Annotated in this window: 58 protein-coding genes (1 of these 58 running past the window's edge); 25 read left to right on the plus strand and 33 right to left on the minus strand. The window is 73.7% G+C overall.

Translation table 11 applies throughout. From position 1 onward, the window contains the following. Positions 1–284: 284 nt before the first annotated feature. Both ACWCYY_RS22660 and ACWCYY_RS22665 read right to left on the minus strand, forming a co-directional pair. The gene (locus ACWCYY_RS22660; RefSeq protein WP_449797042.1) at positions 285–1319 is read right to left on the minus strand and encodes a hypothetical protein; all 1035 of its coding nucleotides are present in this window, start codon (positions 1317–1319) and stop codon (positions 285–287) included. Next, positions 1316–1669: a PadR family transcriptional regulator gene (locus ACWCYY_RS22665; RefSeq protein ID WP_345286603.1), complete on the minus strand. Its 354-nt coding sequence runs from the start codon at positions 1667–1669 to the stop codon at positions 1316–1318. Before ACWCYY_RS22665 ends, ACWCYY_RS22660 begins: the two co-directional genes overlap by 4 nt. A 143-nt stretch (positions 1670–1812) precedes the next feature. On the opposite strand from ACWCYY_RS22665, the gene ACWCYY_RS22670 reads away from it, so the two are divergent. The 5 genes from ACWCYY_RS22670 to ACWCYY_RS22690 all read left to right on the plus strand — a co-directional run bounded on the left by ACWCYY_RS22670 (position 1813) and on the right by ACWCYY_RS22690 (position 7137). Then, positions 1813–2496 carry a carbohydrate binding domain-containing protein gene (locus tag ACWCYY_RS22670; protein WP_345286601.1) on the plus strand — a complete coding sequence of 228 codons (684 nt, stop codon included), beginning with the start codon at positions 1813–1815 and terminating at the stop codon, positions 2494–2496. A 165-nt stretch (positions 2497–2661) separates the two neighbouring features. Then, on the plus strand, positions 2662–4038 hold the full coding sequence (locus ACWCYY_RS22675; protein WP_449797043.1) for an FAD-dependent oxidoreductase: 1377 nt from the start codon (positions 2662–2664) through the stop codon (positions 4036–4038). Positions 4039–4118: 80 nt separating this feature from the next. Then, positions 4119–5096, plus strand: coding sequence for a hypothetical protein (locus ACWCYY_RS22680; RefSeq protein ID WP_449797044.1), 978 nt, complete (start codon positions 4119–4121; stop codon positions 5094–5096). A gap of 116 nt (positions 5097–5212) precedes the next feature. After that, the gene (locus tag ACWCYY_RS22685; RefSeq protein WP_449797045.1) at positions 5213–6463 is read left to right on the plus strand and encodes a sensor histidine kinase; all 1251 of its coding nucleotides are present in this window, start codon (positions 5213–5215) and stop codon (positions 6461–6463) included. A 32-nt stretch (positions 6464–6495) separates the two neighbouring features. After that, the gene (locus tag ACWCYY_RS22690) at positions 6496–7137 is read left to right on the plus strand and encodes a response regulator transcription factor (protein ID WP_345286593.1); all 642 of its coding nucleotides are present in this window, start codon (positions 6496–6498) and stop codon (positions 7135–7137) included. Here ACWCYY_RS22690 and ACWCYY_RS22695 read toward each other — a convergent pair. Further along, entirely contained in the window at positions 7110–7499 is a 390-nt protein-coding gene (locus ACWCYY_RS22695) for a hypothetical protein (protein WP_345286591.1), read from the minus strand. The genes ACWCYY_RS22690 and ACWCYY_RS22695 overlap by 28 nt on opposite strands. 69 nt (positions 7500–7568) lie before the next feature. Here ACWCYY_RS22695 and ACWCYY_RS22700 point away from each other — a divergent pair, with 69 nt between their 5' ends. Beyond that, positions 7569–8249, plus strand: coding sequence for a Pr6Pr family membrane protein (locus tag ACWCYY_RS22700; protein ID WP_345286589.1), 681 nt, complete (start codon positions 7569–7571; stop codon positions 8247–8249). A 7-nt stretch (positions 8250–8256) separates the two neighbouring features. Here ACWCYY_RS22700 and aroA read toward each other — a convergent pair whose 3' ends face one another. The 4 genes from aroA to ACWCYY_RS22720 form a co-directional block, all read right to left on the minus strand. Next, positions 8257–9501 (minus strand): 3-phosphoshikimate 1-carboxyvinyltransferase, encoded by a 1245-nt coding sequence (aroA, locus tag ACWCYY_RS22705; RefSeq protein ID WP_449797046.1) that lies wholly within the window; start codon positions 9499–9501, stop codon positions 8257–8259. Between the two features lie 279 nt (positions 9502–9780). Next, the gene (locus tag ACWCYY_RS22710; RefSeq protein WP_449797153.1) at positions 9781–10986 is read right to left on the minus strand and encodes an MFS transporter; all 1206 of its coding nucleotides are present in this window, start codon (positions 10984–10986) and stop codon (positions 9781–9783) included. A 50-nt stretch (positions 10987–11036) separates the two neighbouring features. Beyond that, on the minus strand, positions 11037–12122 hold the full coding sequence (locus ACWCYY_RS22715) for a PLP-dependent cysteine synthase family protein (protein ID WP_380150115.1): 1086 nt from the start codon (positions 12120–12122) through the stop codon (positions 11037–11039). A gap of 114 nt (positions 12123–12236) precedes the next feature. Next, complete coding sequence (locus tag ACWCYY_RS22720) at positions 12237–12620, minus strand: hypothetical protein (RefSeq protein WP_345286586.1); 384 nt, start codon at positions 12618–12620, stop codon at positions 12237–12239. A gap of 187 nt (positions 12621–12807) precedes the next feature. Here ACWCYY_RS22720 and ACWCYY_RS22725 point away from each other — a divergent pair, with 187 nt between their 5' ends. Next, a complete protein-coding gene (locus ACWCYY_RS22725; protein WP_345286585.1) occupies positions 12808–13596 on the plus strand; it encodes a heparin lyase I family protein in 789 nt (262 codons plus the stop codon). Between the two features lie 7 nt (positions 13597–13603). On the opposite strand, the gene ACWCYY_RS22730 is transcribed toward ACWCYY_RS22725, so the two are convergent. Then, on the minus strand, positions 13604–14521 hold the full coding sequence (locus ACWCYY_RS22730) for a 1-phosphofructokinase family hexose kinase (protein WP_345286583.1): 918 nt from the start codon (positions 14519–14521) through the stop codon (positions 13604–13606). Between the two features lie 133 nt (positions 14522–14654). Here ACWCYY_RS22730 and ACWCYY_RS22735 point away from each other — a divergent pair, with 133 nt between their 5' ends. Further along, the gene (locus ACWCYY_RS22735; protein WP_345286581.1) at positions 14655–14831 is read left to right on the plus strand and encodes a hypothetical protein; all 177 of its coding nucleotides are present in this window, start codon (positions 14655–14657) and stop codon (positions 14829–14831) included. A 7-nt stretch (positions 14832–14838) separates the two neighbouring features. Here ACWCYY_RS22735 and ACWCYY_RS22740 read toward each other — a convergent pair whose 3' ends face one another. Continuing rightward, positions 14839–15705: a carbon-nitrogen hydrolase family protein gene (locus ACWCYY_RS22740; protein WP_345286579.1), complete on the minus strand. Its 867-nt coding sequence runs from the start codon at positions 15703–15705 to the stop codon at positions 14839–14841. A 5-nt stretch (positions 15706–15710) separates the two neighbouring features. On the opposite strand from ACWCYY_RS22740, the gene ACWCYY_RS22745 reads away from it, so the two are divergent. Continuing rightward, positions 15711–16124, plus strand: coding sequence for a hypothetical protein (locus tag ACWCYY_RS22745; RefSeq protein WP_449797047.1), 414 nt, complete (start codon positions 15711–15713; stop codon positions 16122–16124). Positions 16125–16192: 68 nt separating this feature from the next. Here ACWCYY_RS22745 and ACWCYY_RS22750 read toward each other — a convergent pair whose 3' ends face one another. The 9 genes from ACWCYY_RS22750 to ACWCYY_RS22790 all read right to left on the minus strand — a co-directional run bounded on the left by ACWCYY_RS22750 (position 16193) and on the right by ACWCYY_RS22790 (position 24945). Then, positions 16193–16471 (minus strand): mycoredoxin, encoded by a 279-nt coding sequence (locus ACWCYY_RS22750; RefSeq protein ID WP_345286573.1) that lies wholly within the window; start codon positions 16469–16471, stop codon positions 16193–16195. A 25-nt stretch (positions 16472–16496) separates the two neighbouring features. Next, positions 16497–17567 carry a glycerate kinase gene (locus tag ACWCYY_RS22755; protein WP_449797048.1) on the minus strand — a complete coding sequence of 357 codons (1071 nt, stop codon included), beginning with the start codon at positions 17565–17567 and terminating at the stop codon, positions 16497–16499. Further along, positions 17564–18388 (minus strand): sugar phosphate isomerase/epimerase family protein, encoded by an 825-nt coding sequence (locus ACWCYY_RS22760; protein ID WP_345286569.1) that lies wholly within the window; start codon positions 18386–18388, stop codon positions 17564–17566. The genes ACWCYY_RS22755 and ACWCYY_RS22760 overlap by 4 nt, the downstream gene beginning before the upstream one ends. Continuing rightward, positions 18388–19521, minus strand: coding sequence for a dihydrodipicolinate synthase family protein (locus ACWCYY_RS22765; protein WP_449797049.1), 1134 nt, complete (start codon positions 19519–19521; stop codon positions 18388–18390). Before ACWCYY_RS22765 ends, ACWCYY_RS22760 begins: the two co-directional genes overlap by 1 nt. Next, positions 19518–20669, minus strand: a complete 1152-nt coding sequence (locus tag ACWCYY_RS22770; RefSeq protein WP_449797050.1) for a Gfo/Idh/MocA family protein — start codon at positions 20667–20669, stop codon at positions 19518–19520. Before ACWCYY_RS22770 ends, ACWCYY_RS22765 begins: the two co-directional genes overlap by 4 nt. A 118-nt stretch (positions 20670–20787) precedes the next feature. Beyond that, positions 20788–21768 carry a hydroxyacid dehydrogenase gene (locus ACWCYY_RS22775; RefSeq protein WP_345286693.1) on the minus strand — a complete coding sequence of 327 codons (981 nt, stop codon included), beginning with the start codon at positions 21766–21768 and terminating at the stop codon, positions 20788–20790. Between the two features lie 71 nt (positions 21769–21839). After that, entirely contained in the window at positions 21840–22700 is an 861-nt protein-coding gene (locus ACWCYY_RS22780) for a carbohydrate ABC transporter permease (protein WP_345286566.1), read from the minus strand. Further along, complete coding sequence (locus ACWCYY_RS22785; protein WP_345286564.1) at positions 22697–23605, minus strand: carbohydrate ABC transporter permease; 909 nt, start codon at positions 23603–23605, stop codon at positions 22697–22699. Before ACWCYY_RS22785 ends, ACWCYY_RS22780 begins: the two co-directional genes overlap by 4 nt. Further along, positions 23602–24945: an ABC transporter substrate-binding protein gene (locus tag ACWCYY_RS22790; protein ID WP_449797051.1), complete on the minus strand. Its 1344-nt coding sequence runs from the start codon at positions 24943–24945 to the stop codon at positions 23602–23604. The genes ACWCYY_RS22785 and ACWCYY_RS22790 overlap by 4 nt, the downstream gene beginning before the upstream one ends. A gap of 234 nt (positions 24946–25179) precedes the next feature. Here ACWCYY_RS22790 and ACWCYY_RS22795 point away from each other — a divergent pair, with 234 nt between their 5' ends. From ACWCYY_RS22795 to ACWCYY_RS22805, 3 genes are all read left to right on the plus strand, one after another. Next, positions 25180–27033, plus strand: a complete 1854-nt coding sequence (locus tag ACWCYY_RS22795; protein WP_449797052.1) for a DUF2264 domain-containing protein — start codon at positions 25180–25182, stop codon at positions 27031–27033. Further along, the gene (locus ACWCYY_RS22800) at positions 27030–27770 is read left to right on the plus strand and encodes a sugar phosphate isomerase/epimerase family protein (RefSeq protein ID WP_449797053.1); all 741 of its coding nucleotides are present in this window, start codon (positions 27030–27032) and stop codon (positions 27768–27770) included. The genes ACWCYY_RS22795 and ACWCYY_RS22800 overlap by 4 nt, the downstream gene beginning before the upstream one ends. Before the next feature lie 96 nt (positions 27771–27866). Then, positions 27867–28088, plus strand: a complete 222-nt coding sequence (locus tag ACWCYY_RS22805; protein WP_345279483.1) for a hypothetical protein — start codon at positions 27867–27869, stop codon at positions 28086–28088. 2 nt (positions 28089–28090) lie between these two features. On the opposite strand, the gene ACWCYY_RS22810 is transcribed toward ACWCYY_RS22805, so the two are convergent. The 4 genes from ACWCYY_RS22810 to ACWCYY_RS22825 all read right to left on the minus strand — a co-directional run bounded on the left by ACWCYY_RS22810 (position 28091) and on the right by ACWCYY_RS22825 (position 30829). Beyond that, the gene (locus tag ACWCYY_RS22810; protein WP_345279481.1) at positions 28091–28558 is read right to left on the minus strand and encodes a GNAT family N-acetyltransferase; all 468 of its coding nucleotides are present in this window, start codon (positions 28556–28558) and stop codon (positions 28091–28093) included. Positions 28559–28616: 58 nt separating this feature from the next. Further along, positions 28617–29654 (minus strand): D-alanine--D-alanine ligase family protein, encoded by a 1038-nt coding sequence (locus ACWCYY_RS22815; protein ID WP_449797054.1) that lies wholly within the window; start codon positions 29652–29654, stop codon positions 28617–28619. Between the two features lie 633 nt (positions 29655–30287). Continuing rightward, the gene (locus tag ACWCYY_RS22820; protein ID WP_345279477.1) at positions 30288–30674 is read right to left on the minus strand and encodes a hypothetical protein; all 387 of its coding nucleotides are present in this window, start codon (positions 30672–30674) and stop codon (positions 30288–30290) included. Continuing rightward, on the minus strand, positions 30671–30829 hold the full coding sequence (locus ACWCYY_RS22825; RefSeq protein ID WP_345279475.1) for a hypothetical protein: 159 nt from the start codon (positions 30827–30829) through the stop codon (positions 30671–30673). Before ACWCYY_RS22825 ends, ACWCYY_RS22820 begins: the two co-directional genes overlap by 4 nt. A gap of 567 nt (positions 30830–31396) precedes the next feature. Between ACWCYY_RS22825 and ACWCYY_RS22830 the strand changes: the two genes are divergently transcribed. After that, positions 31397–31618: a DUF6183 family protein gene (locus ACWCYY_RS22830; RefSeq protein WP_449797055.1), complete on the plus strand. Its 222-nt coding sequence runs from the start codon at positions 31397–31399 to the stop codon at positions 31616–31618. Positions 31619–31630: 12 nt separating this feature from the next. Here the strand turns inward: ACWCYY_RS22830 and ACWCYY_RS22835 are convergent, their stop codons facing one another. Together ACWCYY_RS22835 and ACWCYY_RS22840 are read right to left on the minus strand one after the other, a co-directional pair. Next, positions 31631–32146, minus strand: a complete 516-nt coding sequence (locus ACWCYY_RS22835) for a DUF1877 family protein (protein WP_449797056.1) — start codon at positions 32144–32146, stop codon at positions 31631–31633. Between the two features lie 94 nt (positions 32147–32240). After that, the gene (locus ACWCYY_RS22840) at positions 32241–32915 is read right to left on the minus strand and encodes a DUF998 domain-containing protein (protein ID WP_345279471.1); all 675 of its coding nucleotides are present in this window, start codon (positions 32913–32915) and stop codon (positions 32241–32243) included. 149 nt (positions 32916–33064) lie between these two features. Between ACWCYY_RS22840 and ACWCYY_RS22845 the strand changes: the two genes are divergently transcribed. Then, positions 33065–33388 (plus strand): YciI family protein, encoded by a 324-nt coding sequence (locus ACWCYY_RS22845; RefSeq protein ID WP_345279469.1) that lies wholly within the window; start codon positions 33065–33067, stop codon positions 33386–33388. A 79-nt stretch (positions 33389–33467) separates the two neighbouring features. Beyond that, positions 33468–35486, plus strand: coding sequence for a DUF6596 domain-containing protein (locus ACWCYY_RS22850; protein ID WP_449797057.1), 2019 nt, complete (start codon positions 33468–33470; stop codon positions 35484–35486). 16 nt (positions 35487–35502) lie between these two features. Here ACWCYY_RS22850 and ACWCYY_RS22855 read toward each other — a convergent pair whose 3' ends face one another. After that, positions 35503–36264, minus strand: a complete 762-nt coding sequence (locus ACWCYY_RS22855) for a GntR family transcriptional regulator (protein WP_449797058.1) — start codon at positions 36262–36264, stop codon at positions 35503–35505. A gap of 155 nt (positions 36265–36419) precedes the next feature. Here ACWCYY_RS22855 and ACWCYY_RS22860 point away from each other — a divergent pair, with 155 nt between their 5' ends. The 3 genes from ACWCYY_RS22860 to ACWCYY_RS22870 all read left to right on the plus strand — a co-directional run bounded on the left by ACWCYY_RS22860 (position 36420) and on the right by ACWCYY_RS22870 (position 38390). Further along, positions 36420–37313: a DUF7916 family protein gene (locus ACWCYY_RS22860; RefSeq protein ID WP_345279463.1), complete on the plus strand. Its 894-nt coding sequence runs from the start codon at positions 36420–36422 to the stop codon at positions 37311–37313. Between the two features lie 158 nt (positions 37314–37471). Continuing rightward, entirely contained in the window at positions 37472–37915 is a 444-nt protein-coding gene (locus ACWCYY_RS22865; protein ID WP_345279461.1) for a peptidase inhibitor family I36 protein, read from the plus strand. A 37-nt stretch (positions 37916–37952) separates the two neighbouring features. After that, a complete protein-coding gene (locus ACWCYY_RS22870; protein WP_449797059.1) occupies positions 37953–38390 on the plus strand; it encodes a peptidase inhibitor family I36 protein in 438 nt (145 codons plus the stop codon). A 15-nt stretch (positions 38391–38405) separates the two neighbouring features. Here the strand turns inward: ACWCYY_RS22870 and ACWCYY_RS22875 are convergent, their stop codons facing one another. Continuing rightward, positions 38406–39470, minus strand: a complete 1065-nt coding sequence (locus ACWCYY_RS22875) for a substrate-binding domain-containing protein (protein WP_449797060.1) — start codon at positions 39468–39470, stop codon at positions 38406–38408. A gap of 137 nt (positions 39471–39607) precedes the next feature. Between ACWCYY_RS22875 and ACWCYY_RS22880 the strand changes: the two genes are divergently transcribed. Together ACWCYY_RS22880 and ACWCYY_RS22885 are read left to right on the plus strand one after the other, a co-directional pair. Continuing rightward, entirely contained in the window at positions 39608–41581 is a 1974-nt protein-coding gene (locus tag ACWCYY_RS22880) for a carbohydrate binding domain-containing protein (protein ID WP_449797061.1), read from the plus strand. 104 nt (positions 41582–41685) lie between these two features. Further along, positions 41686–42375: a hypothetical protein gene (locus ACWCYY_RS22885; protein WP_449797062.1), complete on the plus strand. Its 690-nt coding sequence runs from the start codon at positions 41686–41688 to the stop codon at positions 42373–42375. Between the two features lie 36 nt (positions 42376–42411). On the opposite strand, the gene ACWCYY_RS22890 is transcribed toward ACWCYY_RS22885, so the two are convergent. The 3 genes from ACWCYY_RS22890 to ACWCYY_RS22900 form a co-directional block, all read right to left on the minus strand. Next, positions 42412–42789: a toxin Doc gene (locus ACWCYY_RS22890; RefSeq protein WP_345286792.1), complete on the minus strand. Its 378-nt coding sequence runs from the start codon at positions 42787–42789 to the stop codon at positions 42412–42414. Further along, positions 42786–43043 (minus strand): hypothetical protein, encoded by a 258-nt coding sequence (locus ACWCYY_RS22895; RefSeq protein ID WP_345286790.1) that lies wholly within the window; start codon positions 43041–43043, stop codon positions 42786–42788. Before ACWCYY_RS22895 ends, ACWCYY_RS22890 begins: the two co-directional genes overlap by 4 nt. Positions 43044–43117: 74 nt before the next feature. Next, positions 43118–44737, minus strand: a complete 1620-nt coding sequence (locus ACWCYY_RS22900) for an ABC-F family ATP-binding cassette domain-containing protein (RefSeq protein WP_449797063.1) — start codon at positions 44735–44737, stop codon at positions 43118–43120. A 280-nt stretch (positions 44738–45017) separates the two neighbouring features. On the opposite strand from ACWCYY_RS22900, the gene ACWCYY_RS22905 reads away from it, so the two are divergent. Further along, entirely contained in the window at positions 45018–46655 is a 1638-nt protein-coding gene (locus ACWCYY_RS22905; protein WP_345286786.1) for an ABC-F family ATP-binding cassette domain-containing protein, read from the plus strand. A gap of 155 nt (positions 46656–46810) precedes the next feature. Here the strand turns inward: ACWCYY_RS22905 and ACWCYY_RS22910 are convergent, their stop codons facing one another. After that, positions 46811–48526, minus strand: a complete 1716-nt coding sequence (locus tag ACWCYY_RS22910; protein ID WP_449797064.1) for an FAD-dependent oxidoreductase — start codon at positions 48524–48526, stop codon at positions 46811–46813. An 84-nt stretch (positions 48527–48610) separates the two neighbouring features. Between ACWCYY_RS22910 and ACWCYY_RS22915 the strand changes: the two genes are divergently transcribed. The 4 genes from ACWCYY_RS22915 to ACWCYY_RS22930 all read left to right on the plus strand — a co-directional run bounded on the left by ACWCYY_RS22915 (position 48611) and on the right by ACWCYY_RS22930 (position 52812). Beyond that, the gene (locus ACWCYY_RS22915) at positions 48611–49216 is read left to right on the plus strand and encodes a helix-turn-helix domain-containing protein (protein ID WP_449797065.1); all 606 of its coding nucleotides are present in this window, start codon (positions 48611–48613) and stop codon (positions 49214–49216) included. 66 nt (positions 49217–49282) lie between these two features. Then, positions 49283–49954, plus strand: a complete 672-nt coding sequence (locus ACWCYY_RS22920) for a nitroreductase family protein (protein ID WP_345286780.1) — start codon at positions 49283–49285, stop codon at positions 49952–49954. 85 nt (positions 49955–50039) lie between these two features. After that, on the plus strand, positions 50040–50633 hold the full coding sequence (locus tag ACWCYY_RS22925) for a GNAT family N-acetyltransferase (RefSeq protein ID WP_345286778.1): 594 nt from the start codon (positions 50040–50042) through the stop codon (positions 50631–50633). A 208-nt stretch (positions 50634–50841) separates the two neighbouring features. Further along, complete coding sequence (locus ACWCYY_RS22930; RefSeq protein WP_449797066.1) at positions 50842–52812, plus strand: TerD family protein; 1971 nt, start codon at positions 50842–50844, stop codon at positions 52810–52812. A 50-nt stretch (positions 52813–52862) separates the two neighbouring features. Here the strand turns inward: ACWCYY_RS22930 and ACWCYY_RS22935 are convergent, their stop codons facing one another. The 3 genes from ACWCYY_RS22935 to ACWCYY_RS22945 all read right to left on the minus strand — a co-directional run. Then, a complete protein-coding gene (locus tag ACWCYY_RS22935) occupies positions 52863–53354 on the minus strand; it encodes a peptidylprolyl isomerase (protein WP_345286742.1) in 492 nt (163 codons plus the stop codon). A gap of 60 nt (positions 53355–53414) precedes the next feature. Continuing rightward, on the minus strand, positions 53415–53909 hold the full coding sequence (locus tag ACWCYY_RS22940) for a flavoprotein (protein ID WP_345286744.1): 495 nt from the start codon (positions 53907–53909) through the stop codon (positions 53415–53417). Positions 53910–53993: 84 nt separating this feature from the next. Further along, on the minus strand, positions 53994–54521 hold the 3' portion of the coding sequence (locus ACWCYY_RS22945; protein WP_449797067.1) for an aldo/keto reductase. 429 nt of this gene lie beyond the right edge of the window; 528 of the gene's 957 nt are visible here — the last part of the coding sequence; its start codon lies beyond the right edge, outside the window; it ends in the stop codon at positions 53994–53996.

The raw sequence follows: 54521 nt of genomic DNA on the forward strand, positions 1-54521 counted from the left end.
CTGCCGCTCGTGATCCGACAACACCAGCTCGGCCAGCCTCGGCCCAGGACGTCCCATGCACTGACCAACGACGGATCAAGGACTCAGGACACTAGAGCCTGTCTGACAATTCGCGTCGGATCAGGGCGGGTCGTTCGGTGCGTGCGATCGGCGTGCGGCCGGGACGCCCTCGTAGCGGAGCTACTTGGGCGTTTCGGCCGTGCGGCGAGCGTGCGTGCCAAGGGGGCACCTCCCGGCCGAAGGCTGGGGGAGGGCCGGACCCGGCGGGAATTGTCAGACAGGCTCTAACGAGCGGTGGGCGGGCGCCGCTCCAGGAAGCCGGGCCGCCAGTGCGGCAGGACGGCGGCCAGCAGCGCGAACCCGGCCAGCAGCGCGACGGCGAGGACGTGGTGGCCGGAGTTCCACAGGTGGGCGGCGGCCGAGAGCAGCATCAGGGCGAGCACCGGCACCCCCGCCACGGCCGCCGCCGCCGGACCCGGCCGGCCGCGCAGCAGCGCGGGCACGGCCACGGCGAGCAGCGTGAGCTCCGTCGCACCGAGCAGCAGGGCCAGCACGACGCTGGGCGCCCCCGCACCGAGGATCCGGAACGGCCCCAGCCCGAGCGCGGTGTTCAGCAGCACACCGCCGACCAGCAGACCCGCCAGAGAGCTCAGGCGCCGCCCCCTGGTCGGCGGCCCGAGCAGGTCCCGGGGCGCGGCCATCAGGATCAGCAGCCAGATCACCTGCGGCCCGTACCAGGCCGCCATCCTGGCGAGCAGCCGAGGGCCGTCCCCGTAGGACCAGCTCGTCGACAGCAGCGACTCGACCACCATGTGGCCCAGGACCGCCAGCAGGCCCGGCGGCGCCAGCGCCCGGGCCGCGGTCCAACGGCCGGTGACGGCCGCGACGGCCACCACCAACAGGAGGAGCAGACCCGCCCGGCCGAGCCAGTAGCCGAAGCCCGGCAGGGTGTCCACCGGCGCAGCGATCAGCCAGTACAGGGGCCACCCGCGCTGCAGGGAGACGACCACGCCGTCCACCTCCTCCGCCAGCGTGCCCGCCACCGCCGCCACCCCCGCGAACGGCGCTGCCAGAGCAGCCAGTTGAGCCAGTGTCCGGTCCGACCCGAGCCCGAGCCGCATCCGCAGGCCGTGCCCGGCCAGATCGACCCACTCCCGCGCGGCCGACCAACGCCCCCGCCCGGCGGTGGCGTCCGCGAAGACCGCCGCCAACTCGGCGCCCTCGCCCCGGCGGTAGGACCCCGGGTGGAGGCGCATCGCCACCCGCACCCCGAGGCCGCTCGCCCCGCCCATCCCGCTTGCCCCGCTCGCCCCACTCACGAGGCGAATCCCGGACGCAGCTGCGCGGCGCGGCCCGAGGACAGCCGCCGGTCGGCCTCGGCCACCACCGCGCGCAGCCGTTCGGCCTCGCGCTCCAGCACCTCCCGCCCGCCGTCGGTGAGCCCGAAGGTCCGCCGTGCCCTGCCGTCGACCACTTCCTCCCCCTCCACCCGGACCAGTCCCTGCTTGAGCAGGCGTTCCAGGGCTCCGTAGAGCGTCCCGGCGCGGAGCTTCACGCGGCCCCCGGAGATCGCGGTGACCTCCTGGAGCAGCGCGTACCCGTGCCGGGGCGCATCGGCCAGCGCGGTGAGCAGGAGCAGTGTCGGCTCCTGCATCGAACGTTCCGTCATGCCTCTACATATACCGGTGAGTTGAATATACCGTCCAGAGGATCGGCGAATTCGGCACTCTTGACCCGGCCTCCCGCCCTCCACCAGGCTGGGCCCACTCCCTGCACCGCTGCCCGTCCACAACTCCCCACCAGGAGAAGGCAATGCGTGCACCCCACAGACAGTCCGCCACCCCCGCCGCCCTGCTCGGAGCCGTGGCCCTGGCCCTCGTCGGCCTGGTCACGGTCGTACCCGCCGCCGCCGAGCCGCCACGCCAGCAGGTGGTGCGCAACGGCGACTTCGCCGAACCGCTGAGCTCCGGCTGGTCCTGCACCGGTGACGTGACCCTCACCGACCGGATCGTGGAGGGCCGCCCCGGAACCCACGAGCAGGCCGGCTGCACCCAGGCGGTCCGGGTCGTTCCCGGCTCCACCTACGAACTCACGGCCGAGGTCTCCGGGTCCTACGCCTTCGTCACCGTCGAGGGGGTCCCGAAGGTCCCCGACGGCAAGGTGACGCGCTGGGCCGACGGCTCCGGGTGGACCACCCTGACCGCCACCGTCTCCGTGGTCGCGGTCAACCAGGTGACCGTCTCCTTCCACGGCTGGTACGGCCAGGGACCCTTCCGGATCGGCCGGATCGCCATGACCGACGTGACGGCCCCCGGCGCCTGCGTCCTGACCACCCCGGCCTGGCCGCCGAGCCCGACCGTCAGCAGCCCCCGCCCGACGATCAGCCCGAGCCCGAGCCCGAGCCCCAGTCCCACGTGGACCGCCGACCCGAGCCCGAGCACCGAGCCGCGCCCGTACTGGACCTGGACCTGCACGCCGTCGCTCGCGGCCGGGTGACCCGGCGGTGACCCGGCCCTAGCACCACGGATGGGGCGTGGTCCAGACCTCTGCACCTGATGGACATAGGGCATCCCTATGGGGCCATAGATCGGGAAAGGGTAGCCTAACCAGGAACCGCCGGGCACCCTGGCGGTCAACGCTGCCCAGCCGAAGGATGCACGTATGTCCCGCCCCATCCGAGTGGCCATAGTCGGAGCCGGCCCCGCCGGCATCTACGCCGCCGACGCGTTGATGAAGTCCGAGGTCGCCGCCGACCCCGGTGTGTCGATCGACCTGTTCGAGCGCATGCCCGCGCCCTTCGGCCTGATCCGCTACGGCGTCGCCCCCGACCACCCCCGGATCAAGGGCATCATCACCGCGCTCCACCAGGTGCTGGAGAAGCCGCAGATCCGCCTGTTCGGGAACGTGGACTACCCCACCGACCTCTCCCTGGACGACCTGCACCGCTTCTACGACGCGGTGGTCTTCTCCACCGGCGCGATGGCCGACCGCGAGCTGAAGATCCCCGGCATCGAGCTGGACGGCTCCTATGGGGCGGCCGACTTCGTCTCCTGGTACGACGGCCACCCGGACGTCCCGCGCGAGTGGCCGCTGGAGGCCGAGAAGGTCGCGGTGCTCGGCGTCGGCAACGTGGCGCTGGACGTGGCCCGCATCCTGGCCAAGACCGCCGACGAGCTGCTGCCCACCGAGATCCCGGCCAACGTGTACGAGGGGCTCAAGGGCAACAAGGCGCTGGAGGTCCACGTCTTCGGCCGCCGCGGCCCGGCCCAGGCCAAGTTCAGCCCGATGGAGCTGCGCGAGCTGGACCACTCGCCGAACATCGAGGTCATCGTCAACCCCGAGGACATCGACTACGACGAGGGCTCGATCGCCACCCGCCGGGGCAACAAGCAGGCCGACATGGTCGCCTCCACCCTGGAGAACTGGGCGATCCGCGACATCGGCGAGCGCCCGCACAAGCTCTTCCTGCACTTCTTCGAGTCCCCGGTCGAGGTGCTCGGCGAGAACGGCGAGGTCACCGGCCTGCGCACCGAGCGCACCGAGCTCGACGGCACCGGCAACGTCAAGGGCACCGGCGCGTACACCGACTGGGACCTGGGCGCCGTCTACCGCGCCGTCGGCTACCTCTCCGAGGAGCTGCCCAAGCTGCCCTGGGACGCCGTCTCCGGCACCGTGCCGCACGAGGCCGGCCGGGTCATGGAGGCCGGGCACCACCTGCCGTCCACCTACGTCACCGGCTGGATCAAGCGCGGCCCGGTCGGCCTGATCGGCCACACCAAGGGCGACGCCAACGAGACCGTGGCCTGCCTGATCGAGGACTTCCGGGCCGGCGCGCTGCGCACCCCGGACGCCCCGCAGGAGGACGCCGTCCTCGCGCACCTGACGGCCAACCAGGTCGCGTACACCACCTGGGACGGCTGGAAGCTGCTGGACGCGTACGAGAAGGCGCTCGGCGAGCCGCAGCAGCGCGAGCGGGTCAAGGTGGTGGAGCGCGAGGAGATGCTCCGCGCCAGCGGGGTGACCCTCCCTCAGGAGTAGCACCGCTTCCCCCTCCGGGGGGATCCGGTTCCTGACCAGGGCGGAGGCCCCGGGCGGGCGCCGGACGGGAGGGTGGACCCATGGACCTCACCCCGTCCGGCGCACTGCGCCGGGGCATCTGCGCACTCACCGTCGCGGCCACCGTGCCGTACCTGACCCTCAAGACCCTCTGGCTGTGCGGCAGCACGATCGGATTCGGCCCGGACGCCGAGATCGCCCACTCCGGCGCGCTGTGGGCCGCCAACCTGGTCACCTTCGTCATGGACGCGGTGGCGGTCGCCCTGGCGCTGGCCTTCGTCCGCCCCTGGGGCCGGCGGATCCCGGCCGGGCTGGTGCTCTTCCCGGCCTGGGTCGGCAGCGGGATGCTGGGCGCCCTGCTGATCGAACTTCCGCTGATCTTCGGCACCGAGCTGCTGCTCGGCACCGAGCCCTCGGTCGACCCGCAGGGCTGGCTACAGCCCTGGGTGTTCGCCGTGGTCTACGGCGGCTTCGCGGTCCAGGGGGTCGCCCTGCTGGCCGGCTTCGCCCTGCACGCCCGGGAGCGCTGGGCCGGGCTGCTCTCCGACCGGATCGGCGACCTGCCCCGCACGGCCACCCTCGGACTGCAGCGCACCCTCGCGGTGACCGCCGCAGGGCTGGCCCTGCCGCTCGCCGCCGCCCGGCTCTACTGGGCGCTCGGCGGCCACCTGGCCCGCCCGCTGCGGCTGTTGGACGGCCACCGCCCCGCCAGGATCATCGACGCCGTCACCGCCGTGCTGTTGCTGGCCGCCTGCACCGCGTTCCTCTGGGTGGTGCTGCGCCGCACCCCGCAGCGCCGGCTGGCCCCCGCCCTGCTGACCGGCTGGCTGGCCGGCGGCGCGGTCTTCGCCTGGGGCGCGTGGAACGTCTTCGTCTGGCTGCTCCAGCCCGACCTCCCCGAGCGGACCGACACCGTGCCACCGGCCGGGCAGTTGGCCGAGGCGGCGCAGGCCGGGATCGGCGGGCTGCTGCTGGTGACCGGGGCCCTGGTCCTGATCGAACGTGCGCACGCTGCCGCTGACATAGGGTCAGCTGCGTGAGACCGACCGGCAAGTGGGGGGCGGAGGAAGGAGCGGTGTTGGGGTGCGTGGCTCGGCGGCGCCGAGGAGGGAGTCCATGCGGAGCATCGGCGACTGACGAGAAGCCGGCGAGGTGCGTGCCCCGGCACCGCGACGCCGCCCCCCACTTGCCGGTCGGTCTGCGTGCACTGGTCGGACGCAGGGCGGCGCTCCGCTGGGTGCACCTGGTGCTCGGCGGAGCCCTCCTGATGCCCTTCTGGCTGCTCTGCCTGGTGCTGGTCTCCACCGCCCGGGGACTGAACGACACGCGCGGGGACCTGTGGGCGCAGTTCGAGGCCTTCGCGGTGGCCCTGCCGCTCGCCGCCGCCGTGGCGCTGCTGCTGCCGGCCGTCCGGGTCCTGGAGGCCACCGCCGCCCGGGCCCTCGGACTGGCCGACGGACGGGAGTTGACGGTCACCGCGTCACGGTCCTGGGCCGCCCGGCGGCGCACCGCCGCCTGGTTCGTCCAGCACCTGTTCTGCGGCGGGGTGGTCTCGGGGATGTCGCTCTCCGTCCCGCCGGCGGTCTGCGTGCTGCTGCTCTTCCCGGACCAGGCCGCGGTGCGGGAGCTGTTCGGACCGCTCGGGGTGGCGCCGCAGCTGGTCGCGCTCGGGCTGGTGGCGCTGGTGCTGCTGACCAACGCCGGGGCCGGGGCCTGGCTGGCCCGCACCGCGGTGCCGCTGCTCGGGCCGACGCCCGGCGAGCGGCTCGCCGCGGCCGAACGGCGCGCCCTGGAGCTGGCCCAACGCAACCGGCTGGCGCGGGAGTTGCACGACTCCGTCGGCCACGCGCTGAGCGCCGTCGGGATCCAGGCGGCGGCGGCCGGGCGGGTGCTGCGCAGCGACCCGGAGTTCGCCGAGGAGGCGCTCAAGGCGATCGAGGAGACCGCCCGGGCCGCGGTGGCCGAGCTGGACACCGTGCTCGGCCTGCTCCGCGAGGAGCCCGAGCCCGCCGCCGGCTCCACCGCTCCCACCCTGGCCGGGCTCGGCGCCCTGCTGCGGCAGATGGAGCTGGCCGGGGTCGCGGTCTCCGCGCGGGTCGGACCCGGGACGGGCGAGCTGCCGGCCGAGGCCTCCCGGGCGGCGTACCGGATCGTCCAGGAGGGGCTGACCAACGTGCTGCGCCACGCGGGGCGGGTGACCGCCGAGCTGCGGCTCGAAGTGGTCTCCGGTGCACTGGAGTTGGAGCTGGTCAATCCGCCCGGCGAGGACCGGCCGAGCCGTCCGGGCGGCGGGCGGGGGTTGGCCGGGATGGCCGAACGGGCCGCGGTGCTGGGCGGCACCTGCGGCGCAGGCGTGGACACCGACGGCCGCTGGCGGCTCACCGCCCGGCTGCCGCTGAACAGTTGAACAGTTGAACCGAACGAGCAGGGGGCCGGGACATGACGGTGCGCGTAGTGATCGCCGACGACGAGCGGCTGGTGCGGATGGGCCTACGGGCCATCCTGAACGCCGAACCGGACCTGGAGGTGGTCGGGGAGGCCGCCAACGGTGCCGAAGTCGTCTCCCTGGTGAGGGAGTTGCGGCCGGACGTGGTGCTGATGGACGTCCGGATGCCGCAGGTGGACGGCATCCGCGCCACCGAACAGTTGGTCTCCACCCTCGACCCGGCGCCCCGGATCCTGGTGGTCACCACCTTCGAGAACGACGACCACGTCTACGACGCGCTCCGGGCCGGAGCCGCCGGCTTCCTGCTCAAGCGCGCCAGCGCCGACGAGATGGTCCAGGCCGTCCGCCTGGTCGCCCGCGGCGACTCCCTGCTCTTCCCCGCCGCCATCCGCGACCTCGCCACCGCCCGCCGCCCCGCCCGCCCCGACGCCCGCACCCGCCGCCTCACCGACCGCGAGTCCCAGGTCCTCCGCCTGATGGCCGCCGGCCTCAACAACGCCGAGATCGCCGCCCACCTCGTCGTCAGCCCCGAGACCGTCAAGACCCACGTCGGCGGCATCCTCACCAAACTCGCCGCCCGCGACCGCACCCAGGCCGTCATCACCGCCTACCAGGAGGGCTTCGTCAGCCCCTGACCCGCCCGGGCCGCCTCCTCCAGCAGTGACCACCCGTCAAGCTCCACGGCGGGACCGCCCGGCGCCCAGCCACCCGCCAGCGCGGCGTCGAGCAGGGCCCTGACGGCCCCCGGCTCGTGCAGGTTCAGCCCGGCGCCCCTGACGTACCCGACGTCGCCCGAGCCGAGCGGCGCCCCTCCCGGCACGTACCGGTCCGGGCCGTCGGCGAAGACGATGCGCAGCAGGCCGCTCTCCCCTGCGGGCTGGGGGTGCAGGGTCAGTCTCTCCTCGCAGCCCTCCGGCCGGTGGCGGTGACGGAGCGTCCAGAGGTACCTGGTGCCGTCGGCGGTCAGGCGGCGCGGGGTGTTCGGCTTGCGGGGCACGGGGTGATCGTACGCCGGTGACCAGGCGCCTTCCGTGGGTCGGCTACCCGCAGGTAGAGTGCGGCGACCATGCCAACACTCGACCACGGACTGGTGAACAACATGTCGGTCTGGACCCGCCCCTCACTCTGGTGGCGAGCGGCCATCGTGCTCTCGGCCGGGCTCGGGCTGATCCTCAGCAACAGCTCGCTGGTGTACTTCACCATCGAGAGCAACGTGATCGTGCTCGGGTACTTCCTCGGGGCCGTCTACTGGATGGTGAAGCGCTCCACCGTCGAGGCGCCCGCGCCGCGGCTGCGCGGGGCGGTGACGCTGTACATCACCATCACCGGCCTGGTCGCGCACATCCTGCTGAACAAGGGGGCCAACCCGCTGCCCGGGCTGGTGAACGGCGAGAACCTGGTGCAGGAGTGGTCCAGCTTCTTCCTGCACTACGTCACGCCCGTGCTGGTGCTGGGCGACTGGCTCTGCCTCAAGCCGCGCAACGCCTCCCGTTGGAAGGACCTGCCGCTCTGGCTGGCCTTCCCGCTCGGCTACGCCGCCGTCACCATCGCCCGGGCCCTGCTCTTCCCGGACTTCCCGGTCAAGTACCCGTACTTCTTCCTGGACCCGAGCGAGAAGGGCTACGGCTGGGTGTCGCTCCAGATCGTCCAGCTGACCTTCGAGTTCATCGCGCTGGCGGCGCTGGTGGTGGGCCTCGACCGGCTCGGCACGCTGGTCGCGCGCAGGCTCAAGCCGGCCGAGGCCTGAGAGCCGGTCAGATCCCCCAGGAGGCGCGCAGCTTCGCGAACTCCTCGTGGAAGGCCGGGAAGGTCTTCCGCACGCATCCCGGGTCGTCGAAGGTGACGCCCGGGGTGCGCAGCCCGGCCACCGCGAAGGACATCACGATCCGGTGGTCCCCGAAGGTGGCGATCTCGACCGGCTTCGGTGCGCCCGGCCTGATCTCGATCCAGTCCCGGCCGGTCTCCACCTCGATGCCCTGGGCCCGCAGGTTCTGCGCGCAGGCCTCCAGGCGGTCGCACTCCTTGACCCGGGTGTTGTAGACGTCCTCGATCCGCACCGGCCCGTCGGCGAACGGCGCGATGGCGGCCAGCGTCGGCATGGTGTCGGAGATGTCCCGCATGTTGACGGTGATCCCGGACAGCCGCCCGCCGGGAGCGCCGGCCACGGTCACCTCGTCCTCGCCGATCCGGACCTCCGCCCCCATCCGCTCCAGCACCTCGACGAACTTCAGGTCGCCCTGGAGCGCGCCCTGCCCGAGGCCGGGCACCGTCACCTCACGGCCCGTCAGGGCGGCGGCGGCGAAGACGTAGCTGGCGGTGGAGGCGTCCGGCTCGACCGGGTAATCGGCGGCGGTGTAGCCGCCCGGCGGCACCACGAAGACCTTGCCGTCGCCCTCGCGCCCGACCTCCACGCCGAAGCTGCGCATCATGGCGAGGGTGATCTCGACGTAGGGCACCGAGACCAGGTCGGTGACGGTGATCCGCAGGCCCTGCTCGGTGAGCGGGCCGAGCAGCAGCAGGGCGGTCAGGTACTGCGAGGAGAGCCCGGCGTCCAGGGTGAGCTCGCCGCCCTTGACGCCGCGCGCGCTGATCCGCAGCGGGTGGTGGCCCTCGTTCTCCTCGTGCACCAGCACCACGCCGAGCTCGCGCAGCGCCTCGGTGAGCGGGCCGACCGGGCGGCGGCGCATCTGCGCGGAGGCGTCGAAGCGGAACTCGCCGTGCCCGGCGGCGGCCAGCGCGGGGAGGAAGCGGGCGGTGGTGGCGCCGTCGCGGCAGTAGACGTCGGCGTCGTTGGCGGGGCCCTGCGGGCGGCCCTCGACGATCCAGTCCTGGCCGTCCTCGGTGACCGCGTAGCCGAGCGCGGCGAGGCCGGCCGCGAAGCCCTCGGTGTCGTCGGAGTGCAGCGGGCGGCGCAGCCTGGTGCTGCCGTCGGCGGCGGCGGCCAGGAACAGCGCGCGGGCCGTCACCGACTTCGATCCGGGAATCTCGACTACCGTCACGGCGTCCTCCAGGGCGCGGTTGGTCCAGCGGGCGGGGGTGGTCCGGGCTCTGCCTCCCGGGCACCGCACTGCCTCCCGGGACGGCCCGGTGCGGGGCGCGGCGGTGCCCGGCGGACACCCGGGGACGCCCGCCCGGCCCGGTCCGGAAGACGCCCCCATCCTCTCCCGCCGCCGCGCCGGCACGCCGACCGGTCCGAGGTGTGGACCGGTCGGCGGACGGCAGGTGACGAGGAACGGGGCGGACACCGTCTGCTCGGGCCGCCCCGTTCTGACGCTGTCTCAGCCGACCGTGGCCCCCGCGCGGCGGGCCGGGGCGGCGGGAGCCAGCCTGCCGGTGCGGTGCAGGGCGGCCAGCCCGGCGGCCGCCGCCAGGCCGAGGACGGTCAGGCCGAGCCAGGTCGCGGCGGGGGCGAGGTCCAGCGCGGCGCCGACCGCGAGGTTCCCCAGGGTGATGCCGATCCCGCAGACGGTGTTGTAGAGCCCGTAGTGGGTGGCCACCAGCCGGCCCTCGGCGAGCGAGACGACGGTGTCCATCTCGAACGGGTAGGCCAGCATGGTCCCCAGCGTGAGCAGCGCGGCGGCCAGCACCGGCGGGCCGAGCGCGAGCGCCAGCCGGGCCGGACCGGGCCCGGGCGGCGGGACGGCGGCCGCCGCCGCGAGCGGCAGGAAGGCCGCCGCCATCGCCAGCAGACCCGCCGTCAGGGAGCGCCCGGGCGGCCAGGTCCGCCGGCACCAGGCCGTCAGCCGGGTCTGGCCGAGGATGGTGGCCAGCCCGGAGACCACGAAGAGCGCCGCGACCGCCGGTGCGGCCGCCTCGCCGCCGATCCGCCGGACCTCCAGCGGCAGTGCCAGGTAGACCTGGAAGGAGAGCACGTAGGAGCCGGTCATCGCGAGGGCGAAGAGCAGGAACCTCCGGTTGCCCAGCAGCCCGCGCCACCGCACCGGCTCACCGCCTCCGCGCTCGGCCGGCCGGTGCGGCAGGCTGCGCACCTGGACGGCGCTGAGCACGGCGAAGACCGCCGCCGCGGCCAGGCAGGTGAGGCGGAAGTCCAGCCAGGTGAGGGCCAGTCCGGCCAGCGGGCCGAGCAGGATGCCCGCCTGGTAGAAGACGTTGAACAGGGCGAAGGCCTCCACCCGGCGCTCCCCCGCGTCGGCCGCCACGTACGCGCGCACCGCCGGGTTGAACAGCGCGCCGGCCAGCCCGGTGGCCGCCGAGGCGGCGAGCAGCGCGGGGACGGAGTCGACCAGGCCGAGCACCGCGAAGCCGACGGTGCGCAGGGCCAGGCCGGCGACGATCAGCGGCTTGTAGCCGAAACGGTCCGCCAGGGCGCCGCCGGCCAGGAACATGCCCTGCTGGCTGAGGTTGCGCACGCCGAGCACCAGGCCGACCGTCCAGCCGGCCAGGCCGAGGGTGCCGGAGAGGTGCTGGGCCAGGTAGGGCATCAGCATGTAGAAGCCGAGGTTGATGGTGAACTGGTTGACCATCAACAGCCGGACGCTGCGCTCGAACGAGCGGTACCCGCCCCGTCCGCCGCTCACCGGGCCTCCCCCAGCGGGTCGGTGACGGTGCGGCAGCGGGTCCAGCGGGTGACCTCGCGCTCGCCGGGGTGGGTGATCTCGTCGGGGTGCTCGGCGGTCGCGCCGTCCAGCAGGCCGTGCGGGCGGCAGTACTCGTCGTTGTAGACGGTGGAGAGGTAGCGGTGCGGGCCGTCGGGGAAGATCGCGGCGATCCGGGTGCCGGGCGGTTCGGTCCGGGCGGCCCAGGCGGCGACCAGGGCGACGGCGCCCACGCTCCAGCCGCCGGAGGCGTACGCGGAGCGGGCCAGCGCCCGGCAGGCCCGCACGGCCTCGGGAGCGGCCACCCAGTGCACCTCGGCGAACTGCTCGTAGGCGACGTTGCGCGGGTGGATGGAGCTGCCGAGGCCGCGCATCAGCCGGCCGCGGGCGGGCTGGCCGAAGATGGTGGAGCCGGTGGTGTCCACCCCGATCACCCTGAGCTCGGGGTAGTACTCGCGCAGCACCCGGCTCACCCCGGCGGAGTGGCCGCCGGTGCCGACGCTCGCCACCAGCACGTCCACCCGGCCGAGTTGGGCCACCAGCTCCTCGGCCAGCGGCTCGTAGGCGGCGACGTTGTCGGGGTTGGCGTACTGGTCGGGGCACCAGGCGGTGGGGTCGGCGGCCAGCAGCTCGGCCACCCGCAGGCGGCGGGCCTCCTGCCAGCCGCCGGTGGGGTGCGGCTCGCTCACCAGGTCGACGGTGGCGCCCTGGGCGGTGAGCAGCCGGTGCACGTCGGGCTCCAGCCCCGGGTCCGTGACCACGGTGACGGGGTGGCCGTGGATCTGTCCCGCCAGCGCCAGCCCGAGGCCGAGGGTGCCGCTGGTGGACTCCACGATCCGGGCGCCGGGCCGGAGTTCGCCGCGCTCGCGGGCCCGGCCCACCATGTGCAGGGCCGGGCGGTCCTTGATGCCGCCGGGATTGAAGCCCTCCAGCTTGGCCCAGAAGCCCTGGGCACAGCCGGTGAACGGTTCGCCGATCCACACCACGGGCGTGTGGCCGACGGCGGCGGCCAGCGAGCGCCCGGTGCCGGCGGCCGTCCTGGGGAGGGTGGCGGGGGTGAGCACCGCCGTGTCGAGGGAACGCGTGATCGTCACTGCTCTGCTTCCTGCTGACGGATGATCGGTCGGCGGGCACGCCCGTCACCCCCACTGGTCGGCGGGGCGGGGCGTGGGGTTCCGCTAGACCTGTTGCAGGCAGAGCGTGTTGAGCAGCGTGCGGCCGTGTCTCGCGCCGGCCCGGCGGGCGCGCGTCCGGGGCGGGGCGGCCGGGCGGTGGTTCCCGAGCAGTGCGACGGTCAGCAGGGCGACCAGCGCCAGGGCCGGGAGCAGCGGGGTCGGGGAGGCCAGCCACTGGGCGGACTCCTCCGCGCAGTGGTCGGGGACGGGCGGGGCGGGGGTGGCCCCACCCGGGCAGGCGTCCTGCGGGCCCAGCTCGAAGACCGTCAACACCCCGGCGGGGGCGGCCAGATGGGTGTGCGCGGAGGGACCGGCCGCCGAACAGGTCAGCGCGGCCAGCACCAGGGCGACCAGCGCCAGCAGCGCTCGGTACGGGGATGCACGCACAGGGTGACCATAACCCGGCCGCGGAGCCCACGGTCAACCGCCACTCGCTCAACTGGCAGGAACCGTACACGCGTTCGTCACCAAATCACGACACCCGGGAACAGTCAGGAAGCTTTACTGTCCATCATCAGGACGGCAGGATGACTGCCGTCCCACCCACCCCCCGACCCGCAGGAGTTGGCAGCCGATGCGCACCCGCGTGCTCCCCACCGTCCTGACCGCCCTCGTCCTGACCCTCCCGGCCGTTCTCGTCCCGGCGGCCTCGGCCCACGCCGCGCCGAGCTGGACCCTGCGCTGGTCGGCCGACCCGGCCCGCGACGGACTGCGCGCCTTCGAGACCGTCGAGGACGACCGCGCCGACTCGCACCCGTCCGGCGGCCCGCACATCAAGGTCTCGGGCGACGCCTACCGCTTCGACATGCACAAGGTGGACCGCGACTCCTACGACGACCGCCAGCGCCACGAGGTCACCGGCAACCGCACCTCCTCCTCCGACTTCCTGGAGTGGAAGTCGGGCCAGACCTGGCGCGTCACCTACTCGATGTACATCCCGAGCTCGCTGATGGCGACCACCACCTTCACCCACATCATGCAGACCAAGCAGCCGGGCAACGGCACCTCCCCGATCACCGTCACCTCGCTGCGCCGGGTGGACGGGAAGCAGACCATCGAGCACAAGGTGTTCGACGGCGACGTGCTGGTCGGCCGCACCGACCTCGAACCGCTCCAGAACAAGTGGGTCGACGTCGAGTACGAGATCAAGATCGGCGACAAGAAGGCCGGCTCGGTCCGCTGGGTGCTCAAGAGCGGCGGCAAGACCGTGGTCGACGCCACCAAGACCGGCGTCGACACCTTCCTGGCCGACCGGGTCCGCCCCAAGTGGGGCATCTACCGCTCGCTCGGCGACACCTCGGGCTCGCTGCGCGACACCTATCTGCTGCTCAGGAACATGAAGGCCTACCAGCTGAAGGCCTGACACCCCGTCACGGCAGCGGCTCGACCCGGACGCGGTCCCGCCACTGCCGGTACGCGCCGCCGTCGAACTCGCCCGCCCGGGGCGCCAGGACGGTCGCGGCGGACAGCGCCACCGCGCGACGCAGCCGGTCCGGCCAGGGCTCGTCGCGGACCAGGCCCAGGGTGAGGGCGGCCACGGCCGCGTCGCCCGCGCCGGTGGGGTTGCCGGGGACCGGCTCCGGCGGGGCGGCGAGCCAGCTGCCGCGGTCCGTCACCGCGAGCAGCCCGTCGGGCCCGAGCGAGGCCGCCACCGCGCCGGCCCCGGCGGAGCGCAGCAGCGCGGCACCGGCCGCCGGATCGTCGGATCCGACGGCCGCCGCCAGCTCCTTGCGGTTGGGCTTCACCAGCGCCGGGCCCGCCGCCAGCCCGTGGGTCAGCGCCGCCCCGTCCGCGTCCAGCACGGCCGGGACGCCCCGCTCCCCGGCGAGCTCCACCAGCGTCCGGTACGCATCGGCGGGCAGTCCGCGCGGCAGGCTCCCGGAGAGCACCACCGCCCCGGCCCCGGCCAGCAGCCCCGCGTACCGCTCCAGGAAGGCCCGCCACTCCTCCTCGGTCACCACCGGCCCCGGCTCCAGATACATGGTGGCGTCGCCGTCCTCCTGCTCCACCACCGCGATGGTGCGCCGGCTCTCCCCGGCGACGGCCGCGAACTCCTCCGGCAGCCCGGCCCGCCCCAGCTCCTGACGGATCGCCGTCCCTGCCGCCCCGCCGGCCAGCCCGGTGACCACCACCTCGGCCCCGAGCGCGTGCAGCACCCGGGCGACGTTGACCCCCTTGCCGCCCGCCTGCTCGGCCACCTCCCGCACCCGGTTGCTCCCGAAGCGGGCCACCCGGGGCAGGTGGTAGGTGACGTCGAGGGCGGCGTTGAGGGTGACGGTCAGGATCACGGCAGACTCCAGTGCTCATTGATGCTTGATTTATAGCCGGATCGAGCATCTTCGAGCAATACCGTCGAGCCCGGCCCTCGATTGAGTACCGGTACTCAGGCGCCGGCCCCCGGGCCTGCCGGAGACTGGCCCGGTGAGTCGGACCTCGGGCAAGTGGCGCACGACACCGGCGGGGCACCAGACCCCGGTCCGGTACCAGTCCACCGGACACGCACTGGCCGAACTCGGCTGCCTGCTGGCCTCCCTGGCCTTCCTCAGCCTGCCCGTCCTGCTGCTCCTGGTGGCCGCCAAGCTCTTCCCCTCCCCCTGACCGGCCCTCACCCCCGCCCGGACGGCCGGGGCCGGAAGGCACCGCCGTAGGCGGGCAGCTCGATGGCCTGCCCGTAGCGCTCCAGCTGGGCCCAGGGCCGGTTCAGCCCCGAACTGCCGTACTGCCGCACCCGGGTGACGGCGTCCAGGTCGAGGACGTCGACCAGGACCTCCTCCCCGCCGGCCGCCTGCTGACGCACCGTGCCCTCCGGGTCGACGATCGCGCTGTGGCCCACCCCGGCCGGGTCGGCCGCGTTGAGGTTCACCACGTAGACCTGGTTGGTCCAGGCGTTGGCCCGGGCGCAGACCAGCTCCATCTCCCTGTCCCGGGTGGTGGTCAGGGTCGGCTGGATCACCACCTCGGCACCCAGCCAGGCCAGTTGACGGACCGTCTCGGGGAAGGAGCCGTCGTAGCAGATGGCCAGCCCGGCCCGGCCGATGCCCGGGAGGTCGAAGACCACGAACTCGTGGCCCGGCTCGGTGGTCTCGTAGGGCTGCCACGGGAAGACCTTCCGGTACCGGGCCGCGATCTCCCCCTGCGGCGAGACGGCGATCGCGGTGTTGAAGATCCGCCCGTCCGCGTCCCGTTCGTAGAGGCTGCCGGGCACCAGCCAGAGCCCGGTCTCCCGGGCCAGCTCGCCGATCCGGTCCGTGAGCGGGCCGGGGACGCTCTCCGCCACCTGCTCCATCCAGTCGGTCCGCGCCTGCAGCAGGGGTGCCTCGGCGGCCAGCAACAGCTCCGGCACGACGACCAGTTGGACGTGCGGGAAGGTGGCTCGGACGGCCCGGACCTGGGCGGCGAACCGCTCCCAGGTGGCCTCGGGGTCGAAGGGGACGGGGGTGGTCTGGAGGGCGGCGATGGCCAGGGTGCGCATGGTCAGTGGTCCTTGACGGTCGGTCCGGCCACGCTGTCGCGGCCGGTGCGGAAGAAGGCGCGGAATCGGGCCCGGGCGAGCAGGGCCGCGGCCGCACCGAGCAGGATCGCGCCGACGCCCAGCAGGAACTGCTCTTCGAGTACTGGCCCAGGAGCCTGCGCGACCCGCGCGCGGCCGCGCTGGACTCCGCGCTGACCGAACGTCAGGTCGCGGTCTACTACGGCATCCTGGTGCTCGGCGAGGCCCAAGGGCACTTCCGGCTGACCGACTCGCCGCGCCTGCTGGCCAGCAGCCTGCTGGCGATGGAGGACGGGTACCAGATGGAGGTGCTGGCCGGCCGCCGCACCCGCGCGGAGGTGATCGGCGCGCTGCACGCCTACGCGCGCGCCGTCACCGGCCACGACCCCGGCGCGGCCTGAGGCGCGGTCGGGGCCCGAGGCGCGGTCGGGGCCCGAGGCGCGGTCGGGGCCCGGCCGGTGACGGGTGGTCAGCCGCGCTTGCGGGCCTGCGGGGCGTGGGTGTCGACGGCGGCGAGCAGGTCGCGGCGGGACGGGTTGACCAGGGCGTGGCCGGCCACCGAGACGGTGGGGACGGTCTCGTTGCCGTCGGCGACGGAGCGGACGTAGGCGGCGGCCTCGGGGTCCTTCCAGATGTTCACGGTGGTGTACTCCAGGTCCGTGAAGCGCAGCTGGGTCATCAGCTTCACGCAGTACGGGCACATCGGCCGCCAGTAGACGACCACACCGCTGTCCTGACCTTCGGTCATGTTCTCCCCCTCGCTCTCCCGGCCCCTACCCGCCGCCGCGGGCCGCCTCACCTGCCGCAAGCTTCGCACCGGCCACCGCCAGCCAGTGCAGCGGGGCGTCCAGGGCGGCCCGGGAGGAGCCGGCCAGGGCGGTCAGGGTCAGGACGGGGAGGTCGGAGGCGCCGGCCACCACGGCGGTGCGGGTGCGTGCGGCGCGGCGGAGGACCTCGCCGACGGCCTTGCCCTGATGGGAGGTCGCGTCGTAGCGGCCCTCGCCGGTGATCACGAGGTCGGCGTCGGCGACCGCCTCGCCGAGGCCGAGCAGGTCGGCGACGGCGGCCGCTCCCGGGGTGATCCCGGCGGACCAGAGGGTGTGCAGGCCGTACGCGGTGCCGCCCGCCGCTCCGGCGCCGGGCCGCTGCGGCTCGCCGCCTAGGAGTGCGGCCAGGCGGGTCAGTCCGTGGTCGAGGGCGGCGGTGTCGGCCGGGGTGGCCCCCTTCTGCGGTCCGTAGACGGCGGCCGCGCCGGTGGGGCCGAGGAGGGGGTTGGTGACGTCGGTGAGGAGGTGGACCCCGTCGGCGGGAGGCGGTCGCAGCGCGCCGCGGTCGACGGCGGCCACGGACGCCAAGGGCCCTCCTCCGTCCGGAAGTTCAAGACCCCGATGGTCGAGCAGACGCAGGCCGAGGGCGGTGAGCAGGCCGGTGCCGCCGTCGGTGGAGGCGGAGCCGCCGAGGCCGATCAGCAGGCGGGTGGCGCCCGCGTCGAGGGCGGCGGCCACGGTCTGGCCGGTGCCGCGGGTGGTGGCGGTGAGCGGGGCCGGGCGGGCCATCAGCGGGAGGCCGCTGGCGGTGGCGAGTTCGACCACGGCGGTGCCGTCCGGCAGCAGGGCGAACAGACCGGTCACCGGACGGCCGTCCGGGCCGGTGCAGCCGGGCACCCGGTGGAGCGGGGCCGGCCCCGCGACGGCGGCGAGGGTGCCCTCGCCGCCGTCGGCCATCGGCAGCAGGACCAGCTGGTCCTGCGGCCGGACCGAGCGCCAGCCGGCCGCCAGGGCCTCGGCGGCCTCGGCCGCGGTGGCCGTCCCCTTGAAGGAGTCCGGCGCGATCACGACCTTCACGGACGGTCCGTCACGTGGGTCCGGTGGCGCTCGACCACGGTGTGGAGGGTCTCGGCGCCGGGGGTGTCCCAGATCTGCTGGTTGAAGATCTCAACCTCCACCCAGCCGGTGTACCCGGCCTGCGCCACCATCGCGTCCAGCGCCCGGAAGTCGATGAAGCCGTCGCCGACGTGGCCGCGTCCGAGCAGGGCGTCGGCGGGGAGGGGGAGGGTCCAGTCGCAGAGCTGGTAGGCGGCGATCCGCTCCCCCGCCCGGGCGATCTGCTCCGCCAACTGCGGGTCCCACCAGACGTGGTAGCTGTCGACGACGACGCCGACCTGCGAGGCGGGGAAGGGCTCCGCGAGGTCGAGGGCCTGGCCGAGGGTGGAGACCACGGCGCGGTCGGCGCAGAACATCGGGTGCAGCGGCTCGATGGCCAGGCGGACGCCGAAGTCACCCGCGTGCGGGGCCAGTTCGGCGAGCAGGTCGGCCACCCTGGCACGGGCGCCGGGCAGGTCGCGGGAGCCCTCCGGCAGACCGCCGACCACCAGGACCAGGGTGTCGGTGCCGAGTTCGGCCGCCTCCTCGATCGCCTGGAGGTTGTCGGCCAACGCCGCGCGCCGCCCCTCCGGCGTGGCGGCGGTCAGGAAGCCGCCCCGGCACAGGCTGCTGACGGTCAGTCCGGCCTCCCGGCAGAGCTTGGCGGCCCGGGCCACCCCCGTCTCGGCCACCTTGTCCCGCCAGAGGCCGATCCCCTCGATCCCGGCCTCCGCACACCCCCGGACGGCCTCGGGAAGGGTCCACCCCTTGGTGGTGATCTGGTTGAGCGAGAGTCCGCGCATCACAGGGACACCGCCAGGAAGCTGCTCATGCGCTGCGCGGCCAGGTCCGGATCGGGCAGGACGCCCGCCCGGTCGGCGAGTCGGAAGAGCTCGATCAGGTGGGGGACGGAGCGACCGCTCTGGGCACCGGCGACCATGGTGAAGTGCGACTGGTGGCCGGCCAGCCAGGCGAGGAAGACGATGCCGGTCTTGTAGTGGAAGGTCGGTGCGGCGAACAGGTGCCGGGCCAGCGGGAGGGTCGGGGCGAACAGCGCGTCGTAGGCGGCCAGGTCACCGGCGTCCAGGGCCCGCAGGGCGGCCGCGGCGACGGCGGCGATCGGGTCGAAGACGCCCAGCAGGGCGTCGCTGTGGCCGAGTTCGTCGCCGCGGATCAGCTCGGGGTAGTGGAAGTCGTCCCCGGTGTAGAGCCGCACCCCGTCCGGCAGGGCCCGGCGCAGGGCGACCTCGCGGCCGGCGTCCAGCAGCGAGACCTTGATGCCGTCGATCCGGTCGGCGTGCTCACGGATCAGGCTCAGGACGGTGTCGGTGGCCGCGTCGAGGTCGGCGGAGCCCCAGTAGCCGGCCAGCGCCGGGTCGAACATCTCGCCCAGCCAGTGCAGGATCACCGGCCGCCCGGCCTGCTCGATCAGCTCGCCGTAGACGTCGAGGTAGTCCTGCGGGCCGCGCGCGGTGGCGGCAAGCGCCCGGCTGGCCATCAGGATCGGCTGCGCGCCCGCGTCCTCCACCACCTCCAGCTGCTGGGCGTAGGCGGCCCGGACCTCGTCCAGGGCGGCGGGTGCGGTGAGCTGGTCGGTCCCCACCCCGCAGGCCAGCCGTCCGCCCACCGCCCGCGCCTCCGCGCCGCTGCGGCGGATCAACTCGGCCGTGGCGGCCCAGTCCAGGCCCATTCCGCGCTGCGCGGTGTCCATCGCGTCGGCCACCCCGAGGCCGAGTGACCACAGGTGGTGGCGGAAGGCCAGGGTGCTCTCCCAGTCGACGGCAGCCGGGGCGCCGGGGGCGTTGTGGCCCAGCGGGTCGGCGACGACGTGGGCGGCGGCGAAGACGGTGCGGCCGACCGGTGCGGGGCCGGCGGGGAGGGCGAGCGGCTCCCGCAGGAGGTGGGAGCCGGTGCCGGGCAGGTCGACGGTGGTCACAGCGACAGCTCCGTGACGTCCAGGCGGCGACCCTCACGGGCGGACCGCAGTCCCAGCTCGGCGAGTTGGACGCCCTTGGCGCCTTCCAGCAGGTCCCAGTGGTAGGCCGAGCCGGTCGCGACGTGGCGCAGGAACAGCTCCCACTGGATCTTGAAGCCGTTGTCGAACTCGGCGTTGTCCGGCACCTGCTGCCACTGCTCGCGGAACGACTCGGTGGCCGGCAGGTCCGGGTTCCACACCGGCTTGGGGGTGGAGGCCCGGTGCTGGACGCGGCAGTTGCGCAGCCCCGCCACCGCGCTGCCCTCGGTGCCGTCCACCTGGAACTCCACCAGCTCGTCGCGGTCGACCCGCACCGCCCACGAGGAGTTGATCTGCGCGGTGATCCCGCCCTCCAACTCGAAGACGCCGTACGCCGCGTCGTCGGCGGTGGCCTCGTACGCGCGCCCCTGCTCGTCCACGCGCCGCGGGATGTGGGTGGCGGTGTGCGCGTACACCGACCGCACCGGGGCGATGACGTTGTCCAGCACGTAGCGCCAGTGCGGGAACATGTCGAGGATCATCCCGCCGCCGTCCTCGGCCCGGTAGTTCCACGACGGGCGCTGCGCGTCCTGCCAGTCGCCCTCGAACACCCAGTAGCCGAACTCCCCGCGCACCGACAGGATCCGCCCGAAGAAGCCGCCGTCGACCAGCCGCTTGAGCTTGAGCAGGCCCGGGAGGAAGAGCTTGTCCTGCACCGCGCCGTTGCACACCCCCGCCTCCCGCGCGAGCCTGGCCAACTCCAGGGCGGCATCCAGGGATTCGGCCGTCGGCTTCTCCGTGTAGACGTGCTTGCCCGCCGCGATGGCGGCCCGCAGCGCGGACTCCCGCGCCGGAGTCACCTGCGCGTCGAAGTAGACCTCCGCCAACGGGTGCTCCAGCGCCTCCTCCAGCGAGGTGGTCCAGTGGGCCAGGCCGTGACGGTCCGCCAGTTCCTTCAGCTTGAGCTCGCTGCGGCCCACCAAGATCGGCTCCGGCCACAGCACCTCACCGTCACCGAGCGGCAGACCGCCCTGCTCGCGGATGGCCAGGATCGAACGGACCAGGTGCTGGCGGTAGCCCATCCGGCCGGTGACACCGTTCATCACGATGCCGATCACCCTGCGGGGCATAGGAAAGTCTCCTTCGAAGAGTTGCAGAATCCGGGGGCGCGAGGAACCGCGCGCGGCGGAGGACGCCGACCGGTACGTCCGGAACGGTGGGCCAGGTGCCGATGGTGCGCCGCAGGCGTCAGGCGCTGCGGGCGATGTCCTGCGGAAGCACCGGGTGCGCGAAGGGCAACCCGGCCGCGTAGCGCGCCAGCTCGTCGGCGGCTGCGGCGGCCATCCGGTGGAGTTCGCCGCCGAGGGAGCCGGCCACGTGCGGGGTGAGCACCACGTTGGGCAGCTCGTACAGCGGGGAGTCGGCGGGCAGCACCTCCGGGACGGTCACGTCCAGCACCGCGTCGAGCCGGCCGGTGACCAGCTCGGCGACCAGTGCGTCCTGGTCGAGCAGCGAGCCGCGGGAGGTGTTCACCAGGGTGGCGCCGTCCGGCATCAGGGCCAGCCGCCGGGCGTCGATCAGGTGGTGGGTGGCGGGCAGCTCGGGGGCGTGCACCGTCACCACGTCCGAGGAGGCGCAGAGTTCGTCCAACTCGACGCTCCGGGCCCCGAGTTCACGGGCCTCCTCGGCCGTCACGTACGGGTCGTGCAGCAGCAGCTCCAGGTCGTACGGGCGGAGCAGCTCCAGCACGCGCCGCCCGATCCGGGAGGCGCCGACCACGCCGACGGTGCGGCGGTAGTTGCCGGAGGCGGCGTAGGCGTCCTGCCAGTCGTGCCGGGTGCGGCGGGCCCGGTAGTCCTCCCGGATCCGCAGCAGCTGCTTGTTGGCCAGCAGCACGGCGGCGACGGTGTACTCGGCCACCGGGAGCGCGTTGGCCCAGGCGGCGGAGGTGACCTCCAGGCCGCGCCGCCAACAGGCCTCCGTGATGTGGTGCTTGACCGAGCCGGCCGCGTGGATCACGGCGCGCAGCCGGGGGGCGGCGGCCAGCACGGTCTCGTCCAGCGGCGGGCAGCCCCAGCTGCTGACGATCACCTCGGCCTCGGCGAGGGCGGCCCGGGCGGCCGGGGTGGTGAAGTCGTCCACCACCAACCGGGGGTCGAGGTCGGCGAGTTCGGTGAGCCGGGCGAGGGTGTCCCGGTCGATCAGCCGCTCGGCGAGGCCGCGCTCCATGGCGAGCAGGGCGCGCGGCCTGCGCTGCGCGGTCGGGTCGGGCTGGGTCACGGGAGTCTCCTGGTAGAGGGTCACTTGACGCTCCCTGCGGTCAGTCCGGCCTTCCAGTGGCGCTGGAGCACGACGAAGGCGATCACCAGCGGGAGCACGGCGAGCAGCGAACCGGTGACCACCAGGGGGTAGTACTCGGGGAAGGCGCGGGTCTGCGCGTTCCAGCTGTAGAGGCCGAGGCTGACCGGGAACAGCCGGCTGTCGGAGAGCATCACCAGCGGGAGGAAGAAGTTGTTCCAGATCGCGGTGAACTGGAACAGGAACACGGTCACGAAGCCGGGCATCACCATCTTCAGGCCGATCGACCAGAAGGTGCGCAGCTCGCCGGCGCCGTCCATCCGGGCGGCCTCCAGCACCTCGCCGGGCACGTAGCCGGCCACGAACACCCGGGCCAGGTAGACCCCGAAGGGGTTGACCAGGGAGGGGATGAAGACCGACCAGAAGGTGTTCACCACGCCGAGTTCGGAGGCGAGCAGGTACATCGGCAGGGCGAGCGCGGTGGTCGGCACCAGCACGCCGAGCAGGACCAGGCCGAAGACCTTCTCCTTGCCGGGGAAGTCGTAGACCTGGAAGGCGTACCCGGCGCAGACGCAGACCAGGGCGCAGAGCAGGGCCCCGATCCCGGCGTAGAGCAGGGAGTTGAGGTACCAGCGGAAGTAGATGCCGTCCCCGCTGGTGGCCAGCGCCTGGAGGTTGGCGCCCAGGTGCCAGGTGTCGGCGGTGAGGGCGCGGCCGCCGATCAGGTCGCCGGTGTCCTTGGCGGCGGCGGTGAGCAGCCAGCCGAGCGGGAGCAGGGTGTAGGCGGTGGCCAGCAGCAGGGCGCCGTTGACGGCGGTCCTGGAGAGCGACCAGGGGCGGCGGGCGGTGCGGGTCGTGCTCATCCGGCGCTCGCCTCCTTGCGGCCGCGGCCGAAGCGGGTGACCAGGAAGGAGAGGGCGGCGGCGGTCAGGGCCAGCAGCACCGAGGCCGCGGCGGCCAGTCCGTAGTCGCCCTTCTCGAAGGCGGCGGTGTAGGCGTACATGTTCGGGGTCCAGGTGGAGCTGACGCCGGGTGAGGCGCCGTGCAGGATCATCGGTTCGGTGAAGAGCTGGAGCGAGCCGATCACGGTGAACAGGCCGACCATCGTGATCGAGGCCCGGATCAGCGGGATCTTCACGCTCAGCGCGGTGCGCAGCGGGCCGGCCCCGTCGACCACGGCGGCCTCCAGCACCTCCCGCGGGATGGCCTGCAGCGCGGCGTAGAAGATCACCATGTTGTAGCCGGTCCACTCCCAGAGCGCGATGTTCACCACGGCGGGGAGCGGGTGGCCGAGCAGGTCGGGCTGGGTGCCGAGGCCCTCCAGGGCACCGATCACCGGGCTGATGCCGGGGGTGTACAGGTACATCCAGACCAGCGCGGCGATGATGCCGGGCACCGCGTGCGGGAGGAAGAGCGCCAGTTGGAAGAAGCGGCGGGCCCGGGCCAGCGCGGAGTCCAGCAGCAGGGCCAGGCCGAGGGCCAGACCGGTCATCAGCGGGATGTAGAGCAGGCAGTACTGGGCCGTCGTCAGGAAGCCCTCGCGGAAGGCCTGGTCGGCCAGGGCCCGGGTGTAGTTGCCGATCCCGGTGAAGACCGTCTCCGAGCCGCCGAAGCCGAGGCCGGAGCTGCGCTCGCTGTGCAGGCTGAGCCAGAGGGCGTAGCCGATCGGGACCAGGGTGCAGGCGGTGAAGAGGAGCAGGAACGGGGCCAGCAGGGTGGCGGCGGCCCCGTTCCCGCTCTTCCTCCGCCGGGTGACGGAGCTGGTCACTCGGCGACCTTGAGGCCGCGGTTCTTCAGCTCGGCCACGGTGGCCTTCTGGGCACCGTCCACGGCCTGGCCGAGGGTGGTGCCGCCGGACAGCTTGCCGAAGGCGTCCTTCAGCGAGGTGTTGGTGGCGCCCATGGCGGGGCCCCAACTCCAGTTCGGCTTGATGGACTTGGCCGCGTCCTGGTAGACCGCGTAGATGTCCTGGCCACCGTAGAAGGCGGTGTCGAAGGCGGCCTTGGCGACGGGCACCAGCTCGGGCGCGGCCGGGTAGGCGGAGGAGGTGCCGGAGGCGATCCGGGCCTTGATGCCCTCGGGGGTGGTGGTGGCCCAGGTGGCGAACTCGACGGCGGCCTTGGCCTTCTTGCTGTCCTTGGAGACGGCGAAGGTGGTGCCGCCGAGCATGCCGCTGGCGGGGCTGCCGTCCCAGGTCGGGATCGGGGCCACGGCCCACTTGCCGGAGCCGTCCGGCACCGAGGACTTGAGCACGCCGCCGCCCCAGGAGGCGCCCAGGTAGCCGGCCGTCTCGCCCTTCTGCAGCGAGGCGGTCCACTGCTGGCTGAACGAGGGCATCGAGCGGACCAGGTCCTCGCCGATCATCTGCTGCCAGTAGTCGGCGACCTTGGCGGTCTGCGGGGTGGTCAGGGCGACCTGCCAGGCATCGCCCTTGGTGCCGAACCAGGTGGCCCCGGCCTGCCAGGCGAGCGCCTCGAAGGTGCTCGGGTCGTCGGGGAAGAAGGTGGCGATCCGGGTGGTGGGGTCGGCCTGCTTGAGCTTCTGGGCGGCGGTGCGGAACTCGTCCCAGGTCTTGGGCGGGGCGGTGATGCCGGCCTTCTCGAAGAGGTCCTTGCGGTAGTAGAAGGACTGCGGGGCCGCGTCCAGCGGCAGCGCCCAGTTCTTGCCGCCCAGGGTGGTCAGTTCGACGGCCTGCGGCAGGTACTTGGCCTTGAGGTCGGCGGTGACCAGCTTGGAGATGTCCTGCACCGCGCCCTGGCTGACGAAGTCGGGCAGCTGGGGGTACTCGACGTTGAAGACGTCGGGGGCGTTGCCCGCCTTCACCGCGTTGGCGATCTTGGCGTAGCCGCCCGCGTTGCCCGAGGGGATCTCCTCGAAGGTGATCTGGACGTTCGGGTGGGAGGCGTTGAACGCGGCCACCACGTCCTTGGTGCCCTTGGCCCAGCCCCAGAAGGTGAGCGTGACCGGCTTGCCGTCGGTGGCCTGCTCGCCCGCGGCCGCCTGGGTGGAGCCGGAGCCACCGCTGCCGCAGGCGGTGAGAAGGGCGAGCGAGAGCGCGCAGGCGCCGAGCAGGAGGGCTCTGCGGGGGCGGGTGGGGTTAGCGGACATGGCTCGGCTCCTGGCAGTGAGGGGGGAATTGCACCGCTTTGACGCCGGATCACCGTTCTTACGACGATCTGACGAGGTGTGACCGCCATCTTGGGCCGCCCTCCGATCGGAGTCAAGAGATCTGGATCGAATGATCCGATCTGATCTCTGTATCGATCATTTGATCGCCCGACCTTGACGGGTGATCACCCTCCTCCTAGATTCGGCCCGGTAAGCCCCGGACGGAGGACACCCATGCCAGCCGCCATGCCCGCTCCCTTCCCGCTCCCCGCGGAGGACCGCGCCCTCAGCCCGCACACCGGCTGGACCAGGGCCCACTGGGAGGCCGCCGCAGACGGTCTGCTGGCCGCCGTCCGCCCGTACGCCTCCCCCGGCCTGGCCCGGATCGACCTGCCGGGCCCCCGCCCCAGCTGGTCCGGCCCCGCCTCGGACGGCCTGGAGGGCTACGCCCGCACCTTCCTGCTCGCCGCCTTCCGCACCGCCGGCGCCCGGGGCGAGGACCCCACCGGCCTGCTGGAGCGCTACGCCGCCGGCCTGGCCACCGGCACCGACCCGGCCTCGGCGGAGGCCTGGCCCCCGATCACCGACCGGGGCCAGCCGATGGTCGAGGCCGCCTCGATCGCCCTCGCCCTGCGCCTCACCCGCCCCTGGCTCTGGGAGCTCCTGGACCACCCCGTCCGGCTCCGCGCCGCCCGCTGGCTGGCCGCCGCCCTCCACCGCGAACCGGTCGACAACAACTGGCACCTCTTCCCGCTCACGGTGGCCGGCTTCCTCGGCGAGCTCGACGCCACCGACCCCGGCCTGCTGGAGGAGGCCGGCACCGACGCCGAGGCCTGCCGGGCCGCCGTCACCCGGGGGCTGGCCAAGCTGGACGGCTGGTACCTCGGCGAGGGCTGGTACACCGACGGCCGCCCGCGCGCCGTCGACCACTACAACGGCTGGGCCCTGCACCTCTACCCCGTGCTGCACGCCCACCTGTCCGGCGACGCCGAGCTGCTCGCCCGCCACGGCGCCCGCCTGGCCGCCCACCTCGACGGCTACGCCCGCACCTTCGGCGCCGACGGCGCCCCGCTGCACCAGGGCCGGTCCCTGATCTACCGTCACGCCGCGGCCGCCCCGCTCTGGCTCGGCGCCCTCACCGGCCACACCCCGCTGACCCCCGGCACCACCAGGCGGCTGGCCTCCGGCGCGCTGCGGCACTTCCTCGACCGCGGCGCCGCCGACCGGCGCGGCCTGCTCACCCTCGGCTGGTACGGCGCGCACCCCCCGATGGTCCAGCCCTACTCCGGCCCCGCCTCGCCCTACTGGTCGAGCAAGGGCTTCCTCGGCCTGCTGCTCCCCGCCGACCACCCCGCCTGGACCGCCACCGAACAGCCCGCACCCGCCGAACTGGCCGACTCCGTCCGGCCGTTGGCCGCCCCCGGCCTACTGGTGCAGTCGACGGCCGCCGACGGGCTGGTCCGGGTGCACAACCACGGCAGCGACGACCAGCCCGCCGACGGCGCGGCACTGCCGGACGACCCGCTGTACGCCCGCTGCGCCCACTCCACCGCCACCGGCCCCACCTTCTCCGCCGAACTCCCGGACAACCACTTCGGGTTGACGATCGACGGCGCCCCCACCGGACGCGGCCGGATCACCCCGCTCGGCACCGGCCCCGGCTGGGCCGCCTCCCACTCCACCCCGGCCGACGGCATCCGGATCACCTCGCTCACCCTGGCCCACGGCCCCGACGAGGTCCGCGCCCACCTGGTCACCGGCGCGGCACCCGGCACCCCCGCCCGCCAGACCGGCTGGGCCGTCACCGCCGCCCGGCTGCACTCCTCGCTCCACCCGGTGCACGGCTACACCGCCCTGACGGCCCACCACCTGCCCGAGGGCACCGCCTACGGCCCGGACGCCACCCTCCCCGCCCTCACCGGCGCGGTCACCGACGGGCTCTTCGCCTGCACCGCCCGCCTCACCGGAACCCCCGACGGCCCGTCCCCCTCCGTCGCGGTCACCGGCACCACGCTGCGCGTCCACTGGCCCGACGGCTCCTCAGTCACCGCCTCGCTCGGCGACGCCACCGTGGAGGTGCGGCGATGAGGTGGGCCTTCTCCACCCTCGGCCTGCCCGGCCTCCCCGTCCCCGAGGTCCTGCGCCTGGCCACCGAGCACGGCTGGGACGGCGTCGAACTGCGCTGCACCCCCGGCGAGCCGGTCCACCTCGACCTCGGCACCGCCGAACGCACCGCCCTGGCCAGGCAGTTCACCACCTCCGGCGTGCTGCCCCTCGCCGTCTGCTCCTACCTCCGGATCGCCGAACCGGGCGAGGACGGCCCCGTCCTCGCCGAGCTCACCGCCCACCTCCGGCTGGCCGCCGACCTCGGCGCCCCGTACGTCCGGGTCTTCCCCCGGGGCAACGACGCCACCGCCGTCCGCCGCCTGACCGCCATCGCCCCGACCGCCACCGCGCTCGGCGTCCGCGTCCTGGTCGAGACCCACGACACCCACCGCTCCGCCCGCGCCGTCGCCCGGCTCGCCGCCGCCGTCGGCTCCCCCGCCGTCGGCGGCCTCTGGGACCTGATGCACACCCACCTGGCCGGCGAGACCCCCACCGACTCCCACACCGCCCTCGCCCCCTGGCTCGGCTACACCCAGGTGAAGGACATCGCCTCCCCCGAGGACCTCACTCCCCTCCCGCTCGGCTCCGGCACCCTCCCACTCGCCGACTGCCTCGCCCTCCTCCCCCCGACCGCGTGGGTCTCCTGGGAGTACGAGGCCCCCTGGCACCCCGCCGCCGCCCCCTTCGCACCGCTCCTCGCCCGCCCCAGGCCCAGCTGATTCCCGTTCGGGCACACCTGCCCGCCAGGGGTACCCGTACCGCCTCCGATCTGCGATGATCCCCACTCACGACACCTAGCGCCTCAGGTGGGGAACATGATCGACCTGCTGCTCGTCGCCCTGCTCGCCTTCGTCGCGTTCGGCTGCGTCTGCATCCTCTGGGCCGAGCGCGGCGGCCCCCGCTGGACCCACGGCGTCGTCACGGCCATCCGGATCCTCACCGCCACCGCCGAGGCCTTCGGCAAGTCGAACCGCCGCCGCGCCACCCAGCCGTACGTCGGCGGTGACGGCGGCGGCAGTGGCGGCGACGGCTCCTGAGGTCAGATCAGTTCCAGGACCCCGACGATCTCGCCGTCGCTCAGTTCGCCGGTGGGGCGGAAGCCCAGGCCCAGGTAGAAGTTCTCCGGGCTGGCCGGGCCCTGGTGCCAGGTGACGAAGAGCCGGCGGCCGCCGCGGCGGCGGATCTCGGCCGCCACCTCCTGCACCGCGAAGCGCCCGTAGCCGCGCCCCTGCGCCTCGGCGGAGATGTTGAGCCGCCACAGTCCGGACCGGACGTCGCCGCTGCCGTCACCGAACCAGTCGATGGCCAGGAAGGCCATCAGGAAGCCGACCACCCGGTCACCGTCCATGATCAACCGAGGCCAGGCCACCCCGGGGTGGACGTACGCCTCCGCCAGCGACTTCACCACCGACGACACCACGTGCTCCTGCTCCGGGTGCACCCGGACGGCGATCGCGGCGTCCAGGTTGTCGGGCGTGATCTCGGCAAGGCTCAGTTTGCTCGGCATACCCGCAGCTTAGGGACCCGTCGGCCGCAACGACGGCACCAGGGTCCCCCGCGGCGGCTCAGCCCTCGACCAGGTCCAGGATCCGCTGCGTCAGCTCCGGGTAGCTCCAGCCGGCCCCGGCCGCCGCGAGCGGCAACAGGCTGGTGGCGGTCAGGCCGGGCAGCGCGTTCACCTCGATGCACATCGGCTCGCCGTCCGCGTCGCAGCGGAAGTCGGTGCGCGAGTAGGAACGCGCCCCGAAGCCCAGGGCGCCGTGGGCGGCCAGCGCCAGCTCCTGGAGCCGGGCCGCGAACGCCTCGTCCACGGGGGCCGGGCAGAGCTCCCGCACCGCGCCCGGCTGGTACTTGGCCGCGTAGTCGAACAGCGGGGTGGTCAGCTCGATCTCCACCACCGGCAGGGCACGGCCACCCACCACCGCCACCGTGAACTCGCGCCCGGGCAGGAACGGCTCCACCAGGAACTCCAGCCCCCGCTCGGCCACGTCGGCCGCCGCCCGCTCCAACTCCTCCTCCGTGCCGACCCGGTGGACCGAGACGCTGGAACCGTCCGCGGCCGGCTTCACCACCACCGGCCCCTGCTCGACCAACTCCCGTACGGCCTTCGGGACTTCCCGCTCCGCCGGCCCCCACAGCACCCGTCGCACCACCGGCATCCCGGCCGCCCCGAGCACGGCCTGCGCCCGCCCCTTGTGCCAGGCCGCCGCACAGGCGGCGCTGCCCGCCCCGGTGAAGCGCACCCCCGCCATCTCCAACAGCGCCTGCACGTGCCCGTCCTCGCCCCAACCACCGTGCAGCGCCAGGAAGACCACGTCCGCACCGCGCAGCAGCTCCAGCACCGGACCGCCCGTCAGGGCCGCGTGCATCCGCCGCCGCCACGCCCCCTGATCCGCCAGCACCGGCGGCTCCTCGGGCACCGCGAACGCCGCCACCGCGTCCCCCGGCCGCAGCGGACCGGCCAGCACCGGCTCCGACGCCGCCGGGTCGACCAGCACCACCTCGTGCCCGCGCTCCAGCAGCGCCGCCGCGACGGCCCGGCCGGAGGCCGACGACACGTCCCGCTCCGGGCTCTCCCCACCACACAAGATCACGATTCGCATCCCCCGATTCTGCCGGACCGGCCTCCGGCCACGGGGCGGCGAGGAGATGAAACGGGGTCAGCGGTGCGGGGCCGACCCTTCGCGGCAGCCCGGGCCCGGCCGGCCCGCCTCGGGCCGCGGGGCGGTGGCGGGGTGACTCGGGGTCAGGGACTGCGGCTGTGGAGGGAGAAGCGTCGCCCGGCCCCGGCCCGGGCGAGCAGTGACCGGGCCGGACCGACATTGGGTTCTGGGGGGACGTCGGCACGGGGCCGGGCGACGGGCCCGGCAGACGGGCTGAACCCAGCCTCCGTGGTGGCCGACCGGCCGTCAACCACCGCGGCCCAACAGTGCCCGGGGGCCCACCGGCGCCTGCCTCCCCGGACACCCGACCCTCCTCCCGGCGGGCATCCCCGCACGTCACCACGGGTGAGGGGCCGGACGCGGGGAAGCACCACGCACCCGCGAAACGGCCCCGGAGGCAGCGGGGAGGCGCCGCGGCGACCGCACCGGGCAGTCGCCCGTGTCCGGCGGGGCAGTCCACGCGGCAGACCGCGACCCGGCCTCCGGACCGGCCCGCCCGGGAGCCGCCGAGCCCACCGCGCCGCGGAGAGCCGTCCGAACTGGACACCCGGCAGCATCAGCCCGCGGTCGCGTTCACGGCCGCAGTTGGAAGGCCGCGGTGAGGGTGTAACCGACCAGGGCACTGAAGAAGGCGACGGCGGTGACGTGACGGGACGTCACCGGCAGCCCCGCGAGCGCCGGGTAGAGCAGGACGGCGACGCCCGCGCAGACGTCGGCCGCGTACAGCCCGAGCGGCGGCAGCACGTGGGTGGTGCGGGCGGCCCAGCCGGTGGCCACCAGGAAGCCGGTGAGCAGCACGAAGCCGGAGAGGATGCCGGAGCCGATGGTGAGCAGCACGGCGTGCGGCTCCGGCTCCGGCTCGCCCTCGACCCGTACCGGACGGAAGCGGTGGCCGACGGCCAGACCGGTCATGGCGACGGTGACGGCGGCGAGGGCCCCGAGCAGGGACAGCAGGTTCACGAGCGGCTCCGGTGGTTGCGCAGGACGGGTTGCAGAAGGGCCGCCACGGCGGACGGCAGCAGGACCACCAGCAGCAGCACGGTGGACCACACCATCGGGTCCAACTCCCCTGCGGACGGCGGCACCACCGGCGGGGCGGGGGGCGCCGCCAGCACGACGGCCTGGGTCGCGGACGGCGACGGGACGGACGGCGGCGTTGTCGGGGGCGGCGGCGCGGACGAGGACGGGGACTCCCGCGCCGATCGCAACGGAGTCGGGACCGGGCGGACGGCGGACGGGCGGGGCGCCGCGACCTCGGTCCGGCCGGGTGCCGTGACCGGCGTCGGTGTCGGCGTCGGCGCGGCACTCGCGGACGGCGGAAGGACCGTCACCGAAGGCGTGGGCACGGGTGTGGGCGTGGGGCCTGGCGTGGGCTTCGTGCTCGGACCGGGCGTCGGCGAAGGCGTCGGCGAAGGCGCGTGGCAGGACCACAGCCAGTGGTGCGGCCAGTGCCACGGCGGTCCGGCCGGTGGGGGGCAGGGCGGCGGGGGCGGAGACGGTGGGCAGTCGGGGGCGTCATCCATCCGGCCGATTCTGCGGCCGGCCGTGTCACGGTCTGCCAGTTTCGCCCACCATGACACCCGCACGGGTGACGGCGCATCAGCGCACAGACCAGGGGCGGGCCGTGCGCCCCCTGACTACACTCGGCCGCTCCCGCCCCGACCGGAGAGAGCACCGAAGCGATGGCCACCGACCTGCACACCCTTCTCGACACCGTCCGCACCGGGGAGTACCCGGACAACGACGTCGCCACGGTCATCGCCGAACTGGTCGACCGCGCCCACTGGTTCTTCCCCGGGACGCGTTCCCCCTGGTTCAACGCCGTCCGCTGGGACCTCTCGCTGGCCGCTCTGCACTCCGCCGGCCACCGCGTCACGGTCCTCGCCGCCACCGGCACGGACTGACCCCGCAGCGGGTCAGTCCACCCAGACCACCACGGCCAGCCCCCGGGCGGCAGCCCCCCGGTAGAACTCCCGGAGCATCGCGAAGTGCCGGGCGATCCACTCCAGGGTGTCGGTGCCACCGAGGCCCAACTTGGTCACCGAGGCCGCCAGTTCGCGGTCCTCCGGGAAGCGCGCGAACAGCGCTGCGGTGTCCACGGCGTCGAGCCGGGCCGAGAGTTCGGCCACCGCCGATGGCGGGAGCAGCGCGGGCGGCCCGCCCATGCGGTCGTAGAACTCCAGGTGGTCGAGGTACCGGACCGCCGACGGATCGTCACCGTCCAGGCTGCGCTCCAGGGTGCGGATCAGCTCCGGATCGCCCTCGGCCCACCGCAGGTAGTTGCCCAACCCCCAGGCGGCCCAGTCGAGATCGATCTCGTCCTCGGACGGCGGGCCCCATCCGGGATCGCCGTCGGCCGAGGCCGCGGCCGCACGGCGGCAGGCGTCGAGGTACTCGGTGCTCACGCGTGCGAGCTGCTGGTGCAGGGCCATGCCCGGAGTATCGCCGAACGCCACCGGCCCGGGCACCCGCGTTTTCGCAGGGCCGGGCCGCGGGTACTGACGGGCGGTCAGGCGGCGGTCCGGCTCAGGCGGCGGTCCGGCACAGGCGGGCGGAGACCAGGGAGATCCACGCCATCGCGGTGATCACGCCGACGGCCAGGGTCAGCGAGCCGGCCGGGCCGCCGCTCATCGCCCAGCCGTTGCCGAGCAGCAGGGCGGTGCCGGCGGTCCGGGAGAGGACGGCGGAGGTGCGGTCGCCGGCCAGACGGTAGTGGCGGCCCAGGAGGTAGCAGGCCGCGATGAAGGAGAGGAAGGTGACCGAGCCGGCGGCCATGTGGGCGTAGCCGTGCCAGCTGAGGGCGGTGGGCGCTCCGGCCGGGGTGCCGACCGGGAAGCCGTCGGCCGGGTCCATCACGAAGACGCCGGCCGCCGTCATGCCGAGCCCGCCGAGGCGGACCAGCCGGGGCACCCAGGTGGAGCCGGCCTGCCCCCGCATCGCCCGGCGCAGCCCGGCCGCTCCGGCGGTCATCAGCAGGCCGACCACCAGGAAGTTGGTGATCTGCACCCAGCCGAGCGGGCCGTTGCTGAGGATGCTGAGCGGGTGCCGGAGGAGCGAGAAGCCCTCCCGGGTGAGGACCTGGGCCGTCGCCACCACCGTCCAGACCGGCACGGCCGCCGCCCCGAGGGCGAGCAGCGCACGGGTGCGGGAGCGGGGACGGACGGCGGCGGCAGCGGTGGACGAGGCGGTGAAGACGGTCATGGCGGGTGCTTCCTTCCGGGGCGGTGAGCGGTTCCTCGCCGGTACGTCGTCCGGGTCGATGTGACGGGGAACAGCGACCGTTCCCTGTCACATCACCTCGTTCGACGTACCGGTGGAAGCAGAAACCGACCCACCCCGAGGAGCACCCCATGCGTTACCTGATGACCACCAACGCCCACAGCGCCGTCCCCGACGAGAAGCTCTTCGCCGAGATGGGCGCCTTCATCGAGGAGCTGACCGCCTCCGGTGTCCTGCTGGCCACCGGCGGGCTGGCCGCCGAGTCGATCCTGGTCTCCTCCGAGGGCGAGGAGATCACGGTGACCGACGGCCCGTTCGCCGAGGCCAAGGAGGCGGTGGCCGGCTTCGCCCTGGTCGAGGTCCGCTCGCCGGAGGAGGCGGTCGAGCTGGCCCGCCGCTTCCGCCGGATCGTCGGCGACGGCCAGAGCCGCCTCCAGCAGGTGTTCACCGGCTGATCCCCCCACCGTCGACGGCCACAGCCCCGGCCCCGGTGCGCGTCCCGCGTGCCGGGGCCGGTGTGGTGGGATGAGGAGCGTGCTGGATACCCGCCGGACGATCGACGCGGTCTGGAAGCTGGAGTCGGCGAAGATCATCGCCGGTCTGGTCCGGACGGTCCGCGACGTCGGGCTGGCCGAGGAGCTGGCCCAGGACGCCCTGGTCGCGGCGCTGGAGCAGTGGCCGCGCACCGGTGTGCCGGACAACCCGGGTGCCTGGCTGACCACCATCGCCCGACGCCGCGCGGTGGACCACATCCGCCGCTCCCAGCTGCACGAGCGCCATCAGGGCCGGCTGGCCCACGAGCTGACGCAGGAGCAGCTCCAGGCACGGCACCAGGACCCGACTCCGGGCGAGGGCGGAGGCGGAGGCGGGGACGACGAGAGCGGCGACGACCCGGAGGACATGCTCCGGCTGATGCTGGTCTCCTGCCACCCCGTGCTGCCCGCCGCCCAGCGGGCCGCCCTGACGCTCCGTCTGCTCGGCGGCCTCACCCCCGCCGAGATCGCCCGCGCCTTCCTCTCCACCACCCCCGAGATCACCCGGCGGATCGCCGCGGCCAAGCGGACCCTGGCCGAGCAGCGGGTCTCCTTCGAGCTGCCGGAGGGCGAGGAGCTCGCGGGGCGGCTGGCCTCCGTCCTGGAGGTGGTCTACCTGATCTTCAACGAGGGCTACTCGGCCACCTCCGGCGACGACCTGATGCGCCCCGGCCTCTGTCAGGAGGCGCTCCGGCTGGGCCGGTTGCTGGCGGTGCTGGCCCCGCGCGAGGCCGAGGTGCACGGCCTGGTGGCGCTGATGGAGATCCAGGCCTCGCGCTCGGCCGCCCGCACCGGCCCGTCCGGCGAACCGGTGCTGCTGCACGAGCAGAACCGGGGCCGCTGGGACCAGTTGCTGATCCGCCGCGGCTTCACCGCGATGCTCCGCGCCCGCGAAGTCGGCGGCAGCGCGCCCGGCCCGTACGTGCTCCAGGCCGCCATCGCGGTCTGCCACGCCCAGGCACCGACCGCCGAGGCCACCGACTGGACGCAGATCGCCGCCCTGTACGGGGCGCTGGCCCGGCTGCTGCCCACGCCGGTGGTCCGGCTGAACCGGGCGGTGGCGGTCGGCATGGCCCGTGGCCCGCAGGCCGGGCTCGACCTGGCCGACGAACTGACCGCCGAGCCCGCGCTGCGCGACTACCACCTGCTGCCGAGCGTCCGGGGTGACCTGCTGGCCCGGCTGCACCGGCCGGCCGAGGCCCGGCTGGAGTTCCGCCGGGCGGCCGAACTCACCCGCAACGCCGCCGAACGCGCCTTCCTGCTGGCCCGCGCCGACGCCCTCACGGAGCCCGGCGCCGACCCCGGCACCGACCCTGCGGCGGGCCCGGCCCTCGGCCCGGCCACCCGCGCCTTCCTGGCCCGCCCGGAGCTGGACGCCTCGACCGTCCGCTCCTACGGGCAGACCGTGCGGCGGCTCTGCCTGGCGCTCGGGGAGGGCCGGCCGCTGGACGGGCTGACGGCCGATCAGGTGGCCGGGGTGTTCGCCGCGGCCTGGGGCAGCGCTGCCGGGCGCACCTGGAACCGGCACCGCGCGGCCGTACGCTCCTTCGCCCTCTGGGCCGGACTGCCGGGCCTGGCCCAGGAGTTGGCGGCGGCGTTGGAACGCCGCCCCGAGCCGGGGCGCCGGGCCGCCGAGGCGGTCGGTCCGACCCGGTTGGACGCGCTCTGCGCGCTGCCCGGGCCGACCGTCCGCGAGCACGTGCTGTGGCGGCTGCTCAGCGAGTCCGGCGCCGGGGTGAAGGCCGTGCTGGCCCTGAACGTCGAGGACCTGGACCTGGAGGACCGCCGCGCCCGCAACGGCATCGGCTGGCGCTCCGGCACCGCCCGGCTGCTCCCCGAGCTGCTGGCCGGCCGCACCCGGGGCCCGCTGTTCCTGACCGACCGCCGCCCGGGCCCGGCCCGGCTGCCCACCGCCGACCTCTGCCCGGACACCGGCCGGGCCCGGCTCTCCTACGAGCGGGCCGAGTACCTCTTCAAGCGGGCCAGCGGCGGGCTCACCCTGAGCCGTCTCAAGCCCTGACCTCCGGTGGCCCCGTTCAGAACCCACCGGGCCCGAGGGTCAGCCGCAGCTCGTAGCGGTCCGCGCGGTAGGTCTCGTGGCTGTCGGCGCACGGGCTGCCGCCCTCGTCGAACGAGAGCCGTTCGGTGGTCAAGACGGCGGAGGGGCCGCGCAGTTCGAGCAGCTGGCGCTGGCCGGCGTCGGCCAGGGCGGCCCGGGCGGTGTAGCGGGCCGAGACCGGGGCGTGGCCGGCGGCGGTGAGCTGGGCGAAGACCGAGGCGGTGGTGAAGTCGGCGGCGGGCAGCTCGGGGGCCACCGCGAGCGGGACCAGGTCGTGCGAGACGCAGATCGGCAGCCCGTCCAGGAGGCGTAGTCGCCGCAGCTCGAACAGCGCCGCGCCGGTCGGCACCCGGAGCCGTTCGGCCTCCTCGGAGCCGGCCGGTCTGGTCCGGGTGCCGAGCACCCGGGCGGTGACCACCCGGCCCAGCGAGCGGTTGAAGTCGGCGAAGCCGAGCAGGCCGGAGGTCTCCGGGGCGTGGCTGTGGCCGATCTGCCGCACCCGCCAGCCTCGCCGTTCGGAGGACTCCACCAGGCCCTGCTCCTCCAGTGCCTTGAGGGTGCGGCGCAGGGTGGAGCGGCTGATGCCGAGCTGCTCGCAGAGGTGGCGCTCGGAGGGCAGCCGCCGGCCGGGGCCGAACGCGCCGGTGGCGACGGCGTGTTGGATCGCCTGCTGGGCGAGGACGTACGGCGGCTGGCCGGCGTCGGCGGCGACGGGCTCCAGGACGGGGTCGGCGGGCACCTGCGGTCCTCTCGGTCGGGGGCGTCCGGCACGGCGGCACGGGACTTTGGTCCGGCTTTCATCTGGTATCGCTCTGGTATACCTGAAGGTGTCCGGAGGGGGGAGACACCACGCCGGGGCCCGCGCCCCGTGCTCCTCGAACGGAAGGACCTCCCATGACCCGCATCCTCGACCTCGACGGCGCCCAGCTCACCGCCCTGCGCGGCCGCGCCCTGACCGCCGCCGTCGCGGAGAGCGAGGGCCGCACCATGGTCGGCGAGGTCTGGCCGAACACCGCGATGCTGGCCGGCGCGCACGAGACCGGCGGGGTCTCCAACATCGAGATCGCGGCGGCCTTCGGCGCCGACCTCGTCGTCCTCAACCTGGTGGAGACGGTCTTCGACGGCGAGCGCTGGCGGCTGCCGGTGCTCGGCGAGTTCGCCACGCTGGCCGAGCTCTCGGACTTCGTCGGGCGGCCGATCGGCGTCAACCTGGAGCCGGGCACGGTGCCCGAGGGCCGCAAGGCCACCGTGGAGAACGCCCGCCGCCTGATCGACCAGGGAGCCGCGATGCTCTGCGTCACCGCCAACCCGGCGACCGGGGCCGGCCTGGCCGACATCGCCCGCACCAGCGAGCAGTTGAGGTCCGCGCTCGGCGAGGACGCCGCGATCTGGTCCGGGAAGATGCACCTGGCCGGGCGCTCCGAGCCGCTGGACGCGGCGGGCATGGCGGCGGTGGCCGAGGCCGGGGCGGACGGCGTCCTGGTCCCGCTGCCCGGTACCGTCCCGGGCGTCACCCGGGAGATCGCCGCCGAGGCCGTGCGGCGCATCCACGCGGCCGGGGCGATCGCGATGGGCACCATCGGCACCAGCCAGGAGGGCTCGCACCGCAATCTGGTACCCCAACTCGCCCTGAACGCCAAGGAGATCGGGGTCGACGCGCACCACTTCGGGGACGCCTTCGTGTCCGGCGCGATGGACCCCGAGTTCATGTACGACTACTCGGTGGCGATCCGCGGCCGCCGGCACACCTGGATCCGGATGGCCCGCAACGTTCGCAAGCGTGGCTGAGGCCGGGCCCTCGCGGCGGCCGGTGAGCCGATCCTCCGTACCCTGACGGGCAGTCAGATGACTGAGGCCGCCGGTACGGCCGCGGCGGCACTGTGGTGCTGCACCCGGGAGAACGGAACCCGGGGCAGCACCGAACAGTCACCGCAGAGGAGTTCACCGTGAAGCTTCGCACCACCGCCGTACGTCTCGCCCTGGGAACCGCCGCCCTGACCGGGGCCCTGCTCGCCACGGCCGTACCGGCCAACGCCTCCGTGCTCAAGGACGTCAGCAGCGGCTCGGGCAGCTGCCCGGCCAACTGGGTCTGCCTGTGGAGCGACAACAACTTCGTCCGGGGCAACCCCAAGGGCGGCACCGACTACGGCGCGGTCGGCTCGGACGAGAACACGGCCGACATGGGGAAGATCGTCTTCGAGAGCAAGCTCTGGCGCTGGAAGGGGATGCAGGACGAGGCCTCCTCGGTGGTGAACAACACCGGGAGCGCCATCTGCTTCTACGAGCACAACAACTACGGCGGCCTGGAGTTCCGGGTCGGCCCGCACGAGAAGTGGGCCTCGGTGCCGGGATGGATCAACGACAGGATCAGCTCCTTCAAGTACTGCTGACCCCCGTAGACCCACCGATCCCGAGAAGAGGCCCACCGTGTTCACCAAGACCAAGCTCGCCAAGTTCGGACTGTCCGCCGCCATCGCCGCCGGACTGACCCTCGCCCTCTCCACCTCGGCCAACGCCGCCAGTGTCTACGACATCAGCCACGGCTCCGGCTCCTGCCCCGACGGCTACGTCTGCCTCTGGCCCGAGGCCAACTTCATCCACCACAACTTCGCCCTGGAGTCCAAGTACGGCTCCTACGGCTCGAACCAGAACGTCGGCGACATGGGCAAGCTGGGCCGCGGCCCGGCCGGCGACAAGGGCATGCAGGACGTCGCCTCCTCGCTCGTCAACAAGACCGGGAGCAGCATCTGCTTCTACGAGCACAACTGGTACGGCGGCCTGCAGTTCAAGGTCGGCCCGCACGAGGAGTGGCCGTACCTGCCGGGCTGGATCAACGACAAGATCAGCTCGTTCAAGTACTGCTGACCGGCGCGAGCGGGCTCAGGCCGCGCCGCCGCAGGAGGTGCGGACCTTCAGGCTCGGCAGCAACTCGATGTGGTGGGCGGGGAGTTCGTGCTCCCCGCCCAGCCGTCGCAGCAGCAGCGACAGGGCGGTGGCACCGACCGCCCGCTTGGGCGGGGCGACGGCGGTGAGCGGCGGCGCGGCCAGGGCGGCGAAGACGTCGTCGTAGGAGATCAGCGCGATGTCGGCGGGCACGTCCAGGCCCAGCGAGCGGAGAACGGGCGGGAGTTGGATGGCGTCCTGGTCGTTGTGGACCAGGACCGCGCGGGTGCCCTTGCGGGCGGCCGCGGCGATCTTCTCGGCGACCAGGGCCGGGTCGGCGGGGCCGCCGCCGGGGCGGTGCAGGTCGATCACCGGATGAGCGGCGAGGCCGAGCAGCTCGGCTCCCGCGGCGTAGCCGGTGCGGACCTGGTGGGCGGTCCAGGTGTCCTCGCGTGCGGCCAGCAGTACCGAGGTGTGCCCGAGGGCGGCGAGGTGACGCAGTGCCAGCAGCGCGCCGTGGCGGTGGTCGGAGACCACCGAGTCGAGTTCGGCGCCGGGGCTCTCGGGGGCCGCGCGGCGCTCCACCAGGACGGCGGGGACGGGCAGCTCGCCGAGCCAGGCGGAGTCCTCCGCACGGCCGCCGGGCTGCCAGTTGGGGGTGAGCAGCAGGCCGTCCACGCCGGAGTCGAGCAGGCGGGCGGCCTGCTCCTGGTCGTCGCGGGCCTCGTAGGGGGCGATGCCGAGCACCAGGCGGGCACCGGCCCCCGCCGCGGCGGTCCGGGCGCCGGCGATCACCTCGTCGAAGTAGGAGCCGACGGTGGGCACCAACATGCCGATCACCCGCTCACCCGTGGGGACCGGCGCGGCCGGGTCGGCGGCGGCGAGCGAGACGGAGCCGTGCGAGCGGTTGAGGCGACCGCTCTCGGCGAGGGCGGCGACGTCGCGGCGGACGGTCACGGCCGGGATGCCGAGACGGGTCGCCAGGTCCGCCACCCGGACCGTGCCGAGCTCGCGGACGGCCTCGGTGATGCGGGTCCGCCGTTCGTCGGCCGAGATGGTCATGGGCTTCCTTCTCCAGATCTGCGGTCTGCGGGTGCACGGGTCTGTCGCGATCGTCTGATCACTTTGTATCATTCGATCGCCGTTTGATCTAACGGTCTGCAGTGATCCGTTCACCGCTCAAGGAGTCCACCCCACTCATGCTCCTGCCTCGCACAGCCCTCACCCTCCTCGCGGTCACCGCCGCCGTCCTCCCCGCCGCTCCGGCGGCCGAGGCCGCCGCGGGAGCCCACTACCTCGACTGCTCCGCGCCCACCAACGGTACCGGCACGGCCGCCAGCCCCTGGAACAACCTGGCCGCCGCCAACGCCCACCTCTTCGGGCCCGGTGACCAGCTCCTGCTCAGGCGCGGCGCGACCTGCCTGGGCACCCTCAAGCCCCAGGGCTCCGGCACCGCCGGCTCCCCCGTCACCCTGTCCGGCTACGGCACCTCCACCTCCCGTCCCGTGGTCCAGGGCGACCCGGCCTCCACCGAGAAGGCCGCCGTCCACCTCTACAACGTCGAGCAGTGGGAGCTGCGCGAGCTGGAGATCACCTTCCCCGACCCCGCCGCCACCAAGCGCGAACGCAACGGCCTGCTGGTGGAGATCGCCGACCTCCCCGACGGCGTCGGCACCCACTACCTCGCCGACGACCTCTACGTCCACGACGTCAACGGCGACGCCACCAAGTGGTCCAACGGCATCCAGTTCCGGGTCTCGGGCCTGGCCACCCCCACCACCTTCGACGACGTCCTGGTGCAGAACTCCCGGATCTCCCGGGTCGACCGCGAGGGCCTGACCAACCGTTCGACCTGGATGTGCCGCCCCTCCTACGGCACCGGCGACGGCTGCGGCACCACCGTCAACTGGCGCGCCAACACCCGGATGGTGTTCCGCGGCAACACCATCAGCGACACCGGCGGCGACGGCATCGTGGTCCGCGCCGCCGACCACGCGCTGGTCGAGCACAACACCGCCTACGACATCGCCATGCGCCCGATGGGATCCAACGCCGGCATCTGGACCATCAACTCCGACGCCACCACCATCCAGTTCAACGAGGTGCACCACGTCCGCCGCCTCGCCGACAACAACGACGGGATGGCCTTCGACTCCGACTACGGCAACAACGACGCCCTCTTCCAGTATAACTACAGCCACCACAACGAGGGCGGCTTCATGCTGTTCTGCGGTGCCTGCGGTGCGGGCTCCAGCTCCACCGGCACCGTGGTCCGCCACAACCTGAGCGTGGACGACCGCAGCCGCTGGCTGTACGCGGTGGGCGAGAAGAACGCCCGCATGTACCAGAACACCGCCTACCTGCCCGCCGGTTCCACCGCCACGATCATCCAGGACGGCTCGGGCTCCACCGTCACCCGGCTGACCAACAACGTCTTCCAGAACCTCGGCACCGGCGGCTTCACCAACTACACCGCCGCCGACTACACCTGGCAGGCCAACACCCTGCACGGCAACCACCCGGCCAACGAGCCCGCCGACCCGGAGAAGTCCACCGCCGACCCGCTCTTCGCCAACCCCGGCGGCGCCGCCCCCGAGGACTACCGGCTGTCCGCCAACTCCCCTGCTCTGCGCACCGGTTCGCCGATCGTCGGCAACGGCGGGCGGGACTACTTCGGCAGCGCCGTCCCCGCCGTCTGCCGCCCGGACCGGGGCTTCGCCCAGCTCTCCGCCTTCGACGACGCCGCCTGCACCCCGCCCACGCCGGTGAACGCCGTCCGCAACCCCGGCTTCGAGGACGCCACCCTCTCACCCTGGACCTCCTACGGCGGCGTCACCCTGGACACCGCCAACGCCCACTCGGGCGCACGCGCCGCCAAGGTCGGACCGGCCCAGGCCGCCGCCGAGCAGGTCGTCACCCTCGCCCCGAACACCACCTACCGCCTCTCCGGCTGGGGCAAGGTCTCCGCCGCGGGCACCGAACTCTCCCTCGGCGTCAAGCAGTACGACACCGCCGGCTCCACCACGCGCGCCGCCTTCACCGGCACCACGTACACCCAGGGCACCACCACCTTCACCACCGGTCCGTCCGCCACCAGCGCCCGGATCTACTGCTACGCCCGCAGCGGCACCGGCTACGGCTGGTGCGACGACGTCACGGTCCTGCCGGCCTGAACCCCGCCGACCTGAACCCGTGGGCCCGAACCACGCCGGCTCCGCCGGACGCGCGCCCCCCGAGCTCCCTTCCCCGCCGCACGGCACCGCTCTAACGTCGTGTCATGAAGACGGGAAGCATCGACCGTTCGGACCCCGAGGTGATCGACCTGGTGCTCGGGGAGGGCGACGGGTCGCTCCGGCACGCCGCCCGGGGATCCCTCCGGGCGGCGTGCGCCGTGCCGCTGCTGTTCGGGCTCGGCGCACTCCTCGCGTTCCCGGTCTCCGCGGTGATGCTGTTCGCGGGTACGGGGTGGGGGCCGGTGCTGGTCACCACCGGGATCGCCGGCGGGCTGGCGGTCGTCGTCATGACGGCGCTGTACCTGCACACGGTCCTCTTCCTGGAGGTGCACCGGCTCCGGCTCTCCCCCGCCCCCGCTCCGACCGCCTTCACCGTGGTCCGCGGCGTCCGCGCCGTCCGCAGGGCCCGGCCGCAGCCGCTCACCGGCCTGCGGCACGTCCGGATCGACCACACGATCGTCGAACCGTACGACGGGGACCCGTCCCCCGGGACCGTCACGAGGATCCTGACCGTCCTGCTGGAGCACGGCCGGATCGCACCCGTACACCTGCCCTGGGGCACGGACACCGCTGCCCTGCACCGGGAGTTGCAGGAGGTCCTGGCTCCCGCCGTCCCGGTGGACCTGTTCGTCCGGCGGCTCCGGCGGAAGCCGCTTCCGCCGGAGGACCACCATGCCGGGATCCCCTTCGGCGCGCTCGGGCACGGCGGCTCCACCGGTGGCGGCGGCAGCTGACGCGGTGTCACGGCCGGCCCCCGGGTGCGGGCCGGGTCAGATCCGCCAGGACCTGATCCGGTCGGCGGCGGCGAAGATGTCGGCACGGGATTCGGCGACGTCGCGGGCCAGTTCGACCAGGGCGCCGTAGGGCGGGTCGATGCCCTCCTCGGCGGCGTGCATGTAGGCCGCGGTGGTCATGCAGGCGTAGAGGTTGTTGCGCACCGGCAGCGGGCGCAGCTGCACGATGGTGTGCATCAGCGCGGCCGCCCGCCAGGCCGGGTCGGGGTCGTGGCCGAGCTGGGCGGTGTTGACCCGGTGGCGGGCCACCGCGGCCTGGAGCGCCGAGTAGTCACTCACCGTCAGGTCCTCGGGGTAGGCCTGCTCCTGGACGTCGAGCAGCCACCGGATGTCCACGAGCAGCACGGTCCTCACGCCACCGGGCTCCCCGCCACCGAACTGCCGGTCTCCGCACTGCCGGTCTCCGGCGCGTCCTCGGGGAAGGCCGCGTCGAACTCCTCGACGTGCTCGTTCCAGAACGCCACCGCGCGGTTCACGAAGATCCGGCGCTGCTGCTCCCGCACGCTCAGGTCGTGCACGTAGGCCTTCACGCTCTTTCCGTCGGCCGCCGCCGCCTCGCGGATGGCGGCGAGTTCGTGCTCCGTGTACTCGATGTTGAGCGCAGGCATGGCCCCGATGGTACCGAAGGGGTACCGGCGGCCGACAGGCCTCCGGTACCCCTTCCTCGCCGGGCGGCCGCCCGTCAGGCCGGGTCGACCGCGCGCAGCCCCCGTTCGTCCAGCTCCAGCCAGCGGGTGACGCCGATCCCGCGCAGGAACGGCACGTCGTGACTGGCGACCACGAGCGCCCCCTGGTACCCCGAGAGCGCCTGGGTGAGCTGACGCACGCTCGCCAGGTCGAGGTTGTTGGTCGGCTCGTCGAGCAGCAGCAGCTGCGGCGGCGGGTCGGCCAGCAGCAGCGCGGCCAGGGTGGCCCGGAAGCGCTCGCCGCCCGACAGCGTCCCGGCCGGCTGCTCCGCCCGGGCGCCGCGGAACCGGAACCTGGCCAGCCGGGCCCGGACCGCGTTGTCCCCCGCCCCGGGGGCGAAGGCCTTGACGTTGCCGACCACCGAGAGCGCGTCGTCCAGCAGGTCGAGCCGCTGCGGCAGGTGACGGACCGGCACCGGCGTGTCCAGCAGGCCCTCCACGAACGGGACCTCCCCCGCGATCGTGCGCAGCAGGGTGGACTTGCCGGCCCCGTTGGGGCCGAGCAGCGCGATCCGCTCGGGCCCGCGCAGCTCCAGCGAGACCGGCACGGCCGGCCCCCGGACCAGGCGCACCCGGTCCAGGCTGAGCACCGTCCGCCCGGCCGGGACGGCCGTGCGGGGCAGGTCGATCCGGATCTCGGCGTCGTCCCGGACGGCCTCCTCGGCCACCGTCAGCCGCTCCTTGGCCTCCGCCAGCCGCTCCTCGTGCAGGCCGGTGACCTTGCCCGCGGTCACCTCGGCCTTGCGCTTGAGCGCCCCTCGGATGATCTTCGGGTCGTTCCGCTCGAAGCTCTTCTTCCGCCCGTAGCTGGCGCTGCGGTCCAGCTTGGTCCGGGCCTCGACCAGGTCCCGCTTCTGCCGCTGCACATCGGCCTCGGCCACCCGCACCAGCCGCTCGGCGGTCTCCTGCTGGGCGGCCACCGTCCGCTCGTAGTCGGCGAAGTTGCCGCCGTACCAGGTGACGGAGCCGTCCCGCAGGTCGGCGATCTGGTCGACGTGCTGGAGCAGCTCCCGGTCGTGGCTGACCACCACCAGCACCCCGTGCCAGCGCTCCACCGCCTGGTACAGCAGTGAACGGGCGCGCCGGTCCAGGTTGTTGGTGGGTTCGTCGAGCAGCAGCACGTCCGGGCGGCGCAGCAGCAGCGCGGCCAGGTTCAGCAGCACCGCCTCGCCGCCGGAGAGCCCCTCGACGGTGCGGTCCAGGTCGAGCCGGCCGAGGCCGAGCCCGGCGAGGGTCGCCAGCGCGCGCTCCTCGACGTCCCAGTCGTCGCCGACGGTGGTGAAGTGGCGCTCCTCGACGGAGCCCGCCTCGATCGCGTGCAGCGCCTCGCGGGCCTCCCGGATGCCCAGGACCTGGTCCACCCTCTGGGTGGTGTCCAGGGTCAAGTCCTGTGGCAGGTAGCCGAGTTCGCCGCCGATGCGGACACTTCCGGAGGTCGGGGCGAGCTCGCCCGCGAGCAGCTTCAGCAGGGTGGACTTGCCGGCCCCGTTGAGGCCGATCAGCCCGGTGCGGCCAGGGCCGACCACGAGCTGGAAGTCGTGCAGCACGCTGCGGCCGTCGGGCCACTCGAAGGAGAGGTCGGTGCAGCGGATGGAAACGGTGGTGGGTTGCGCCATGGTTGGCCTCCCGGATGGTCGCCGTGGTGGATGGGCACACGGGAGACACCGATACGGGCACACGGCAGCGAGGGCAGGGCACTCCGCTGAGGTCGCGCACGCGCACCGCCGGAGGTGACGTCATCACGGCGGGAACGGTGTCTCAGGACCTCAGTAGTGCAACGGCCTTCTCCAGTCTTGGGATTGCTTGCGAGCCGGGGACCACCGTAGGAGCCGCCCGGCGGGGCCCGCAACGGATTATTCGGAAGGTGCCCGCAGGGCCCGTAAAATCGGCCGCATCATGAGTGCCACTCTCGTAGTCAAGGACCTGAGCGCCGGCCACGGCGACCGCATCCTCTTCTCCGGCCTGGACCTGGTCGTCGCCCCCGGCGACGTGATCGGGCTGGTCGGGGTCAACGGTGCGGGCAAGTCGACCCTGCTCAAGCTGCTGGCCGGGCTGACCGCCCCGGAGGGCGGCTCGCTCAAGCTGAGCCCGCCCACCGCCAACGTCGGCCACCTGCCGCAGGAGCCGGAGCGCCGCGAGGGCGAGTCGGTCCGCGGGTTCCTGGCCCGCCGCACCGGTGTGGCCGCCGCCCAGGCCGCGCTGGACGAGGCCACCGAGGGCCTGGTCGAGGGCCGCCCCGGCGCCGACGACGACTACGCCACCAGCCTGGACCGCTGGCTGGACCTCGGCGGCGCCGACCTGGAGGAGCGGGCCGAGGAGGTGGCCGACTCGCTCGGCCTCAAGATCAGCCTCGACCTGCCGATGACCGCCCTCTCCGGCGGCCAGGCCGCCCGGGCCGGGCTGGCCTCGCTGCTGCTCTCCCGCTACGACGTCTTCCTGCTCGACGAGCCCACCAACGACCTGGACCTGGACGGCCTGGAGCGGCTGGAGACCTTCGTCAAGGGCCTGCGCGCCGGCACCGTGCTGATCAGCCACGACCGCGAGTTCCTCACCCGCACCGTCACCCGGGTGCTGGAGCTGGACCTCGCCCAGCAGCAGGTCAACCACTTCGGCGGCGGCTACGAGTCCTACCTGGAGGAGCGGGCGGTGGCCCGTCGGCACGCCCGCGAGGAGTACGAGGAGTACTCCGACACCAGGGCCGGGCTGGAGGCCCGGGCCCGGATGCAGCGCGGCTGGATGGAGAACGGCGTCCGCAACGCCCGTCGCAAGTCGAGCGACAACGACAAGATCGGGCGCGCGATGCGCACCGAGTCCACCGAGAAGCAGGCCGCCAAGGCCCGCCAGACGCAGCGGATGATCGACCGCCTGGAGGTGGTCGAGGAGCCCCGCAAGGAGTGGGAGCTGCGGATGGAGATCGCCTCCGCCCCGCGCTCCGGCTCGGTGGTGGCCACCCTGCGCGGCGCCAAGGCCGTGCGCGGCGACTTCGCCTTCGGCCCGGTCGACCTCCAGATCGACTGGGCGGACCGGGTCGCCATCACCGGCGCCAACGGCGCGGGCAAGTCCACCCTGCTGGCGGCCCTGCTCGGTCGGCTCGAACTCACCGACGGCAGCGCGGTGTTGGGATCCGGCGTCCTGGTCGGCGAGGTGGACCAGGCGCGCGGGCTGTTCTTCGGCGGCGAGCCGCTGCTCGACGCCTTCCAGGCGGCGGTCCCGGACGCCAACCCCGAGGAGGTCCGCACCCTGCTGGCCAAGTTCGGCCTCAAGGCGGCCCACGTCCTGCGCCCCGCCGACACCCTCTCCCCCGGCGAACGCACCCGCGCGGCCCTGGCCCTCCTCCAGGGCCGCGGCGTCAACCTCCTGGTGCTGGACGAGCCCACCAACCACCTCGACCTGCCCGCCATCGAGCAGTTGGAGTCGGCCCTCGCCTCCTACACGGGCACGCTCCTGCTGGTCACCCACGACCGCCGCATGCTCGACGCCGTCACCGTCAACCGCCGCCTCCAGGTCGCCGACGGCCGCGTCGTGGAACTCTGAGGCCCGGGCTGCGCCCCGCAGGGGCGCGGGGCTCTGTTGATGTGCGGCTCCGCCGCGTGGGCGCGCAGGGGAACGGCGCACCTGCAACTGGCTGACGGTGGTTCAGTTGCAGGTGGGCCGCCTTCCGATTCGCGCAGTTCCCCGCGCCCCCGGCATTACCGATTGCGGCGGACCCTGAGCAGGTTGTCGGTCCGGGTGCCCGGGGTGCCGTCGGGGGCCGGGAAGTCCCGGGGCTCCAGCTGGCTGCGCTCCACCGTCCAGTCCCCGTCCGGCAGTCGAAGGGCCGCGAGCACCTCGTCCGTGGTCGGGAAGACCATCCCCGGGTGCCGGTCCTGCGCCCAGGACGGGTGCTCGTAGTGCCCGACGACCAGCAGAACGCCGCCGACCGCCACCGCGGCCGCCGCGGACCGCAGGATCGCGTCGCGGTCCAGCTCCACGTCGACCGGCGAGTGCAGGAAGTGCGCCGAGACCAGCTCGTACTCGCCCTCCGGGAACGAGACCCCGAAGTCGTGCCGCTGCCAGTCGATCCGCGCCGCGACCTCCGGCCCGGCCGCCGCCGCGTGCTCCGCGGCCCGCTCCAGCGCCACCTTCGAGACGTCGGTCGCCGTCACCGTCCACCCGCGCTCGGCCAGCCAGAGCGCGTCCGCACCCTCGCCGCAGCCCAGGTCCAGTGCCCGGCCGGGGGTCAGCTCCGCCGCCTCCCGGACCAGCGTCGGGTTCGGGTTCCCGCTCCAGATCCGCTCGCTCTCGCCGTAGCGGCCGTCCCAGAACTCCTCCACCGCCCCGCCGCCCTGCCCGTGGCCGTGCCCGTGTGCGTGCCCGTGCCCGTGCTGGTGCCCGTGTCCGTGTCCGTGCTCACCCATGCCGTGCTCTCCCTCTCGTCCCGCTCGGTACGCCGCGACCGCGCGGCTGGTCTCCTCGGCCGTCAGGTCGGCGTTGATCGCCGCCCCGGCCCGTACGCCGGCCGCCGCGGCGGCCACCACCTGGTCCATCAGCCCCGTCACGTTCCCCGCCAGCCAGACCCCGGGCACGGCGCTCGCGCCCACCGGGTCCGCCGCGAAGTGGGTGCCGAAGACGTGACCGTCCCGCTCCTGCTCCACCGCCTCCAGGCCGAGCGACTCCAGCAGCCCGCCACCGCGGGCGGCCAGCCGGGTGGTGACCGTCATCGCGCGGCACGGCACCACGCGCCCGTCCGTCAGGCGGAGCCCGGACATCCGCCCGTCCGCCCCGCTGACCACCTCGGTCACCTCTCCCTCGACCACCACCACGCCCCGCGCCGCCAGCTGCTCGCGCTGCTCCGCGTCGAGCTCGGGCCCGGTGTGCCGGAAGAGGGTGATCCGCTCGCTCCACTGACGCCACATCAGCGCCTGGTGCACCGCGAACGGACCGGTCGAGAGCACCCCGATCTCCTCGTCCCGGACCTCCCAGCCGTGGCAGTACGGGCAGTGCAGCACGCCCCGCCCCCACTGCGCGGCCAGCCCGGGCAGCTCCGGCAGCCCGTCGGCGAGGCCGGTGGTCACCAGCAGCCGGGCCGCCGCCACCTCCCCGCCGTCCGCCAGCCGGACCACGAAGCCGTCCGCCCGGCGCTCCGCCGCCACCGCCGTGCCCTGCCGGACCAGGCCGCCGTAGCCGCGCAGCTCCTCCCGGCCGGCCGCCACCAGCTCGCCGGGCGGCGTGCCCTCGCGGCCGAGGTAGCCGTGCACCCCGTCCGCCGGGGCGTTCCTCGGGCGGCCCTCGTCGATCACCAGGACCGAGCGCCGGGCCCGGGCCAGCGTCACCGCCCCGCTCAGGCCGGCCGCACCGCCGCCGACCACCACCACGTCGTACCGTTCCGTCCCCGGCCCCGTCTCCGACCTCGTCTCCCGTGCCATCTCCGGCCTCCCTTCCACGTCCCCGAGCCTGCACCCGGCCCCGTCCGATTGACAAAGAACCTTGCCGAAGCAGCAAATGGACGGATGGACTTCGAACCCGTGCTGACCGCCGTCGGCCCCCGCCTGCGGGCGCTGCGCCAGGCCCGCGACCTCACCCTGAGCCAGCTCTGCGAGACCACCGGCATCTCGGTGAGCACCCTCTCCCGGCTGGAGTCCGGCCAGCGCAAGCCCACCCTGGAGCTGCTGCTCCCGCTGGCCCAGGCGTACGGGGTGCCGCTGGACGAGCTGGTCGGCGCCCCCGCCACCGGCGACCCGCGGATCCACGCCCGCCCGTTCACCCGGCACGGCCGCACCTTCATCCCACTGACCAGGAACCTCGGCGGGATGCACGCCTACAAGATGGTCATCCCGCCCGACCGCACGCCCTCGCCCGCGGGGACCCCGGTCGAACAGGGCACCCACGAGGGCTACGAGTGGCTCTACGTGCTCTCCGGCCGCCTCCGGCTGCACCTCGGCGAGCACGACCTCGTCCTGAAGGCCGGCGAGGCCGCCGAGTTCGACACCCGCACCCCGCACGCCTTCGCCAACGCGGGCGACCAGCCGGTGGAGTTCCTCAGCCTGTTCGGCTCCCAGGGCGAGCGGATGCACGTCCGGGCCCGCCCAGCCCAGGGCGCCGGCCGCACCGACTGAACCGCTCCGGAACCACTGTGGTCCAGACCTTCCCCCGACACCCCGTCATGTGCTGTGCTGTGCGCCATGGTTGACAGCACCGAAGCGGCCACCCACCCCACCGTGCCGCTCCACCCCATGACCGTGCCCGCCCACGAGGCGGCCGCCCGCACCCAGGCCTTCCACGAGGTGATGGACCAGCGCCGCACCGTCCGCGACTACTCGACCCGGCCGATCCCCGAGGAGGTGATCGACTGGGCGATCCGGACCGCCTCCACCGCGCCCAGCGGCGCGCACGTCCAGCCCTGGCGCTTCGTCGTGATCACCGACCCCGAGCGCAAGCGCCGCCTGCGCGAGGCCGCCGAGGCCGAGGAGCGCGAGTTCTACGACCACCGCGCCTCCGAGGAGTGGCTCGCCGCGCTGGCCCCGATCGGCACCGACTGGCACAAGCCCTTCCTCGAGGACGCCCCGGCCGTGATCGTGGTCTTCGAGGTCCACAAGGGCCCGGACTCGCCCCGGCCCTACTACACCAAGGAGTCGGTCGGCATCGCGGTCGGCTTCCTGCTCGCCTCCCTCCACCAGGCCGGACTCGCCACCCTGACCCACACCCCGAGCCCGATGAAGTTCCTCAACGAGGTCTGCGACCGCCCCCAGGAGGAACGCGCCGCGTACGTCATCCCGGTCGGCTACCCGGCCGAGGGCGCGCGGGTGCCCGACCTCCACCGCAAGCCACTCGACGAGGTCCTGGTCCGACTCTGACAGTCCGTCCGGAATACCGGCACGGGAGTCCGTTGAGCGAGAAACCCCCTGGTCGGGGGCGGTAAAGGGAAGGCATAATCCGCGCATGAGCGAGACCACCCCCGAAGCCGCCCCCTCACCAGCCCCCCTCACCACCGGCCGCCCGCCGGAGCTGATCGCCCTCCCCGACGGCGTCCACCTGCGCCGCCGCACCCTCGCGGACTCGGACCGTCTCAACGAGGCCACCGTGGCCAACCTCGACCACCTGAGCCCCTGGATGGAGTGGGCGGTCTCCGCCCCCACCCCCGAGCACACCCGCGAGCTCGCCCTGGCCGGCATCACCGCCTGGGAGGACGGCACCGACTTCATGTACCTGGCCGGCCTCGACGAGGACCCGGGCAGCGTGGTCGGCGCCTTCGGCCTGCACGGCCGGATCGGCCCCGGCGCCCTGGAGATCGGCTACTGGGTCTCCGCCGCCCACACCGGCCGCCGCATCGCCACCAACGCCGCCGCCGCCCTCACCGAGGCCGCCCTCACCCTCCCGGGCATCACCCGCGTCGAGATCCGCTGCGACGAGGCCAACCACCTCAGCGCCGCCATCCCCCGCCGCCTCGGCTACCACCTCGACCGCACGGTGGACTACACCCCCACCGCCCCCGCCGAAACCGGCCGCAAGCTCATCTGGACCAAGGAATCCTGACCCCCCGCCAGGTGGGGGCGGCACCCCGCTCCCACCTGCGACGGATGGCGCACGCACGGATCCCGTCGATCCCCTCTTCACGGAAGCCGCACAAGAGTAGGCTCCAGCTGCCGATCAGTCACATGCCGTCGGCGCATCCCACTCTTCTCAGGCCACTCCCATGTCCAGAGGTGGCTCGGCTCCCCGGGGGGACCCAACCGTGCACGACATGCTCAAAGGCGCCAACGTCAGCCTGAGCGCCCTGACGACCGAACTCGACTCGTTCATCGTGAGTCTCGGTTGGAGCAGCCCCACCGGCGAGGGCGACGCCGACGTCTCCGTGCTGCTCCTCACGCCGGACGGCAAGGTCCGGGGCAACGGCGACTTCTTCTTCTACAACAATCCGGCGGCCGCGGACGGCAGCGTCCAGCTCCTCGGCCAGCACCTGACGGAGCGCGGCACCGAGGACCGCATCCAGCTCGACCTCTCCGTCCTGCCCGACGCCGTCGACCGGATCGTGATCGCGGCGAGCCGTCACCAGCGGGCCGCCTTCGGTCAGTTGGAGGACCTTCGCCTCGGGCTCGCCGACGCCTCCGGCGAGCAGCTGCTGGCCTTCGCGATCGAGGACGCCGACACCGAGAGCGCCTTCGTCTTCGGCGAGATCTACCGCCGGGCCGGCGAGTGGAAGTTCCGCGCCATCGGCCAGGGCTACGACACCGGACTGGCCGGACTGGCCACCGACTTCGGCATCGACATCGAGGAGGACGACAGCGCCGCCGAGGAGCTGCCGCCGGCTCCGCTGGACGAGCCTGCGGCCACCCCTGCGGAGGAGCTGCCGCCCGCCGCCACCGCCACCGCCACCGAGGCACCGTCCGGCCCGGCCCCGGCCGCCAAGCGGCTGCGGACCGCCCGCAAGAAGGTGACGCTGCCCAAGGAGCCCAAGAAGTCCCTCGCCGAGAACGACTCCTGGCACGCGGCCCGTCTCTTCCCCGCGACCTCGCTCAAGAACGACCACGAGCGCGAGGTCCGGGCCACCTCCGTCCTGCTCTCCGTGATGGCCCAGGTGCCCGAGTTCGGCCGCCGCCTCACCGCGGCCTTCGGCGCTCCGTCCGGGCGGATGGAGACCTTCACCGAGGTCCAACTCCCGCACGGGGAGACCCCGAAGCGCCCCGACGGCGTGATCCGGGTCGAGCGCGCCGGGAAGCTGTGGACGGCCCTGGTCGAGTGCAAGACCAACGGCAATCCCCTGAAGCCCGAGCAGGTCCAGGACTACATGGACATCGCCGCCCGCCGGGGCTACGAAGCCGTCATCACGATCTCCAACGACGTCGCCCTGGAGGGCCGTCCGCTGGTCACCGTGAAGATAGACGGCCGCCGCAAGCACAAGGTCGGTCTCTGGCACCTCTCCTGGGCCGAGGTCACCCACCAGGCGAAGATGCTGATCCGCCACGAGGGCGTCAAGGACCAGGCGCACGCCTGGCTGCTCCAGGAGCTGCTGCACTACCTCCAGCACGAGAACTCGGGCTGCCACGGCTTCCAGAACATGGGCCCGGCCTGGGTGCCGGTGCGCAAGGAGATCGAGGCCGACCTCCTGACCCCCGGCGACCCGCGGGCCGTCCAGGTGGTCGAGAGCTGGGAGCGCCTCACCCGGCAGGTCTGCCTCGAACTCGGCGGCGAACTCGGTGTCCGCGTCCTCCCGGTGGTCAAGCGGGCCCGTCGCGGCGAGGACGCGCTCAGCCGTCTCACCGCCTCCGCCGACCGGCTGGCCACCGAGGGACGCCTGCAGGCCGAGATCCGGATCGACGAGGCCCCGGGGAACCTGACGATCGTCGCGGACCTGCGTGCCGGGAAGCTCCGCACCTCGGTCGAGATCCCCGCCCCCGACCAGGGTTACCCGCTCAGCCTCGCCAAGCGCCTGGTCAAGCAGCTCGCCGACGCCCCGGCCGACCTGCACGTCGAGACGCTCACCGACGGCGCGTCCCCCGGCCCGCGCGGCACCCTGGAGCGCCTGCGCCCCGAGCCCGGCGACCTCCTCCCGAAGGACGGCTCCCGTCCCACGGGCTTCCGCCTCTCCCTCGTGAAGAGCGTCGGCAACACCCGTGGCAACGCCGAGTCCGGCTTCATCCGCAGCGTGGACACCGCGGTCGAGAGGTTCCACTCCACCGTCGTCGCGGCCCTGGACTCCCGTCCGGGCCGGTGACGATCCCCGTCCCGGGGCCGTGCGGCCCCGGGACGTGGGTGTCATCGGGCTCAGACGGTGCCGGAGTCCTTGATGACGATCTTCTTGGAGGTGCGGCCGGACTGGCTGCCGAAGCCCTCGATCGCCTTGACGACGTCCATGCCCTCGACGACCTCGCCGAAGACGACGTGCTTGCCGTCGAGCCAGTCGGTCACGATGGTGGTGACGAAGAACTGCGAGCCGTTGGTGTTGCGGCCGGCGTTGGCCATCGAGAGCAGGCCCGGGCGGTCGTGCTTCTTGGTGAAGTTCTCGTCCGCGAACTTCTCGCCGTAGATGCTCTTGCCGCCGGTGCCGTCGCCCCGGGTGAAGTCGCCGCCCTGGAGCATGAAGGCCGGGATGACCCGGTGGAAGGTGGACTCCTTGTAGCCGAAGCCGTGCTGACCGGTCGCCAGCTCGCGGAAGTTCTTCGCGGTCTGCGGGACGACGTCGTCGTACAGCTTGAAGACGATGCGGCCAAGGTCCTCGCCGTCGGCGGTGACGTCGAAGTAGACGTTCTCGCTCATTGCTCTGCTCCTCGTGATGTGGATGTTGTTCCCCCGAGAGCATATGAGAGAACCGGCCCGTTACGGGCCACCGACCGCATCCAGGGCCTCGGACCATGGCAGGTCGCCACCGGAGGTGAGGATGCGGGCGCCGGCGGTGCGGAGGGTGGCGAGGCTGCGCGGGTACTGCGGGTGGGCGGCGAGGGCGTCGTTCACGCAGGGCAGGACGGTGACCGGGACGCCCTTGCCGAGGGCCTCGGCGGTGTAGCCGACGACCCAGGAGGAAGTGAGGCCGAGGGCGAGGGAGTTGAGCGAGTTGAAGCTGGCCGGGCCGAACAGGATGGCGTCGGGCGGGGGCAGCAGGTCGGGTTCGCCCGGGCGGCGGTAGCGGCTCTTGACCAGGTGTCCGGTGAGCTCGGTGAGGGCCGGGATCTCGGGCCGGAGCCAGTCGGCGGCGGTCGGGGTCAGACCGAGGCAGACGTCCCAGCCGCGGGCCTGGGCCTGCTCGATGACGGTGCGTACGCCGAGCACGGGGAAGGCGGCGGTGCCGAAGAGGTAGAGGACGCGTGGAGGCATCCGCCCATGCAAGCGTGCGGGGTGGAGCGGGGCAAGCCCGGCCGCCGCGAGGGCGGCCGGGCCTGAGGGCGGGTCAGCGGCCGGTCAGTACCGCGAGCCGACCGGCGCCGGGAGGGCGTCGAGCTCGGCGAGGTCCTCGGCGGTGAGCGCGAGGTCCGCGGAACCGGCGTTGTCGGCCAGGTACTTGGGCGTCTTGGTGCCGGGGATCGGGATGACCAGGCTGCCCTGCGCGACCACCCAGGCGAGGGCGACCTGGGCCGGGGTGGCGTCGTGCCGGGCGGCGATCCGGCGGACGGTCTCCACCAGCGCCTGGTTGGCGGCCAGCGCGTCGGCCTGGAAGCGCGGGAGGGTGGAGCGCCAGTCGTCGGCCGGGAGGTCGGCGGTGGAGCCGAAGCGGCCGGCCAGGAAGCCGCGGCCGAGCGGGGAGAAGGGCAGGAAGGCGATGCCGTTGGCCTCGGTGTACGGGAGCACCTCGGCCAGCGCGTCCCTGGTCCAGAGCGAGAGCTCGGACTGCACGGAGGTGACCGGGTGGACGGCCTGGGCCTGCTGGATCTGCTCCACCGTCACCTCGGACAGCCCGAGCCGCCGCACCTTGCCGGCCGCGACCTGCTC

Source organism: Kitasatospora sp. NPDC001664 (assembly GCF_053596675.1).

Coding starts and splice junctions, on each gene's coding strand:
- ACWCYY_RS22665 (WP_345286603.1), bottom strand. CDS start 1,669: ATGACGGAACGTTCGATGCAGGAGCCGACACTGCTCCTGCTCACCGCG.
- ACWCYY_RS22670 (WP_345286601.1), top strand. CDS start 1,813: ATGCGTGCACCCCACAGACAGTCCGCCACCCCCGCCGCCCTGCTCGGA.
- ACWCYY_RS22675 (WP_449797043.1), top strand. CDS start 2,662: ATGTCCCGCCCCATCCGAGTGGCCATAGTCGGAGCCGGCCCCGCCGGC.
- ACWCYY_RS22680 (WP_449797044.1), top strand. CDS start 4,119: ATGGACCTCACCCCGTCCGGCGCACTGCGCCGGGGCATCTGCGCACTC.
- ACWCYY_RS22690 (WP_345286593.1), top strand. CDS start 6,496: ATGACGGTGCGCGTAGTGATCGCCGACGACGAGCGGCTGGTGCGGATG.
- ACWCYY_RS22700 (WP_345286589.1), top strand. CDS start 7,569: ATGCCAACACTCGACCACGGACTGGTGAACAACATGTCGGTCTGGACC.
- ACWCYY_RS22710 (WP_449797153.1), bottom strand. CDS start 10,986: ATGGTCAACCAGTTCACCATCAACCTCGGCTTCTACATGCTGATGCCC.
- ACWCYY_RS22725 (WP_345286585.1), top strand. CDS start 12,808: ATGCGCACCCGCGTGCTCCCCACCGTCCTGACCGCCCTCGTCCTGACC.
- ACWCYY_RS22740 (WP_345286579.1), bottom strand. CDS start 15,705: ATGCGCACCCTGGCCATCGCCGCCCTCCAGACCACCCCCGTCCCCTTC.
- ACWCYY_RS22750 (WP_345286573.1), bottom strand. CDS start 16,471: ATGACCGAAGGTCAGGACAGCGGTGTGGTCGTCTACTGGCGGCCGATG.
- ACWCYY_RS22760 (WP_345286569.1), bottom strand. CDS start 18,388: ATGCGCGGACTCTCGCTCAACCAGATCACCACCAAGGGGTGGACCCTT.
- ACWCYY_RS22770 (WP_449797050.1), bottom strand. CDS start 20,669: ATGCCCCGCAGGGTGATCGGCATCGTGATGAACGGTGTCACCGGCCGG.
- ACWCYY_RS22775 (WP_345286693.1), bottom strand. CDS start 21,768: ATGGAGCGCGGCCTCGCCGAGCGGCTGATCGACCGGGACACCCTCGCC.
- ACWCYY_RS22780 (WP_345286566.1), bottom strand. CDS start 22,700: ATGAGCACGACCCGCACCGCCCGCCGCCCCTGGTCGCTCTCCAGGACC.
- ACWCYY_RS22790 (WP_449797051.1), bottom strand. CDS start 24,945: ATGTCCGCTAACCCCACCCGCCCCCGCAGAGCCCTCCTGCTCGGCGCC.
- ACWCYY_RS22795 (WP_449797052.1), top strand. CDS start 25,180: ATGCCAGCCGCCATGCCCGCTCCCTTCCCGCTCCCCGCGGAGGACCGC.
- ACWCYY_RS22800 (WP_449797053.1), top strand. CDS start 27,030: ATGAGGTGGGCCTTCTCCACCCTCGGCCTGCCCGGCCTCCCCGTCCCC.
- ACWCYY_RS22805 (WP_345279483.1), top strand. CDS start 27,867: ATGATCGACCTGCTGCTCGTCGCCCTGCTCGCCTTCGTCGCGTTCGGC.
- ACWCYY_RS22810 (WP_345279481.1), bottom strand. CDS start 28,558: ATGCCGAGCAAACTGAGCCTTGCCGAGATCACGCCCGACAACCTGGAC.
- ACWCYY_RS22815 (WP_449797054.1), bottom strand. CDS start 29,654: ATGCGAATCGTGATCTTGTGTGGTGGGGAGAGCCCGGAGCGGGACGTG.
- ACWCYY_RS22830 (WP_449797055.1), top strand. CDS start 31,397: ATGGCCACCGACCTGCACACCCTTCTCGACACCGTCCGCACCGGGGAG.
- ACWCYY_RS22835 (WP_449797056.1), bottom strand. CDS start 32,146: ATGGCCCTGCACCAGCAGCTCGCACGCGTGAGCACCGAGTACCTCGAC.
- ACWCYY_RS22840 (WP_345279471.1), bottom strand. CDS start 32,915: ATGACCGTCTTCACCGCCTCGTCCACCGCTGCCGCCGCCGTCCGTCCC.
- ACWCYY_RS22845 (WP_345279469.1), top strand. CDS start 33,065: ATGCGTTACCTGATGACCACCAACGCCCACAGCGCCGTCCCCGACGAG.
- ACWCYY_RS22860 (WP_345279463.1), top strand. CDS start 36,420: ATGACCCGCATCCTCGACCTCGACGGCGCCCAGCTCACCGCCCTGCGC.
- ACWCYY_RS22875 (WP_449797060.1), bottom strand. CDS start 39,470: ATGACCATCTCGGCCGACGAACGGCGGACCCGCATCACCGAGGCCGTC.
- ACWCYY_RS22880 (WP_449797061.1), top strand. CDS start 39,608: ATGCTCCTGCCTCGCACAGCCCTCACCCTCCTCGCGGTCACCGCCGCC.
- ACWCYY_RS22885 (WP_449797062.1), top strand. CDS start 41,686: ATGAAGACGGGAAGCATCGACCGTTCGGACCCCGAGGTGATCGACCTG.
- ACWCYY_RS22895 (WP_345286790.1), bottom strand. CDS start 43,043: ATGCCTGCGCTCAACATCGAGTACACGGAGCACGAACTCGCCGCCATC.
- ACWCYY_RS22900 (WP_449797063.1), bottom strand. CDS start 44,737: ATGGCGCAACCCACCACCGTTTCCATCCGCTGCACCGACCTCTCCTTC.
- ACWCYY_RS22905 (WP_345286786.1), top strand. CDS start 45,018: ATGAGTGCCACTCTCGTAGTCAAGGACCTGAGCGCCGGCCACGGCGAC.
- ACWCYY_RS22910 (WP_449797064.1), bottom strand. CDS start 48,526: ATGGCACGGGAGACGAGGTCGGAGACGGGGCCGGGGACGGAACGGTAC.
- ACWCYY_RS22915 (WP_449797065.1), top strand. CDS start 48,611: ATGGACTTCGAACCCGTGCTGACCGCCGTCGGCCCCCGCCTGCGGGCG.
- ACWCYY_RS22920 (WP_345286780.1), top strand. CDS start 49,283: ATGGTTGACAGCACCGAAGCGGCCACCCACCCCACCGTGCCGCTCCAC.
- ACWCYY_RS22925 (WP_345286778.1), top strand. CDS start 50,040: ATGAGCGAGACCACCCCCGAAGCCGCCCCCTCACCAGCCCCCCTCACC.
- ACWCYY_RS22930 (WP_449797066.1), top strand. CDS start 50,842: ATGCTCAAAGGCGCCAACGTCAGCCTGAGCGCCCTGACGACCGAACTC.
- ACWCYY_RS22935 (WP_345286742.1), bottom strand. CDS start 53,354: ATGAGCGAGAACGTCTACTTCGACGTCACCGCCGACGGCGAGGACCTT.
- ACWCYY_RS22940 (WP_345286744.1), bottom strand. CDS start 53,909: ATGCCTCCACGCGTCCTCTACCTCTTCGGCACCGCCGCCTTCCCCGTG.